This is a genomic window from Bradyrhizobium sp. CCBAU 51745 (assembly GCF_028128715.1).
GTDB classification, from domain to species: Bacteria; Pseudomonadota; Alphaproteobacteria; order Rhizobiales; family Xanthobacteraceae; genus Bradyrhizobium; species Bradyrhizobium manausense.
This window is the reverse complement of the sequence record NZ_LBJP01000076.1, coordinates 1-57,671: the sequence shown is the minus strand read 5'-3', so window position 1 is coordinate 57,671 and position 57,671 is coordinate 1. Positions and strand designations below refer to the sequence as shown.

The 57,671-nt window shown below is 64.9% G+C and carries 50 protein-coding genes (1 of these 50 running past the window's edge); 20 read left to right on the top strand and 30 right to left on the bottom strand.

Translation table 11 applies throughout. From position 1 onward, the window contains the following. Both XH98_RS19730 and XH98_RS19725 read right to left on the bottom strand, forming a co-directional pair. Nucleotides 1-523, bottom strand: the beginning of a protein-coding gene (locus XH98_RS19730; protein WP_271619626.1) for a thiamine pyrophosphate-requiring protein. The gene continues 1,223 nt to the left of window position 1, outside the view; only the first 523 of its 1,746 coding nucleotides appear in the window; it begins with the start codon at nt 521-523; its stop codon lies off the left edge, out of view. A gap of 117 nt (nt 524-640) precedes the next feature. Beyond that, the gene (locus XH98_RS19725) at nt 641-994 is read right to left on the bottom strand and encodes a hypothetical protein (RefSeq protein ID WP_333932346.1); all 354 of its coding nucleotides are present in this window, start codon (nt 992-994) and stop codon (nt 641-643) included. Nucleotides 995-1,271: 277 nt separating this feature from the next. Here XH98_RS19725 and XH98_RS19720 point away from each other — a divergent pair, with 277 nt between their 5' ends. Next, nucleotides 1,272-3,836 (top strand): cation-translocating P-type ATPase, encoded by a 2,565-nt coding sequence (locus XH98_RS19720; RefSeq protein WP_271619624.1) that lies wholly within the window; start codon nt 1,272-1,274, stop codon nt 3,834-3,836. Here the strand turns inward: XH98_RS19720 and XH98_RS19715 are convergent. The 7 genes from XH98_RS19715 to ku all read right to left on the bottom strand — a co-directional run bounded on the left by XH98_RS19715 (nt 3,796) and on the right by ku (nt 9,956). After that, nucleotides 3,796-5,391, bottom strand: coding sequence for an MBL fold metallo-hydrolase RNA specificity domain-containing protein (locus tag XH98_RS19715; RefSeq protein ID WP_271619623.1), 1,596 nt, complete (start codon nt 5,389-5,391; stop codon nt 3,796-3,798). The genes XH98_RS19720 and XH98_RS19715 overlap by 41 nt on opposite strands. Continuing rightward, a complete protein-coding gene (locus XH98_RS19710; RefSeq protein ID WP_271619622.1) occupies nt 5,388-6,320 on the bottom strand; it encodes a ribose-phosphate pyrophosphokinase in 933 nt (310 codons plus the stop codon). Before XH98_RS19710 ends, XH98_RS19715 begins: the two co-directional genes overlap by 4 nt. After that, nucleotides 6,317-7,858 carry a thymidine phosphorylase family protein gene (locus tag XH98_RS19705; RefSeq protein WP_271619621.1) on the bottom strand — a complete coding sequence of 514 codons (1,542 nt, stop codon included), beginning with the start codon at nt 7,856-7,858 and terminating at the stop codon, nt 6,317-6,319. The genes XH98_RS19710 and XH98_RS19705 overlap by 4 nt, the downstream gene beginning before the upstream one ends. Before the next feature lie 98 nt (nt 7,859-7,956). Further along, nucleotides 7,957-8,121 carry a Flp family type IVb pilin gene (locus tag XH98_RS19700; RefSeq protein WP_057753070.1) on the bottom strand — a complete coding sequence of 55 codons (165 nt, stop codon included), beginning with the start codon at nt 8,119-8,121 and terminating at the stop codon, nt 7,957-7,959. 184 nt (nt 8,122-8,305) lie between these two features. Continuing rightward, the gene (locus tag XH98_RS19695) at nt 8,306-8,485 is read right to left on the bottom strand and encodes a hypothetical protein (protein ID WP_271602240.1); all 180 of its coding nucleotides are present in this window, start codon (nt 8,483-8,485) and stop codon (nt 8,306-8,308) included. A gap of 186 nt (nt 8,486-8,671) precedes the next feature. Next, nucleotides 8,672-8,908 (bottom strand): hypothetical protein, encoded by a 237-nt coding sequence (locus tag XH98_RS19690; protein ID WP_220003847.1) that lies wholly within the window; start codon nt 8,906-8,908, stop codon nt 8,672-8,674. Between the two features lie 58 nt (nt 8,909-8,966). Then, the gene (ku, locus tag XH98_RS19685) at nt 8,967-9,956 is read right to left on the bottom strand and encodes a non-homologous end joining protein Ku (RefSeq protein WP_271602239.1); all 990 of its coding nucleotides are present in this window, start codon (nt 9,954-9,956) and stop codon (nt 8,967-8,969) included. A 234-nt stretch (nt 9,957-10,190) separates the two neighbouring features. Here ku and XH98_RS19680 point away from each other — a divergent pair, with 234 nt between their 5' ends. The 15 genes from XH98_RS19680 to XH98_RS19610 all read left to right on the top strand — a co-directional run bounded on the left by XH98_RS19680 (nt 10,191) and on the right by XH98_RS19610 (nt 27,927). Next, a complete protein-coding gene (locus XH98_RS19680; protein ID WP_271602238.1) occupies nt 10,191-10,346 on the top strand; it encodes a hypothetical protein in 156 nt (51 codons plus the stop codon). Between the two features lie 228 nt (nt 10,347-10,574). Beyond that, complete coding sequence (locus XH98_RS19675; RefSeq protein ID WP_014496705.1) at nt 10,575-11,249, top strand: response regulator transcription factor; 675 nt, start codon at nt 10,575-10,577, stop codon at nt 11,247-11,249. Between the two features lie 94 nt (nt 11,250-11,343). Continuing rightward, complete coding sequence (locus XH98_RS19670) at nt 11,344-12,720, top strand: sensor histidine kinase (protein ID WP_271602237.1); 1,377 nt, start codon at nt 11,344-11,346, stop codon at nt 12,718-12,720. A gap of 149 nt (nt 12,721-12,869) precedes the next feature. Further along, entirely contained in the window at nt 12,870-14,273 is a 1,404-nt protein-coding gene (locus XH98_RS19665) for a hypothetical protein (RefSeq protein ID WP_271602236.1), read from the top strand. Nucleotides 14,274-14,438: 165 nt separating this feature from the next. Then, entirely contained in the window at nt 14,439-14,642 is a 204-nt protein-coding gene (locus tag XH98_RS19660) for a hypothetical protein (RefSeq protein ID WP_442868610.1), read from the top strand. A 131-nt stretch (nt 14,643-14,773) separates the two neighbouring features. Continuing rightward, a complete protein-coding gene (gene ccmI, locus XH98_RS19655) occupies nt 14,774-15,889 on the top strand; it encodes a c-type cytochrome biogenesis protein CcmI (protein ID WP_271602234.1) in 1,116 nt (371 codons plus the stop codon). Between the two features lie 37 nt (nt 15,890-15,926). Further along, complete coding sequence (ccmE, locus tag XH98_RS19650) at nt 15,927-16,418, top strand: cytochrome c maturation protein CcmE (protein ID WP_057753077.1); 492 nt, start codon at nt 15,927-15,929, stop codon at nt 16,416-16,418. Beyond that, entirely contained in the window at nt 16,415-18,397 is a 1,983-nt protein-coding gene (locus XH98_RS19645) for a heme lyase CcmF/NrfE family subunit (RefSeq protein WP_271602233.1), read from the top strand. Before ccmE ends, XH98_RS19645 begins: the two co-directional genes overlap by 4 nt. A 3-nt stretch (nt 18,398-18,400) precedes the next feature. Then, the gene (locus XH98_RS19640) at nt 18,401-18,883 is read left to right on the top strand and encodes a cytochrome c-type biogenesis protein (RefSeq protein ID WP_271602232.1); all 483 of its coding nucleotides are present in this window, start codon (nt 18,401-18,403) and stop codon (nt 18,881-18,883) included. A gap of 109 nt (nt 18,884-18,992) precedes the next feature. Further along, nucleotides 18,993-20,336, top strand: a complete 1,344-nt coding sequence (locus XH98_RS19635; protein ID WP_271619620.1) for a methyl-accepting chemotaxis protein — start codon at nt 18,993-18,995, stop codon at nt 20,334-20,336. Between the two features lie 211 nt (nt 20,337-20,547). Next, entirely contained in the window at nt 20,548-22,128 is a 1,581-nt protein-coding gene (locus XH98_RS19630) for a Do family serine endopeptidase (RefSeq protein ID WP_271619619.1), read from the top strand. Nucleotides 22,129-22,422: 294 nt separating this feature from the next. Then, nucleotides 22,423-23,103: a response regulator transcription factor gene (locus XH98_RS19625; RefSeq protein WP_057753113.1), complete on the top strand. Its 681-nt coding sequence runs from the start codon at nt 22,423-22,425 to the stop codon at nt 23,101-23,103. Between the two features lie 20 nt (nt 23,104-23,123). Beyond that, the gene (locus XH98_RS19620) at nt 23,124-23,477 is read left to right on the top strand and encodes a hypothetical protein (protein WP_271602229.1); all 354 of its coding nucleotides are present in this window, start codon (nt 23,124-23,126) and stop codon (nt 23,475-23,477) included. 14 nt (nt 23,478-23,491) lie between these two features. Further along, nucleotides 23,492-24,952 carry a sensor histidine kinase gene (locus XH98_RS19615; RefSeq protein WP_271619618.1) on the top strand — a complete coding sequence of 487 codons (1,461 nt, stop codon included), beginning with the start codon at nt 23,492-23,494 and terminating at the stop codon, nt 24,950-24,952. Beyond that, nucleotides 24,949-27,927, top strand: coding sequence for a bifunctional [glutamine synthetase] adenylyltransferase/[glutamine synthetase]-adenylyl-L-tyrosine phosphorylase (locus XH98_RS19610; protein WP_271619617.1), 2,979 nt, complete (start codon nt 24,949-24,951; stop codon nt 27,925-27,927). Before XH98_RS19615 ends, XH98_RS19610 begins: the two co-directional genes overlap by 4 nt. Here the strand turns inward: XH98_RS19610 and XH98_RS19605 are convergent. From XH98_RS19605 to XH98_RS19585, 5 genes are read right to left on the bottom strand one after another with little or no spacing between them, the layout of a single operon-like run. Then, on the bottom strand, nt 27,893-28,129 hold the full coding sequence (locus XH98_RS19605) for a formate dehydrogenase subunit delta (protein ID WP_271602226.1): 237 nt from the start codon (nt 28,127-28,129) through the stop codon (nt 27,893-27,895). The two genes, XH98_RS19610 and XH98_RS19605, sit on opposite strands and share 35 nt — an antisense overlap. Next, entirely contained in the window at nt 28,116-28,946 is an 831-nt protein-coding gene (gene fdhD, locus XH98_RS19600; protein ID WP_271619616.1) for a formate dehydrogenase accessory sulfurtransferase FdhD, read from the bottom strand. Before fdhD ends, XH98_RS19605 begins: the two co-directional genes overlap by 14 nt. Nucleotides 28,947-28,950: 4 nt before the next feature. After that, nucleotides 28,951-31,824 carry a formate dehydrogenase subunit alpha gene (gene fdhF, locus XH98_RS19595; protein WP_271602224.1) on the bottom strand — a complete coding sequence of 958 codons (2,874 nt, stop codon included), beginning with the start codon at nt 31,822-31,824 and terminating at the stop codon, nt 28,951-28,953. A gap of 10 nt (nt 31,825-31,834) precedes the next feature. Continuing rightward, nucleotides 31,835-33,391, bottom strand: coding sequence for a formate dehydrogenase beta subunit (locus XH98_RS19590; protein WP_271602223.1), 1,557 nt, complete (start codon nt 33,389-33,391; stop codon nt 31,835-31,837). Next, entirely contained in the window at nt 33,388-33,888 is a 501-nt protein-coding gene (locus XH98_RS19585) for a formate dehydrogenase subunit gamma (protein ID WP_271602222.1), read from the bottom strand. Before XH98_RS19585 ends, XH98_RS19590 begins: the two co-directional genes overlap by 4 nt. A gap of 223 nt (nt 33,889-34,111) precedes the next feature. Here XH98_RS19585 and XH98_RS19580 point away from each other — a divergent pair, with 223 nt between their 5' ends. After that, a complete protein-coding gene (locus XH98_RS19580; RefSeq protein WP_057753087.1) occupies nt 34,112-35,005 on the top strand; it encodes a LysR family transcriptional regulator in 894 nt (297 codons plus the stop codon). 97 nt (nt 35,006-35,102) lie between these two features. On the opposite strand, the gene XH98_RS19575 is transcribed toward XH98_RS19580, so the two are convergent. The 13 genes from XH98_RS19575 to XH98_RS19515 form a co-directional block, all read right to left on the bottom strand. Next, complete coding sequence (locus XH98_RS19575; protein ID WP_271602220.1) at nt 35,103-37,430, bottom strand: PAS domain-containing sensor histidine kinase; 2,328 nt, start codon at nt 37,428-37,430, stop codon at nt 35,103-35,105. 226 nt (nt 37,431-37,656) lie between these two features. After that, entirely contained in the window at nt 37,657-39,030 is a 1,374-nt protein-coding gene (locus tag XH98_RS19570) for a cation-efflux pump (RefSeq protein WP_271619615.1), read from the bottom strand. Between the two features lie 319 nt (nt 39,031-39,349). Next, a complete protein-coding gene (locus tag XH98_RS19565; protein WP_271602218.1) occupies nt 39,350-40,321 on the bottom strand; it encodes a zinc-binding dehydrogenase in 972 nt (323 codons plus the stop codon). Between the two features lie 25 nt (nt 40,322-40,346). After that, the gene (locus tag XH98_RS19560) at nt 40,347-41,342 is read right to left on the bottom strand and encodes an NAD(P)H-dependent flavin oxidoreductase (RefSeq protein WP_271602217.1); all 996 of its coding nucleotides are present in this window, start codon (nt 41,340-41,342) and stop codon (nt 40,347-40,349) included. 457 nt (nt 41,343-41,799) lie between these two features. After that, entirely contained in the window at nt 41,800-42,462 is a 663-nt protein-coding gene (locus XH98_RS19555) for a hypothetical protein (RefSeq protein WP_271602216.1), read from the bottom strand. Between the two features lie 43 nt (nt 42,463-42,505). Further along, nucleotides 42,506-42,709 carry a hypothetical protein gene (locus XH98_RS19550; RefSeq protein ID WP_057753092.1) on the bottom strand — a complete coding sequence of 68 codons (204 nt, stop codon included), beginning with the start codon at nt 42,707-42,709 and terminating at the stop codon, nt 42,506-42,508. 175 nt (nt 42,710-42,884) lie between these two features. Continuing rightward, nucleotides 42,885-44,291, bottom strand: coding sequence for a hypothetical protein (locus XH98_RS19545; protein ID WP_271619614.1), 1,407 nt, complete (start codon nt 44,289-44,291; stop codon nt 42,885-42,887). A 263-nt stretch (nt 44,292-44,554) separates the two neighbouring features. Continuing rightward, on the bottom strand, nt 44,555-45,340 hold the full coding sequence (locus XH98_RS19540; RefSeq protein ID WP_271602214.1) for a fumarylacetoacetate hydrolase family protein: 786 nt from the start codon (nt 45,338-45,340) through the stop codon (nt 44,555-44,557). Next, entirely contained in the window at nt 45,340-46,359 is a 1,020-nt protein-coding gene (locus XH98_RS19535; RefSeq protein ID WP_271619613.1) for a 2-dehydropantoate 2-reductase, read from the bottom strand. Before XH98_RS19535 ends, XH98_RS19540 begins: the two co-directional genes overlap by 1 nt. 97 nt (nt 46,360-46,456) lie before the next feature. Beyond that, nucleotides 46,457-46,885: a CBS domain-containing protein gene (locus tag XH98_RS19530; RefSeq protein ID WP_271619612.1), complete on the bottom strand. Its 429-nt coding sequence runs from the start codon at nt 46,883-46,885 to the stop codon at nt 46,457-46,459. A gap of 177 nt (nt 46,886-47,062) precedes the next feature. After that, complete coding sequence (gene oxlT / locus XH98_RS19525) at nt 47,063-48,397, bottom strand: oxalate/formate MFS antiporter (RefSeq protein WP_271602212.1); 1,335 nt, start codon at nt 48,395-48,397, stop codon at nt 47,063-47,065. A 260-nt stretch (nt 48,398-48,657) separates the two neighbouring features. Next, nucleotides 48,658-49,947 carry an oxalate/formate MFS antiporter gene (gene oxlT, locus XH98_RS19520; RefSeq protein WP_271602211.1) on the bottom strand — a complete coding sequence of 430 codons (1,290 nt, stop codon included), beginning with the start codon at nt 49,945-49,947 and terminating at the stop codon, nt 48,658-48,660. Between the two features lie 247 nt (nt 49,948-50,194). Next, a complete protein-coding gene (locus XH98_RS19515) occupies nt 50,195-50,332 on the bottom strand; it encodes a hypothetical protein (RefSeq protein ID WP_271602210.1) in 138 nt (45 codons plus the stop codon). A 279-nt stretch (nt 50,333-50,611) separates the two neighbouring features. Between XH98_RS19515 and XH98_RS19510 the strand changes: the two genes are divergently transcribed. Both XH98_RS19510 and XH98_RS19505 read left to right on the top strand, forming a co-directional pair. After that, complete coding sequence (locus tag XH98_RS19510; protein WP_271619611.1) at nt 50,612-51,937, top strand: Hsp70 family protein; 1,326 nt, start codon at nt 50,612-50,614, stop codon at nt 51,935-51,937. 155 nt (nt 51,938-52,092) lie between these two features. Then, nucleotides 52,093-52,359, top strand: a complete 267-nt coding sequence (locus XH98_RS19505; protein ID WP_271602349.1) for a DUF3551 domain-containing protein — start codon at nt 52,093-52,095, stop codon at nt 52,357-52,359. 135 nt (nt 52,360-52,494) lie between these two features. Here the strand turns inward: XH98_RS19505 and XH98_RS19500 are convergent, their stop codons facing one another. Beyond that, nucleotides 52,495-52,938 carry an SRPBCC family protein gene (locus XH98_RS19500; RefSeq protein WP_271602208.1) on the bottom strand — a complete coding sequence of 148 codons (444 nt, stop codon included), beginning with the start codon at nt 52,936-52,938 and terminating at the stop codon, nt 52,495-52,497. 363 nt (nt 52,939-53,301) lie between these two features. Here XH98_RS19500 and XH98_RS19495 point away from each other — a divergent pair, with 363 nt between their 5' ends. After that, the gene (locus tag XH98_RS19495; protein ID WP_271619610.1) at nt 53,302-54,555 is read left to right on the top strand and encodes a TAXI family TRAP transporter solute-binding subunit; all 1,254 of its coding nucleotides are present in this window, start codon (nt 53,302-53,304) and stop codon (nt 54,553-54,555) included. A 298-nt stretch (nt 54,556-54,853) separates the two neighbouring features. On the opposite strand, the gene XH98_RS19490 is transcribed toward XH98_RS19495, so the two are convergent. Next, entirely contained in the window at nt 54,854-56,131 is a 1,278-nt protein-coding gene (locus tag XH98_RS19490; RefSeq protein ID WP_271619609.1) for an MFS transporter, read from the bottom strand. Nucleotides 56,132-56,377: 246 nt separating this feature from the next. Continuing rightward, nucleotides 56,378-57,400, bottom strand: a complete 1,023-nt coding sequence (locus XH98_RS19485) for a methyltransferase (protein WP_271619608.1) — start codon at nt 57,398-57,400, stop codon at nt 56,378-56,380. Nucleotides 57,401-57,671: the final 271 nt, after the last annotated feature.

Below are 57,671 nucleotides of genomic sequence, written 5' to 3'. Positions count from 1 at the left end.
CACGGCGAAAGATGTTGGCGACCTCGGCGGCCAGGATGATCGGCTCGGAGGATTTCGCGAACGGCTTCATCGCCTCGCTGGAATTGAAGTTCGGCTCGATATGCGCAAGCCGGCGCTGATAGCCCATCGGCAGCACCAGCACGGGAACGGATTCGCCGAAGCACTGCGCCACGCCGCCCATTGCATTCTCCGCGCCGGGGCCGTGCTGCATGCAGAATGCGCCGATCGTACGCCCCGACGTCACGCGTGAGATGGCATCCGCCATGTGCACGCCGACGCGTTCCTGCCGCACCGTCACGGGCCGGATCTCGGCCTTGGCTGCGTGCTCGATCAGATGATTGACGGGATACCCGCAGAGGATCTCGATCCCCTCGCGCCGCATGATTTCCGCAATGGCGGTGCCGAGCTTCATGGCGTCTCTCTCCCTGGGCCTGGCCGGTTGCTCCGGCTGTTGGGGAGAGAGGATCAGGAAATTGGGGGAGGGTAAAGCACGGGTGAGGGATGTTCGCGGTAGGTCAGCCATGCAGTGCGCTGCTGTAGCCCGGATGGAGCGAAAGCGTAATCCGGGATGGCTGCACCCGCCGGATCTGCTCCCCGGATTTCGCTTCGCTCCATCCGGGCTCAAGTTTGGCGACCGGTCCTACTTGCAGTTCTTGCAAATCGTCAGCTTGCGCTTCAACGCCTCGTCTTCCTGATCGACCAACGACTGCGGGTCGAGGCCGTTTGCCGCGCGCGACCTCGCAGGCGGCGTCACCTGGCTTGGTGCGTCGCGGTCGTCAGTACCGACGCTGAAGCCATCGTAGTCGGCGGCGGCTGCAGGGCTCGGCAGTTGCGGAAGCCCGCTGGTCGGCGGCGTCGACGGCACGCCGGCGGACGTTCTCGGCGAATTCTTCGTCCCCGCATGCGGCGCCGACGCATTGGGCGGAGCCAACGAAACCGGCGGCGTGGCCGAGTTCTGTCCTCTCGCGCGATCTTGTGACCAGGCGCCGATCAAGATGAGGCTGAGAGCCAGGAGCAAATTGCGTCTCGTCTGCATCTTTCAAATAGCCTTGGTTCAGCGATTGAGGGGTTCATCGAGCTGCGCCGGGAAGAATAACAGCCGTGACATGCGCGTCAAACTTGACGGAAATGGGAGCTATCCGAACGGGATGTCGCTTGTCGCGTTGCAACGTTTGACCCACGTCAAGCCGGTGGCTGGTTGCGGCATGGCAAGATGATGGTGGTGACGGGGATGACGCATCCTTATCGAGCAAGGACCCCTGGGAACTTCCATGAGATTGCCGGCGATGCAGGGGCTGACCGCGTCCGAAGCACAGGCCCGGCTGAAGGCCGACGGCTTCAACGAGCTGCCGCGCACGGGCCGGCGGACGATCCTGCGCCTCATCGTCGAGGTGCTGCGCGAGCCCATGCTGCTGTTGCTGCTGGCCGGCGGCCTGATCTATTTCGTTCTGGGTGATCTTGCCGAGGCGTTGCTGCTTCTTGCCTTCGCATCGATCTCGATCGTCATCACCATCGTGCAGGAGGCCCGCACCGAGCGTGTGCTCGACTCGCTACGCGATCTGACCAGCCCGCGCGCACTGGTCATCCGGGGCGGCGAGCGCATCCGGATTCCCGGTCGTGAGGTCGTTCGCGGTGACCTGATCGTACTCTCAGAGGGGGATCGCGTGGCCGCCGACGCCACGGTCGTTCAAACCATCGATCTCCTGCTGGATGAATCGCTGCTGACGGGGGAATCGGTTCCAGTCAGAAAACAGGCCTTGCCGTCACCCGAAACATCGATAGCGCCGCACGCCGGCGGCGATGACCAGCCATTCGTGTTCTCCGGCACGCTTGTGGTTCGCGGCAGCGGGGTGGCCGAAGTGACGTCGACCGGCGTCCTGAGCGAGATCGGCAAGATCGGGCAATCGCTGCATTCGCTGGCGACAGAAGCGCCCCGCTTGCAACAACAGACGACGCGGCTGGTGGCGACATTCGCCGTCGCCAGCGCCTTCGTGATCGGGTTGACCGTTCTCCTGTATGGGCTTTACCGCGGCGGCTGGCTGGAGGGCGTACTGGCCGGCATCGCGCTCGGCATGTCGATGCTCCCGGAGGAATTCCCTGTTGTCCTGACGGTGTTCCTCGCCATGGGCGCCTGGCGCATCTCCCAGGCGCGCGTGTTGACGCGGCGCGCCTCGGCCATTGAATCGCTGGGCGCCGCGACCGTGCTCTGCACCGACAAGACCGGCACGCTGACGGAAAACCGCATGACCGTTGCGCGCCTGGTGCTGCCTGACGGCACGCAACACACGCCTGATACCGCGGTCCGCGCGGCGCCCGCGTTCCACCGGTTGATCGAGACCGGCGTGCTGGCCTGTGTCCGGGAGCCGTTCGATCCGATGGAGAAGGCGTTGCATGCGCTGGCCGCTGACGCCGGCGCGGGCCGGCGGCTCGTGCAGAGCTATGGCTTGCGTCCCGATCTGCTCGCCATGTCGAACGTGTGGTGCGGCGATGACTGCATTGTCGCGGCGAAGGGCGCGCCCGAGACGATCGGCATGCTTTGCGGAATGAGTGCGGAAGAATTGGCTGAATTGCGCTCGCGCATCGACGCGCTGGCGCGGGAAGGGCTCCGTGTGCTCGGCGTGGCGCGGGCGAGCTGGACGGAGACCGATCTTCCCGAGACGCAACACGGCTTCCCTTTTCGCTTTTGCGGCTTGATCGGCTTTGCCGATCCGTTGCGGTTGCAAGTCAAGGACGCCATGGCCGAATGCCGCTCCGCAGGCATCCACGTGGTCATGATCACAGGCGATTATCCCGCAACCGCGTCGGCAATCGCGATGCGGGCCGGCCTCGATCCCGAACGTGTCGTGACTGGAGCGGATGTCGAAGCCATGGGCGATGCCGAACTCGCCGGCGCGGCGCGGGGACGGGCCGTCTTCGCGCGAATAGCACCGGCCCAGAAGCTGCGCATCGTCAATGCGCTCAAGGACGCCGGCGAGATCGTCGCCATGACGGGCGACGGCGTCAATGACGCCCCCTCGCTGAAGGCTGCCCATATCGGCATCGCCATGGGCGGTCGTGGCACCGACGTGGCGCGCGAGGCGTCATCGATCGTTCTGCTCGACGACGATTTCGGCTCGATCGTGAAGGCGATCCGGCTCGGCCGCCGGATCTACGACAATCTGCGCAAGGCGATGAGCTTCATTCTCGCGGTCCACGTTCCGATCGCAGGACTTGCGCTGTTGCCGCTGCTCACGGGGATGCCGCTGCTGTTCGGCCCCGTTCACATCGCGTTTCTCGAGATGATCATCGATCCCGTCTGCTCTTTGGTCTTCGAAGCCGAGACCGAGGAGAGCGACGTGATGCGGCGGCCGCCGCGTTCGCCTGACGAGCCGCTCTTGCCAAGGTCGCTGCTGATCTGGTCGGCCTTGCAGGGCGGCCTGGCTCTGGCCCTCACCGGCGGCGTGATGGTGACGGCAAACCGCTACGGCATGCCGGCGAGCGAGGTCCGTGCGCTGACGTTCTTTTCGCTGGTGCTGGTGATCGTCAGCCTGATCTTCGTCAACCGCTCGTTCTCGACTTCGCTGGTCGAAGCGTTCACCCGGCCGAACCGCACGCTCGTCGTCATCGTCACCTTCGTGACGTCGGTGCTTGCCCTGAGCCTGGTGTGGCCGGCCGCGGCCGACCTGTTCCGCTTTGGTCCCCTGCATGCGGATGATCTCGCCGTCACGGCCGCGGTCGCGCTCGTCTGCCTCGTGTTGCTGGAACTATCGAAATATCCATTGCGTCGCCGCGTGCCGACTTCAGGGGCGGGCACGCTTATGCCTTCTCGTCCAGGGCGCGGCGGAGTCGCCGGATGATGACGCCGCGGGCGCGGTCGTCGGCGGCTGCTGCCAGCCTGTCGTTGATGTCGAGCGTGAGCTCCGACATCTCGTTGTGCCAGTCGAGGCGGGTCACGGCCTCGGGCGCGAGCCGCCGGCGGTGATCGACGTCGATCACGCGCGGTTCGGGGGCGGCGAGTTCATAGATGTCGTCCAGCATCGGCTGGTAGACCTTCGCCGCCGGAATGATGCGTTCGGCGACGCGCTCGGCCAGGCCCGCGATGGCGCTTTCCTCGCCGTGGACCAGGAACAGCCCGCGGGAAATGGGGCGGCGTGCCGCTATCCAGCCAGCCATGCCGGGGCCGTCGGCATGACCCGAATATTCATCGATCATGCGGATGCGGGCCGCGACCCGGATTTCCTCGCCCTGGATACGAACGGCCTTCGCGCCGTTCTGCAGGAAGCGGCCGAGCGTGCCGCTGGCCTGGAAGCCGGCGAGCAGCACGGTCGCGCGTTCGTTCCAGAGCCACCGCTTCAGATGATGGCGGATGCGTCCGGCATCGCACATGCCGCTTGCCGCGATGATGATGTGAAATCCGCTGAGCCGCATGATCGCCTTGCTCTCGTCGGCGGTTTCGGTGAATTTGAGATGTGGCGAGTTGAGCAGGCGGTCGGCGTCGACGCTCGGGTCGAGGCTCGCGGCGTGCCGGCGGAAGACTTCGGTGGCCCGGATCGCCAGCGGAGAATCGAGGAAGATCGGCGCGGTCGGAATCTCGCCGTGCTCCATCAGGTCGACGAGGTCGACGATCAGCTCCTGGGTGCGTTCGACCGCGAAGGCGGGGATCAGCAGTGCGCCTCCACCCGCCGCCGCCTCGCGCACCTCGGCGGCGAGATGCTGCCGGCGGAGCGCAGGTGTCGTGGCAGCTCGCACGCGGTCGCCATAGGTGGATTCCGAGATGACATAGTCGAGGTCAACAGGCGCTTCGGGATCGGGCTGCAGCAGCTTGGCCTCCGGCCCGACATCACCGGAGAGCAGCACGCGAAGCGGGCGTGGCGAGCCCTGCTCGGCGATTTCGAGCTCGATCGAGGCGGAGCCGAGCAAATGGCCGGCGTTCCAGTAGCGTGCGCGGACCCCCGGGATCACACTGGTCCAGTGTTCATAATCGACCGCGCGAAACGATTGCAGCGATGCGACCGCGTCGGCCTGTGTGTAGATCGGCTCGACTTCCCTGCGGCCGCGAGCCTTGTTGCGCCGGTTCAGCTGCGCGACTTCGGACTCCTGGATGTTGCCGGCGTCCGGCAGCATATAGGAGCAGAGGTCGATCGTGCCGCGCGTCGCCAGGATCTGCCCCGCAAAGCCTTCGCGCACGAGCTTCGGCAGCAGGCCGCTGTGGTCGATATGGGCGTGCGTGAGCAGGACTGTCCGGATGTCGGCGGGACGAAACGGGAAGACGCCGTAATTGAGCTCCTTGAGCGTCTTCTGTCCCTGGAACAGGCCGCAATCGACCAGAAAGCCGCCGGCGGCGGTCTGGAACAGATAGCTGGAGCCGGTGACGGTGCGGGCAGCCCCGCAGAAGCGAATAGTGATGCTCATCTCGTCGTCTCCCGCGAACGTGTCGTGCCGAGTTCGGACCGCAGGGCGGCGGCGAGAATCTCGTCGAGCGCGATCGCATTGGTCGGATGCGGCACGCTGTCGGTCGAACGGATCGACCGGATGCCGGCGTCGGTGAATGCGGTGGCCATCGCGGCCGGAAACAGCGCGTGCGTCACGACCGCATCGACGGCCGTTGTGCCCATCGCACGCAGCGCACGCGCTGCGACCATCAATGTCGTTCCCGAGGAAACGATGTCGTCGACCATCAGCGCCGGTCGTCCTGCGAGCAGCGTCGGATCGGCAAAATCGATCTCGACGGAGCGATCGCCATGCCGCCTCTTGCGGGCCACCGTGTGCTGCAGCCGCAGCCGGCTCGCCAGATCGCTCACCCAGGGCTCGGACTCGGCGTCGGGACCGATCACGACCGTCGCCGGATCGATGCCATCGGCGGCGAGGGCATCCGCGATCGCCGGCATCGTGGACAGGTTCTCCGCCTCGATGTCCGGAAATACGGACCTGATGTCGGACGTGCGATGCAAGTGAGCGTCCACGGTGACGACGCGGTCGACCAGCGTTGCGAGCAGGCGGCCCATGGCGCGCTGGCTGATGGCCTCGCCCGGATGAAACGCGATGTCCTGCCGCATGTAGCAGAGGTAGGGCGCGACCAGCACCAGCCGCCTGGCGCCATCGCGCCGCAGCGCCTCCGCGGCGAACAGCAGGGCGATGAGCTTGTCATTGGGCTGATCGAGCGGGGCAAAAAGGATGGTGGTGTCTGCTGCCGGCGCGACCGTGACGCGTAGCTCGCCGTCCGGAAAGCGGTGCAGGGCGATTTCGCCGCAGCCAAGCCCAGACCCCGAGTCAAGCCGCGCCGCAAGCCGTTTTGCCGCGCCGGTGCCGGAGGGCAGCGCTTGAAGCGCGATCGCGCTCACGACGGCGTCCTGCTCTGGAGAGGCTCATGACCGTTGAGGACGTAACCGGTCTCCTGCCGGGCGGCCGAGGCGGCCAGATCATGCTCGGGTCCGTCGAAGGTGTAGACGCGATAGAGCGGCTCGCCCTGTTCGACACGGTCGCCGATCTTCTTGAACAGGCGGATGCCGGCTCCCTTGTCGAGCGGCGCACCCGCGGTGCGGGCGAGACGGTTCAGGCGCAGGCAGTCGATCGCGGACACCACGCCGTCATGTGCCGCCTTGACGTCGAAGCTGATGGGTCCGAGCTCGGCGCTGCATTTCGACGGGCCCTGGGCGTCGATGATCTTCTGCATCTGCTTCAGCGCGGCGCCGTTCTCCAGCAGTTCGCGCGCACGTGCATAGCCGGCGCCGCCACGCAGCTTCGGATCGTATTCCAGCAGATGGGCGGCGAGGCGCAGCGATTTCTCGCGCAGATCGTGCGGCGCATCCACCTCGTTGCCGAGCACCGCCATCACGTCATTGGCTTCGAGCACCGGGCCGATGCCGTTGCCGATCGGCTGGCGGCCGTCGGTCGTGATCACCTCGACCGAGCGGCCGAACCGGTCGCCGACGAATTCGAACAGCTTTCGCAGCCGCATTGCGTCGATGGCGCTGGTGACTTTCGCGGTTGGCCCGACCGGAATGTCGATCAGCAGATGCGTCGATCCCGCCGCGATCTTCTTGGACATGATGGAGGCGACCATCTGTTCGCGGGTGTCGAGGCTGAGCGGCCGCTCGACCGAGATCAGCACATCGTCGGCCGGCGACAGGTTCACGTGCCCGCCCCAGATCAGGCATCCGTTGCAGGAGGAGACGATCGACTTCATCTCCTCGACGCCGACATTCACCCGCGCCAGCACCTCCATGGTGTCGGCCGTTCCGGCCGGCGAGGTGATGGCGCGCGAGGAGGTCTTCGGAATCGGCAGGCCGTGGGCCGCGACGATCGGCACCACCACCATCGAGGTGCGGTTGCCGGGAATGCCGCCGATGCAATGCTTGTCGACCACGATCGGGTCGGGCCACACCAGCTGCGTGCCAACCTGGGCCATGGCGCCGGTGAGGGCCAGCAGTTCGTCACTCGTGATGAAGCTTGCCGAACCGATCAGAAAGGCGGCGATCTCCATGTCGGAATAGCGAAAATGGGCGAGGTCGTTGATGATCGCGCCGATTTCCGCCTGATCCAGCGTTCGACCGCGGATCTTGGCGCGCACCGCCTCGAGGCTCTCCGGCGGCGCGGCCGGCGCCACCGTGACCAAGGTGCCGACCGGCTTGCCGAAGCGGTGGAACGCAGGCTCGGAAAGACCGATTTCGTCCTGGGCTGCCAATGCGTCGTCATCGGTGATCAGCAGCGTCGCGAGCAGCGTCTTGTCGTCCAGCCGAAGCTCGACGCGGCTGAAGCCGCGAAAGATATCGGCACGCAGCGCCTTTGACCGCCTGGAAATGACGACGACGTTTTCGCGGCCCGTATCGAGATGGACACGGCGTATCTTGAGCGGGAAGGGTGACAGATCAGGATTCATGGACGGACCGCAAAGCTGGGTCCGTCATGCTTAGCTGCCGCTGTCTCGGCGGGCTTGACTCAGATCATGGTCCGCAAGATCGGCTGCCGATTGCGAGCCTACTTCGTGGCCGCGCTGATCGAGTTGAATTTGTTGCTCAGGAGGACGCTGCCGGTGTTGGTCACGATGGTGACGATGGCGAGCGCGATGCCGGCGGCGATCAGGCCATACTCGATCGCGGTGGCGGCACTTTCATCGGCAAGAAAAGACCTGAGCACAATCATCGCCAACTCCTGTTCATCCGGTCCAATGTAGCCGCGCGTCGTTATCAAACTGGTAAAGCGATCGAAGAGGCGCTGTTCGCGCGTCAAATTCGCGGGTCCGGCCGACCAGCCTGCCGTGTCTTAACGCGGCAGCCGTTAAACGAAGGTTTCATTATCCGCTGCAAATGAGCGGAAGCGGCCAGCCTCAATTGCTGGTGGTGTGTCCCGGCGCGCCCTTGCGCGGACGTCCCAGCGCTGCCGCGAGGCGTCCGAACAGATCGCGCATGACAAGCGACCGCGCCCGCAGCACCGTGTCGGCGATGCGCTCGTCCTCGGCCTCACTCACGATGCCGATGTAGTTCTTCCTGGCGTCCTGTTGCGGCACGGAGGTGCGAACCCTGGCTCAATCGATGGAACCATGGTGCGCGCAAAGGCAATCAGCGGTTAATTTTCCGTCCCGTAGGAATACCCGGTGCGGCAAGTTGGCATCGTCGTGCCAAAAAAGATCCGGCCGCTTAAGGGTTCGTTGAGGCTGTTCGTCAACCGGTCGGCAAGCATGCCGATCATGGCCTCAATCGCGCCGACCGTTCCCATTCAACGCGCGCAACATGCCGATGCGGGCGAACAGCAGCCAGCCGCCGCCGCTCTCCGCCGCGTTGATCAGCATCTCGATTGCGGTCTGCCAGCGCGGCTCCTGCTGCTCCTCCTCAGGCAGCCGCATGATGAAGTCAGCGGCCTCCTGCAGCGTGCGCAGGCTGCGTCCGCCGCGCAAGCCGATCGGATCGGCGAACGGCGTCGACCAGGGCATGTCAGTCCGCTCGATCGGAAAGGGAAGACGTCACGGCGCGGCCGGCGGTGTGATGCGGTCAGCCGGCCTTCTTGGTCCGTGCCGTCGTCGCGCGCACCGGCTTGTCGGCCTTCTTCGGCGCGGCTTCCTTCGCTGCGGCCTCCTTGCCGCCCTTGCCCGAGATCGGCAGCAGCATCTCGCGCTGACCCTCGACCCGCTTCTTCGGCTTCTTGGCCTTTGCGGTTTCCTTGGCAGTCTCCTTGGCAGCCCTCGCCGCGGGCGCCGCGTCCTTCTCGTTTGCGAGGCTCTTCTTCAGCGCGTCCATCAGGTTGATCACGTTGCCGCCGCTCTTCGGCGTGGCCTTGGCCGCGATCGGCGTGCCGGCGCGCTTCTTGTTGATGAGATCGATCAGCGCGGTCTCGTAGTGATCCTCGAACAGCTCGGGCTCGAACGCGCCGGACTTCTTCTCGACGATATGCTTGGCGAGGTCGAGCATATCCTTCGTCAGCTTCACGTCCTGGATGTCGTCGAAATATTCCTTTTCGCTGCGCACTTCGTAGGGGTAGCGCAGCAGCGTGCCCATAAGTCCGCTCTCGAGCGGCTCCAGCGCAATGATGTGCTCGCGGTTGGTCAGCACCACGCGGCCGATCGCCACCTTGTCCATGCTGCGGATGGTCTCGCGGATCACCGCATAGGCGTCGTGGCCGACCTTGCCGTCGGGCACGAGATAATAGGGGCGTATCAGGTAGCGATTGTCGATGTCGGCTTTCGGCACGAACTCGTCGATTTCGATCGTATGGGTCGAATCCAGCGCGATGTCGTCGAGCTCGTCCTTGGTGACCTCGATATAGGTGTCGGTATCGACCTTGTAGCCCTTGACGATGTCCTCGGAGGTCACCTCGTCGCCGGTCTCGGCGTCGACCTTCAGATATTTGATCCGGTGGCCGGTCTTGCGATTGATCTGGTTGAACGAGACCTTCTCGGTATCCGACGTGGCCGGATACAGCGCAACCGGGCAGGTCACGAGCGAGAGACGCAGAAAACCCTTCCAATTGGCGCGGGGGGCCATGGGCTACTCCAAACGCAACAGGGACAGACCTATAAGGATACCATCGGGGAACACCGAATCATACAGAGGTTCGGTCGGAATCTTGCAACTGCGTTAACCAGTCGCTCACCCCGGCGGTTCGGACCGATCCAGTCCTAAATGCCGGAACATCAAATCGGATCGGGCGTTGGCTCGGGATAGAGGGCCGTAAGGAGGTCGCGGCCATCGCAAACGGCATCCAGGATTGAGGTCACCATGGCAACCACGCGCGAGGACCGTCAGATCGTCGAAACAGCGACCGAGGCACGCCAGGGCGAACCTGGGCCGTCGGTGGCCGCGCTGCTCGCCATTTCGACCGGGCTTGCGGTCCTGATCCTCGCCGTTGTCTGGTTCGTGTTTTTCCGGACCTGATGGCGAGGTCGATGGCAAATTGACAGGAAGGGCGGACCTTCCGAATAGCCGCAAGATGCGGCACATTGCGCCCGTCATGCCGCCGGCCTGACGGGCGCAGTCGCATTGACTGAGGCCCTCGGTATATGACCAAAAAGTAACGCGGCCGGTTCCCGGCGTTCATATTCAGTTCACGCCGGAATTGCTCATCTGGTGCGGTGTTGATGCGGCCTATTTCTGGAGAGAAGCGTGCGCCTGCTTGTTGTTGAGGACGACCCTGATCTCAATCGCCAGCTCACCAAGGCGCTGACGGACGCCGGCTACGTCGTCGATCGCGCCTTCGACGGAGAGGAGGGGCACTATCTCGGCGACAACGAACCGTACGACGCCGTGGTGCTCGATATCGGCCTGCCCAAGAAGGACGGCATCTCGGTGCTGGAGGCCTGGCGCCGCAACGGCCGCACCATGCCGGTTTTGATCCTCACCGCTCGCGATCGCTGGAGCGACAAGGTACAGGGCTTCGATGCCGGCGCCGATGATTACGTGCCAAAGCCGTTCCACCTCGAGGAGGTGCTGGCGCGCATCCGCGCGCTGCTGCGCCGCTCCACCGGCCATGCCCAGAGCGAGCTCTCTTGCGGACCCGTCACGCTCGACACCCGCACTGGCCGGGTCAGCGTGTCCGGCAATCCCGTGAAGATGACCTCGCACGAATATCGGCTTCTGGCCTACCTCATGCACCATTCGGGGCGCGTGGTGTCGCGTACGGAGCTGGTCGAGCACCTCTACGACCAGGATTTCGACCGCGACTCCAACACGATTGAGGTCTTTGTCGGCCGCATCCGCAAGAAGCTCGACGTCGACATCATCCAGACCGTCCGTGGCCTCGGCTATCTCCTGACCCCGCCGCCGGCCCCCGGCGCCTGAGCAGTGCAGGCTTGACGGGCGGCCCGAGGCGGGCCTTGGTCCTGATATGACCGCCGACGCTATGCCACCACCTCGCGCCACCGGGATCATCCCGATGCCCGCCAGCTCGCTTGCGAACCGCCTGTTCCTGTCGGCGACCGCCTGGCTCGTGGTGATCCTGGCCATCACGGGCGTGGTGCTGTCGTCGGTCTACAAGAACGCGACCGAGCGGGCCTTCGACCGCCGTCTCAACCTTTATCTGCGCACCCTCATTGCCGAGGTCGCCACCCCCGACGAGCCGCCGGACCGCCAGTTCCAGTCGCTCGGCGAGCCCCTGTTCGAGCTGCCGCTGTCCGGCTGGTACTGGCAGATCACGCGCACCGACACCGAGAAGCCGGAGCTGCGCTCCTCGCGCTCGCTGTGGGACAAGAAGCTGCCGAAGCTGGAAGATCTGGGCGTCGAGCTCACGGCCGCCGGCATTCGCCTGGCCTATGTCGACGGGCCGGAGGGGCAGAACCTGCGCATGGTCGAGCGTCCGGTCGATCTCGGCGCCGACGGCAAATACCTCGTCAGCGTCGCCGGCGATTCCACCGAGATCTTCGATGAGACCCGCAGCTTCGACTATTACCTCGGCGGCACCTTCACCGCGCTTGGCATCGTGCTGCTGCTGACCACCGTATTCCAGGTCCGCTTCGGTCTCGCACCGCTCAAGCGTATCTCGGAAGCCATCGCCGACATTCGTTCCGGCAGGGCCGAGCGGCTCGAGGGCGAATTTCCGGTCGAGATTGCGCCGCTGGCGCGCGAGACCAACGCGCTGATCGACGCCAACAGGGAGATCGTCGAGCGGGCGCGCACCCATGTCGGCAATCTCGCCCATGCGATCAAGACGCCGCTGTCCGTGATCGTCAACGAGGCCGGAACGCACGCGGCCGATCCGTTCGCGGCCAAGGTGATGGAGCAGGCGGACGTCATGCGTAGCCAGCTCGCGCATCATCTGGAGCGCGCCCGCATCGCGGCGAGGGTCTCGATCGTCGGCACCGTGACGGAGGTCGCCCCCGCCATCGAGGCGCTGCGGCGGACCATGGAGAAGATCTATCGCGGCCGCGGCGTCGCGGTCGAGGCCAAGGCCGAACCGTCGGCGAAATTCCGGGGCGAGCGCCAGGACCTGGAGGAGATGGTCGGAAATCTCGTCGACAACGCCTGCAAATGGGCGGCCTCGCGGGTCTTCATCGAGGTCTTGGTCGAGCCACCCGCTCACGCGGGCGCCGGGCCCCGGCTACGGGTGATCGTCGATGATGACGGGCGCGGCCTCTCGGAGGCCGAGCGCGCCCAGGTCTCCCGGCGCGGCCAGCGGCTCGACGAATCGAAGCCGGGCTCAGGGCTCGGGCTCTCGATCGTGACCGACCTTGCCGCGCTCTACGGCGGCAGCCTCTCGCTGGGCAGCGCCCCGATCGGGGGCCTGCGGGCCGAGCTGGTGCTGCCGGGAATTTAATCCTCTGATCTGGCTCGATTATTTGGGCTTCCGGTGCAAACCGGATGGTTTCGGAACCACTTCCTCAACGGCTTCTTAAGGCGCGCCCGCCTATGATCAGGGGCGGACGCATCCCACGTCTGCCATTTTACCGTGCATCACCCGGGCGCATGAGCCAGACATCGATCGAGCGGCTGAGGGAATATCTCGCACAGCTCCCGCCGCAGGCGCAGGCGCTGCTGATGCGGGAGTTCGAACGCGCACTCGAGCGCGGCCAGGACACGGCTGTCGCGACCCTCGTGCTCGAGCAGTTGCGCAAGATCGTGCGCAAGACCGAAGCCGACGAAGCTGCGCCGCCGCGTACCGATGATCTGTCACGGCTGCTGTTCCAGGTGCTGGAACCGTTCCTGGTGGAGGCCGGAGCCCCGATCCGGGTCGGCCAGATCCGCCGCTCCTCGCTGCATCCGATCTGGCAATGGCTTGGCCGCGACGGTGCCCCCGGCAAGATCAGCGAATTCGAGGTGGCGCTGGCGCGCATGCCGGCGACAGACAATTCGGGGCAGGTCGAGGCGCTGGCGCTCAAGCTTCAGGCCGTAGCCGCGGACGCCATCTTCGAGCTGACGGGACCGGGCGGCGGCGACAAGTCGCGTGCGCTTGCCCGGGTCGGTCCGCCCAGCGTGATCGAGGACCTCTATTCGATCGGTGCAGTGCTCGCCGTTCGCGAGGCCCTCGGCACGCTCAATGAAAAGCTGCCGCGCTTCCTGCGCCAGTTCGGCGATCCCCAGATCGCCTCGGTGACCGCGGCGCTCAACATTCCCGTGCTGCAGACGCCGCAAATGCTGCCCTTTGCATTGTCCGTGGTGGTCCAGCGCATGACCGCGCCCTGGCAGATCATTCGTCTCGCCATCAAGATCGCCGCGTCCGACGACGAGATTCGCGTCGCGGCGACCCCGTATGGCGTCGCCGTCACGATGGCGCTGCACGATCTGTCTCGCGTTGCCGCCAATCTGCGCATGGACATCAAGCGCGGCCAATTCGAGACCGTCGCCGACAATCTGAAAGCGCTGCATGATGGCGTGCGCGGCCTGCGCACCGAACTCGACCTGCGCAACGATTCGGCCTGGGGCAAGCAACTGACTGCAATCCGGGCCGACATCTCCAATGCCCTGCAATCGGAAATCGACAGCGTTCCCGGCCGGGTTCGCCGTATCCTGCGCCAGCGCCCCGAAAAGGACATTCCGCCCGGGGCACGGATCGACACCACCGACGTCGAGGAAACCGTGGCGCTGATCGACTTCGTCGCGACCTGCCGCAACTATGCCAGCGAACTCGCCATCAACGAGGTGACGCTGCGCACCTATTCCGACCTCCAGCAATATGTCGAACGCTCGACCGAGCAGGCGGTGCAGTCGCTGCGCGGCGCAGATCACAAGGTCCGCGCCTACCGGCAGCAGCAGGTGCAGGCCGCAATCCGCTTCTGCCAGGTGCTGTTCGGCGACGATTACGCCTCCCTGATGAGCCGCGCCGCGGAGAACGCCGCGACAGGCGAGCGCAAATCGACGCGCGCAAGCTGATTCAAGCGCATCTCTTCGCAATCACAATTTGTGGTTGACGGTGTGGCTTGTGAGCCCTACGCTCGCCGTGCAGGTTTTTGGAATTCTATTTGTCGGCGCATGAAACCCATTATCAGCTCGATCGAAATTGAGAACCGCGTCATTGTTGCCAAATATCGGAGGCTGATGGTCGGCGCGAAGATGGTGCTGGTCGAAAAGGCGAGCGGTCGGCAACTGGCTGAGACGGTCACCCGAGTTGCATCGCCTGTTCCGGTCGGAGCCTTGCGGATCAGACTGCCTGAGGCCATCGAGCCGGGAACATACTTCCTGAGGGCCTTCAACGGGCACGGCGAGGACGCTGCTCGGAGCGCGGACTTCGAGATCGGCTAAGCCGTTGGATCTTCACTATTTCGGGACGGTGTGGGCTCGCGCTGAATTGACAATTGTCAATTGCCGCATCATCCGGCCGTGGTGTAAAGCCACGTACGGGCGCGGTTCGCGCGCTGCCGGAAGCTTGCCTGATGACGCTATGGTTCGTGTTCGCGCTGATGACGGTCGCGGCGATATTCGCCGTGCTCTGGCCGCTCGGCCGTGGCGGGCGTCCCGACAATCAAGGCAGTGAGGTCGCGGTCTACAAGGACCAGCTGGCCGAGATCGAGCGCGACCTTGCCGCCGGACTGATCGCGGCGCCGGAAGCCGAGGCGGCGCGAATCGAAATCAGCCGCAGGCTGCTCGCCGCTGCTGGCAGCGAGCCAATGCCCGCGCCGGATTCCAGCCTGAAATGGCGCCGTGCGGCATCCGTTCTCGCGCTTGTCGGCCTGCCCTTGGTGGCGGTCGCGATCTACGTCCCGCTCGGCTCGCCTGCGCTTCGTGATTTCCCGCTGGCGCAGCGACAGCGCGGCGCGGGGCCCGGCATGGCACAGTCGCTCGAGAACCTGGTCGCGCAGGTTCAGCAGCACCTGGAGAAGAATCCGACCGACGGCCGCGGCTGGAACGTGCTTGCGCCGGTGCTGGAGCGGCTCGGCCGTTTCGACGAGGCGGTGCGCGCCTATCGCAATTCGATCACCTACAATGGCGAAAGCCCGGAGCGCCGCGCCGATCTCGGTGAGGCGATCACGGCCGCTGCAGGCGGCGTGGTGACGGCGGAGGCCAAGGCCGAGTTCGAGCGCGCACATGCGCTGAGCGCTGACGATCCCAAGGCGAACTATTTCCTGGGGCTCGCCGCCGAGCAGGACGGCCGCAAGGAGGACGCGGCCAATATCTGGCGCGCGCTGCTGGCGAAGGCGCCGGCGGATGCGCCGTGGCGGCCGCTGGTGCAGACCTCGCTCGCGCGCCTTGCCGGTAGTGACGTGACGATGCCGGCGCTGTCCGACGAGACCATCGCGGCCTCCAAGGAGATGAACGACGGCGATCGCAACGCGATGATCCGCGGCATGGTCGAACGTCTTGCCACGCGTCTCAAGCAGAACGGCGACGACGTCGAGGGCTGGCTGCGCCTGGTTCGCGCTTATCTTGTGATGGGTGATCGCGACAGGGCGCTTGGTGCCACGACCGATGCCCGCCAGGCGGTCGCCAGGGATGCCGAGCGGCTGCGCCAGCTCAATGAAGGCCTCAAGAATCTCGGGCTCGACGGATGATCGTCGCCGCGAAAGACGAGCGGAGAACGGATACGCCATGACGCGCAAGCAGCGACGTATGACCATCATCGGCGGCTCGCTCGCCGTGCTCGCGCTCGCGGCCGCGCTGGTGCTCAACGCACTTCGCGACTCCATCGTGTTCTTCTCGACCCCGACCATGGTGGCCGAGAAACATGTCGCCCCCGGCAAGCGATTTCGCCTCGGCGGACTGGTGCAGCCCGGTTCGCTCCAGCGCGGCGACAATCTCGCCGTGACGTTTGAGGTCGCCGACGGCGGCGCCAAACTGCCCGTCGCCTACAAGGGCATCCTGCCGGATCTGTTCCGCGAAGGGCAGGGCGTCGTCGCCGAGGGCGCGCTCGATGCCAGCGGCGTGTTCAAGGCCGACACCGTGCTCGCCAAGCACGACGAGACTTACATGCCCAAGGACGTCGCCGATGCCCTGAAGAAGCAGGGCCATTGGAAGGACGATTACGCTGGAAAGCCCGCGGCGGCGACGGCGCAGGGCAATTCGCAGGGAGCGGTGCGGTGATCGCGGAAGCCGGACATTACGCGCTGGTGCTGGCGCTCGCGCTGGCGCTGATCCAGTCCTTCGTGCCTGTCATCGGCGCGCGCCTGCGCGATCCCGCGCTGATGAACGTGGCGCGCTCCACCGCGCTGGCGCAGCTGCTGTTCGTCGGCGCCTCGTTCATCGCGCTGGTGACGTTGCACGTGAACTCGGATTTCTCCGTCGCCAACGTCTACGAGAATTCCCACTCCATGAAGCCGCTGATCTACAAGATCACCGGCGTGTGGGGAAACCATGAAGGCTCGATGCTGCTGTGGGTGTCGATCCTCGCGCTGTTCGGCGGACTGGTCGCGGCCTTCGGCAACAATCTGCCGCTGTCGCTGCGTGCGCATGTGCTGGCCGTCCAGGCCTGGATCGCCAGCGCCTTCTATCTCTTCATCCTGATCACCTCGAACCCGTTCCTGCGCATCGCCAATCCGCCGATCGAGGGGCGCGACCTCAATCCGGTGCTCCAGGATATCGGTCTCGCCGTGCATCCGCCGATGCTCTATCTCGGCTATGTCGGCTTCTCGATCTCGTTCTCCTTCGCCATCGCGGCGCTGCTGGAGGGGCGGATCGACGCGGCCTGGGCGCGCTGGGTGCGGCCATGGACGCTGGTGGCCTGGATCTTCCTGACGCTCGGCATCGCGATGGGCTCCTACTGGGCCTATTACGAGCTCGGCTGGGGCGGCTGGTGGTTCTGGGACCCGGTCGAGAACGCCTCGCTGATGCCGTGGCTCGCAGGCACTGCGCTCTTGCATTCGGCGCTGGTGATGGAGAAGCGCAACGCGCTGAAGGTCTGGACCATTCTTCTGTCGATCCTGACCTTCTCGCTGTCGCTGCTCGGTACCTTCCTGGTGCGGTCGGGCGTCATCACCTCCGTGCATGCCTTCGCCAACGATCCGACCCGCGGGGTCTTCATCCTGCTGATCCTCTGCCTGTTCATCGGCGGCAGCCTGTCGCTGTTCGCGGGCCGCGCGAGCTCGCTGAAGCAGGGGGGCCTGTTCGCGCCGATCTCGCGCGAGGGCGCGCTGGTCCTGAATAATCTGCTGCTGACGGTGGCCTGCGCGGTCGTGCTGTTCGGAACGCTGTATCCGCTGGCGATGGAAGTGCTCGCGGACTTCAAGATGTCGGTGGGCGCACCGTTCTACAATCTGACCTTCGTGCCGCTGTTCGCGCTGCTGCTGCTTGCGGTGCCGTTCGGACCGATGCTGGCCTGGAAGCGCGGCGACCTGCTCGGTGTCACCCAGCGGCTGCTGGCCGCCGGGGCCGCCGGCCTTGTCGTGGTCGCGATCGTCTGGGCCTGGACGCGCGGCGGCAGCGCGCTGGCGCCGCTCGCGATTGGACTTGGGGTCTTCGTCATCGCCGGCGCCGTGACCGATATGGCTGAGCGAACCGGTCTGTTTCGCCTGCCGTTTGCGACGACGCTACACCGTGCCCGCGGCCTGCCGCGCTCGGCCTGGGGCACCGCGTTTGCGCATGCCGGTCTTGGCGTCGCGCTGATCGGGATCGTCTGCGAGACCACCTGGAACAGCGAATATATCGCGACGATGAAGCCGAACGACGTCGCAAAGGTCGCCGGTTATGAGTTGAAGCTCGACGGCCTGCTCGAGCGCCAGGGGCCGAACTATCGCGAGATGGTCGCCCAGTTCAACGTTAGCAGCGGCGGCGAAGCGCTCAGCCTCATGACGCCCTCGAAGCGCAGCTTCACGACGCGCGGCTCCTCGACCACCGAGGCCGCGCTTTTGACCCGCGGCGCGAGCCAGCTCTACATCTCGCTCGGTGACGTCACCACTGAGGGCGCCATCGCGGTCCGTATCTATCACAAGCCGTTCGTGCTGCTGATCTGGTGGGGCCCGGTGCTGATGGCGTTCGGCGGCATGCTGTCGCTGTCCGACCGGCGCTTGCGCGTCGGCGCGCCGAAGCCGGCGCGGGCCAAGCAGCGCCTGCAACCGGCGGAGTGATCGATGCGTCGGATGATGTCCGCGATCGTAGCGCTGATGCTGCTGGCCGCGCCTGCGGTGCATGCCGTGCAACCCGACGAGATCATGTCGGATCCCGTCAAGGAGGCGCGTGCGCGCGAATTGTCGCGCGAGCTGCGCTGCATGGTCTGCCAGAACCAGTCGATCGACGATTCCGATGCGCCGCTCGCGCGCGACTTGCGACTGCTCGTGCGGGAGCGGATCGCGGCCGGCGACAGCAATTCGCAGGTGCTCGATTTCCTGGTCGCGCGCTACGGCGAGTTCGTGCTGCTGAGGCCGCGTTTCGAACGGCAGACCATGCTGCTCTGGCTGCTCGCGCCGCTGCTGCTCGCCGGGGGCGGCTTTGCACTGTGGCGGCAGAACCGCCGTCGTGCGCGGGAAGGTGCAGATGTACCGACGCCGCCGCTGACACCGGACGAGGAGGCGAAGCTCGCCGCGTTGATGTCCGAGGACGCAAAGTCCTCTTGAGCCTACGCAGTGATACGTAAGGTCGCGGGCGGAGCGCGTTTCATGCTCTGTTGACCTTTGTCTGGAAGCTTGTCGTAAGATTCGATTCCAGAATTTGAGTGCTCAAGCGATGTTCACAAACAGCAATCTGACGATCCGCTTTCTGGTCGGCGCCGTCGTCGCTGCATTATTGTTCCTGCTGGGCATCGGCGGCGGCACCGGATTCGTCGCGGTGCTCTATCTCAACAACGAGATCACCAGCCTGTCGTCTGACTTTGCCGCGCTGAGCGGCCCTGCGCGCGACCACGCGATGCAGATCTACCAGCAGGCCCAGACCGCGTTCTCCTGGTTCCTGGTCGCCTGTGCTGTGATCGCGGTTGTTGCGATCGCGATCTGCCTCGTCACCTGGTTCGCCGTGCGCAACGGCATCCTCAGTCCATTGGCGGCGATCGTGCACGCCATGCGTGAGGTCGCCGACCAGAAATTCGAGACACCGGTTCCGGGCCTCGGCGGCACCAACGAGATCGGCCTGCTCGCCGGCGCGCTGGAGGTGTTCAAGACCAACGGGATCGAGCGGCGGCGCCTGACCGAGCAGCAGCTGCATGAAGCCCGGCACCAGGCCGAGCGGTCGAAATTCCTGGACGCACGGATCAAGCGCTTCAACGAACTCGTCGCCAGCGTCGTCGACAGCGTGGCATCGTCGGCAGTGCACCTGAAACGCAACGCAGCGGCACTGTCGCATACCGCCAACGACACCAGCACCAAGGCCAACGCGGTCGCGAGCGCCGCGAGCCAGGCCAGCGCCAGCGTGCAGACGGTGGCGGGCTCGGCGGAGGAGATGACAAACTCGATCGGCACGATCAGCCGTCGCGTCACGGATGCGACCCAGCGCGCCGAAGGCGCCGCAACCCAGGCCGAGAAGAGCCGCGACACCATCCATACGCTATCGGATGCCGCCGACAAGATCGGCGAGGTCGTCCAGCTGGTGCAGGCGATCGCATCGCAGACCAACCTGCTCGCGCTCAATGCCACGATCGAGGCGGCGCGGGCAGGCGAGGCCGGCAAGGGCTTTGCCGTGGTGGCCTCTGAAGTGAAGAGCCTTGCGCACCAAACCAGCAAGGCGACCGAGGAGATCACCTCGCACGTCGCCAGCATCCAGGGCATCACCGCGGAGACGCGCGGGGCGATCGACGCCATCTCGAAGACGCTGTCGGAGATCTCGTCGATCATGTCCGGGATCGAGGTGGATACAGCCCAGCAGCGCAACGCCACGCAGGACATCAGCCGCAGCGTCCAGGACGCCGCGCGCGGTACGCTCGACGTCTCCAACCACATCGTCCAGATCACCTCGACGTCGGCGGAGACCGGCCGAATGGCGGCTGAGGCCCGGGATTCCGCCGTCGACCTGTCGCAGCAGGCAGAAACCCTGAAGCGCGAAGTCGATGAATTCATCGCCAGCGTCCGGGCCAGCTGAAGGCGCCTGGCGCCGGTTGCCGGAACCGCGTTAAGTTCCTGTAAGGTCACGATTTTCCGGCTGCGCTAAACTGCCGCACGCCGGCACCGTCTTTATTACAAAAGTTTAACCTGCCAGCCAGCGCGCGGTAAGGCGCAAGTCCCCATGTTCAGGTCCGTAAAGGTGCCGCTATCAGGCACCGCATGGATTTCAAGGCGCTGGAGACCTCTGCATGACCGACCGTTCCGATCTCACCAACCTTCCGTCCTACCGGCAGCCCCGCCGCTCGGTATTATCAGCCCGCAGGATCGCGCTGATGGCCTCGGTGGTCGCCGGTCTCGGCATCGCCGTCCACGGCTTCAGTCCGTCGACGTCGCCCGCGGACCTGTTCTCGAGCCCGGCCCACGCGCAGGTCAACAACGAGGTCAAGAAGGTTGAACGTCCGATCGGTTTCGCCGACATCGTCGAGCGCGTGAAGCCCTCGGTGATCTCGGTCAAGGTCAACATCAAGGAGAAAACTGCGAGCAACGACGACGGCGATGATAACGCCTCGCCGTTCCAGCCGGGTTCGCCTATGGAGCGCTTCTTCCGCCGCTTCGGCGGTCCGGATGGCGTCCCCGGTCTGAAGGGCGGTGGTCGTGGCCGCGTCGTGCAGGGCCAGGGATCCGGCTTCTTCATTTCGGCTGACGGTTATGCCGTGACCAACAACCACGTGGTCGACGGCGCCGACAAGGTCGAGGTCACCACCGACGACGGCAAGACCTACAGCGCCAAGGTGATCGGCACCGACCAGCGTACCGATCTGGCTCTGATCAAGGTCGAGGGCGGCTCGAACTTCCCGTTCGCCAAGCTCGCGGACAGCAAGCCGCGGATCGGCGACTGGGTGCTCGCGGTCGGCAACCCCTTCGGCCTCGGCGGCACCGTCACCGCGGGCATCGTCTCGGCCAGCGGCCGCGACATCGGCAACGGCCCCTATGACGATTTCATTCAGATCGACGCGCCCGTGAACAAGGGCAATTCCGGCGGTCCGGCGTTCGACACCAACGGCGAGGTGATGGGTGTCAACACCGCGATCTATTCGCCTTCCGGCGGCAGCGTCGGCATCGCGTTCTCGATCCCCGCCGCGACGGTGAAGAGCGTCGTCGCCCAGCTGAAGGACAAGGGCTCGGTCAGCCGCGGCTGGATCGGCGTACAGATCCAGCCCGTGACCTCTGATATCGCCGACAGCCTCGGCATGAAGAAGGCCGAAGGCGCGCTGGTGGCGGAGCCGCAGAAGGATGGTCCGGCCGCGAAGGCCGGCATCGAATCCGGTGACGTGATCACGTCGGTCAACGGCGAAGCCGTCAAGGATGCGCGCGAGCTCGCCCGCACCATCGGCGGCATGGCGCCCGGCGCGTCCGTGAAGCTCAACGTGCTGCACAAGGGCCAGGACAAGGTCGTGAACCTCACCCTCGGCCAGCTGCCGAACACGGTCGAGGCCAAGGCCGACATCGATAACGACAGCGGCAAGGGCGCCAGCAAGGGCACCGACGTGCCGAAGCTCGGCATGACCGTTGCGCCCGCCAACTCCGTGGCCGGCGCCGGCAAGGACGGCGTCGTGGTCACCGAAGTCGATCCGAAGAGCGCCGCGGCCGAACGCGGCTTCAAGGAAGGCGACGTGATCCTCGAAGTCGGCGGCAAGAGCGTGAGCACCGCCGGCGACGTCCGCGACGCCATCAACACGGCGCGGACCGACAACAAGAACAGCGTCCTGATGCGCGTGAAGAGCGGCGGCCAGTCGCGCTTCGTCGCGGTGCCCATCGCCAAGGGCTGACAAGGGCTGAGCCTCAGGAGGCTTACGACATGAAGGGTGTCGCCGGCATCAGTCGCCCCCGCCGCCGGCGCTCTTCGGGGAAGCAGCGTAATTTTCGCTTCCCAGCCTACCTTCCGGTGGAATACGCCCCCCTCCGTCGGAAGGCATAGGGCGGTGAGGTCCCCCCAGCTTCACCGCCCGCCCTTTTTGCCCACCCAAGTTCTCGACCAAGTCTCGCCCGCTCGGCTTGCATGCGATTGCCGCTAGCGCCATGTTTAGAGAAGGTTGACCTCCTTGACCGCCGCCGAACGCACGATGCGCCTCCTCATCATCGAAGACGACCGCGAATCCGCCGACTATCTCGTGAAGGCGTTTCGCGAGGTCGGACACATTGCCGACCACGCCGGTGACGGCGAGGAAGGCCTCGCCATGGCCGAGAGCGGCGATTACGACGTGCTGGTGGTCGACCGCATGCTGCCCAAGCGCGACGGGCTGTCGCTGATCGGCGCGCTGCGTGACAAGGGCGACACGACACCGGTGCTGATCTTGTCCGCGCTCGGTCAGGTCGACGACCGCATCAAGGGTCTGCGCGCCGGCGGCGACGACTATCTGCCGAAGCCCTATTCCTTCGCCGAGCTGCTCGCCCGTGTCGAGGTGCTGTCGCGCCGACGCGGCGGACCTGCAGAGGACACGCTCTACCGTGTCGGCGACCTCGAGCTCGACCGGCTCTCCCACCGCGTCGCCCGCGGCAAGGACGAGCTGACGCTGCAGCCGCGCGAATTCCGCCTGCTTGAATATCTGATGAAGCATGCCGGCCAGGTGGTGACGCGCACCATGCTGCTGGAGAACGTCTGGGACTATCATTTCGATCCGCAGACCAACGTGATCGACGTGCACATTTCGCGGCTGCGCTCCAAGATCGACAAGGGGTTCGAGCGGCCGCTGCTGCACACGATCCGCGGCGCCGGGTACATGATAAGAGACGGAATACGCTAAAGAAGGTGGCTTGAGGTCTGATGCCCCACCAACTGGACCTTCGGGAGCTAAGACGGACCGTCGAGCGTGAAATCGATGAGTACGTCTATGACGTGCCCAAAGGCGCGTTTGGCAATCCGTGGTCTCCCGAAAAAGTGGAACGGGAGCTTCGCACCTTCAGAGAGGCGCTTGTTGATCCTTATTGGATCGAGGTTGTCGACGACGTCAAGACAAGAAGGTCCTGTGCTGTCGTTGCGGACGACAAGAAAAGCTATCTGCTTGTCTTTGAGCCCGAAGATCAGAAATTCATGCTTGTCACGAAGAGTAGGCTGAGCAGCGAATTGACTAGTTTTGGCGTCGATGGCGATGCAGTCGGCTGCTTTCTGTCGCGATAGTCGGGGTATGATCCGTGACGGCATTCGGTAAACTCGTCCGCACCACGGCGTTCCGGCTGACACTGGTCTACCTGTTCTTGTTTGCGATTTTCGCGGCTTCGCTGCTCGGCTATTTCGCCTGGAACACGCGGCGGCTGATCACCGAAGAGATCACGCAGACGGTGAATGCCGAGACCTCGGAGATCAACGAGATCTACGGCCGTCGCGGCCTGTACGGCCTCGCGCGCACGATCGAGTCCCGCGCGTTGCGGCCGGGCGCCAATCTCTACCTCATAACCTCGCCCACCGGCCAGGCGATCGCCGGCAATGTCGGCTCGCTGGCGCCGGGCGTGATGGCGACCATCGGCTGGTCGGAGACCGCCTATCGGCGGATCGAGGATACGGATGACCGCGACCATCGGGCGCTCGTTCGCGTCATCGAACTGGAAAATGGTTTCCGCCTCCTGATCGGCCGCGACCTCGCCGAGCGGCGGCGCCTGTTCGGCATCGTCGCCAAGGCCGCGCAATGGTCGATCCTGATCGTCGTCGTGCTCGGCCTCGGCGGCGGCGTCTTCGTCGCGCGCAGGGTGTTGACGCGGATCGACGCGATGAGCGGCACCGCGCATCGCATCATGACCGGCGATCTCAGCGAGCGCCTGCCGGTCGGGCGCAGCGGCGACGAGCTCGATCGCCTCGCCGAAAACCTCAACGCCATGCTGGAGCGGATCGAGGCGCTGATGGCGGGGCTGAAAGAGGTCTCCGACAACATCGCCCACGATCTCAAGACGCCGCTGACGCGCCTGCGCAACCGCGCCGAGGAGGCGTTGGCGAAATCCGGTTGCGAGGCCGACTATCGCGCCGCGCTGGAGCGGACCATCGAGGAATCCGACGGGCTGATCCGCACCTTCAACGCGCTTCTGATGATCGCACGCGCGGAATCCGGTCAGGCGCGCGGCAACATGGATGATTTCGATGCCGCCGATGTCGCGGCCGGCATTCACGAGCTCTACGAGCCGCTCGCCGAAGACGACGGTATGACCTTGAAGGTCAAGACGGAAGCAGCGCCCATTCACGGCAATCGCGAATTGATCAGCCAGGCGCTCGCCAATCTGGTCGAGAATGCGATCAAATATGGCAAGCCGGCCGCGCAGTCGGCGGGGTCAGTGGTCAGCATGGACGCGCGTCAGATCACGATCGAGGCCAGGCGCGACGGTGATCAAGTGCTGCTCAGCGTCACCGATCGCGGCCCCGGAATTCCGGAAGGCGATCGCAAACACGCCATCGAGCGCTTCGTGCGGCTGGAAGCGAGCCGCACCATGCCGGGCTCCGGCCTCGGCCTCAGCCTCGCCTCGGCCGTTGCCACATTGCATGGCGGCGAATTGCGCCTGGGCGATGCCCATCCCGGCCTCGTCGCCACGCTGGTGCTGCCGGCGCGCGCCGGTGCCGGCGACAGGGTTGCCCCGCAGATGCCGGATGTGCCACAGAAGGTGGCATGAACCACTCCGCGCCGGGAAACGCGGACAAGACTGGCGAGAGCCTTGCCGCACGCTTCGCGGAGGCTCCCCATATTGCCGTTTCCACATCAGACGAACGACGTTTCGACAGCTGGCTCGCCGAGCTCGAGCCGGCCCAATCGGCTCGTCTGGAAGCGCTGCTAGCTCAACCCTTCGCGCGCGACATCCTGGCCGGCATCGCGCAATTCTCGCCTTATTTGTTCGATCTGGTGCGCGTCGATCCGCTGCGCCTGATTCGGTTGCTCGAATGCGAGCCGGATGCGTATCTCGCCGCGCTGATCGCGGAGGCGAGGGGCGCGGTACTTGCCGCGCCTGATGAAGCCGAGGTGATGCGGCTGCTTCGCCGTATGAAGGCTGAGGCGGCGCTGCTGATCGCGCTGTGCGACATCGGCGGGGTCTGGCCGGTGATGCGGGTGACGGCGGCGTTGACCGATCTCGCGGTCTCCTCGGTACAGGCGGCGCTGCAGTACCTGCTGCGTCAGGAAGCCGCACGCGGCAAGATCCTGCCTGAAGATCCCGAGGCGCCCGAGGTCGGTTGCGGCCTGATCGTGCTCGCCATGGGCAAGATGGGGGCCGGTGAGCTCAACTACTCCAGCGACATCGATCTCATCGTGTTCTTCGACCCCGATGCCGCGACGCTTGTGCCGGATATCGAGCCGCAGCCGTTCTTCGTGCGGGTCACGCAAGGCCTGGCGCGCATTCTCCAGCAGCGCACCTATGACGGTTACGTGTTCCGCGTCGATCTGCGGCTGCGGCCCGATCCATCCTCGACGCAAGTCGCGATTTCGCGCGATGCAGCGCTGAACTATTACGAGCGGGAAGGGCGCACCTGGGAGCGCGCCGCCATGATCAAGGCGCGGGCGTGCGCCGGCGACGCCAGAGCGGGCGAAGCGCTGCTGGCCGAAATCGCGCCCTTCGTCTGGCGCAAGCATCTCGATTTCGCCGCACTTGCCGACGTGCACGACATGAAGCGGCAGATGCAGACCTATCGCGGCCAGAGCGAGATTGCGGTCGAGGGGCACAACGTCAAGGTCGGCCGCGGCGGCATCCGCGAGATCGAGTTCTTCGCCCAGACCCAGCAGCTGATCGCCGGCGGCCGCCATCCGGAATTGCGGGTGCGGCCCACGCTGGCCGCGCTCAATGTCCTCGCCGCGCGCAACTGGATCACCTCCGCCGCCCGCGACGAGCTGACCAAGGCCTATGAATTCCTGCGCCGGGTCGAGCATCGTCTCCAGATGATCGCCGACGAGCAGACTCATGCGCTGCCTGATGACAAGGAGGCGGTCGAACGATTCGCCAGGTTCTTCGGCTATGACAGCCGCGAGGCCTTTGCGCGCGACCTGATGCACCAGCTCGAGATCGTCCAGGGGCACTACGAAAAGCTGTTCGAGGGCGATGATCCGACCGGCACGGCAAGCCTGCCGGCGATCGATTATCGGGTCGGCCCTGACGATCCGCGTCTGCTCCAGCATTTGACGACGCTTGGTTTCAAGAAGCCTGCGGCGGTGGCGCAGACCGTCTGCGACTGGCTCACCGCGGATTATCGCGTGTTCCGCAACAAGCAGACGCGCAACGCTTTCGTCGAGTTCGTGCCGGCCTTGATCGATGGCCTGGCGCATGCGGAGGAGCCGGACCGCGCAGTGACAGCATTCGATCAGTTCCTCCGGGCGCTCCAGCGCGGCGGCCGGCTGATCACGCTGCTCGGCCAGAACCGCGATCTCGTCGCGCTCGTGGCGCTGGTGCTTGGCGCCGCGCCCCGGCTTGGCGAGATGCTGGCGCGGCAACCGCAATTGATGGACGGCCTGATCGATCCGCGCTTCTTCGGCGCGATGCCGGATCGGCGGGAACTGTCGGCACGGCTTGCGGCCACGGTGCAGGATGCGGGCTCCTATGAGGAGTTTCTGGATCGGCTGCGCCTGTTCGGACAGGAGAGCCTGTTCCTGATCGGCACCCGCATCCTGTCCGGCACGGTTTCGGCGCAGCAGGCCAGCACGGCTTTTGCCGACGTCGCCGAGGGCATCGTTCACACCGTCCACGGTCTCGTCGCCGATCGCTTTGCCGCGCAACACGGCCGGATCAGGGGGCAGGAGACCGCGATCATCGCCATGGGACGGCTCGGCAGCCGCGAGATGACCGCGTCCTCGGATCTCGATCTGATCCTGCTCTACGATTTCGACAGCGACCATCCGGACTCGGACGGCGAGAAATCACTTCAGGGCGCGCATTATTTCGCCCGCCTCACCCAGCGCCTGATCAGCGCCTTCACGACCCGCACCAATTACGGCGTGCTCTACGAGATCGACATGCGGCTGCGGCCCTCGGGACGCGCGGGTCCCGTGGCGTCGAGCCTTGTCTCCTTTGCGGACTACCAGGCCAATGAGGCCTGGACCTGGGAGCACATGGCGTTGACGCGCGCGCGCGTGGTGTCGGCGTCGCCCGAATTCACCGCGCGCATCGAGCAGATTATCCGCGAGGTCCTGACCCGCCGCCGCGACCGGGCCACCATCGCCAACGACGTCGCCGACATGCGCCGCGCCATCGCGCAAGAGAAGGGCGAGACCGACCATTGGGACCTGAAATACGCCTCAGGCGGCATGGTCGACATCGATTTTATCGCCCAATACCTCCAACTTGTGCACGCCCACGACAAGCCCGAGATTCTCGATGTCAGCACGTTGCAGGTGCTGGATAATGCATGCAGGCTCGGTGTGATCGGGCAACCTGAAACCGAAATCCTGCGCGCCGCCGCGCGGCTCTATCATGATCTGACGCAGATCCTGCGGCTCTGCGTCAGCGACCGCTTCAAGCCGGAAACCGCGGGCACCGATCTGCAGCGGGTGATGGCGCGCGCCGGCGATGCGCCGGATTTCTCCTCGCTGGAGGCACGCGTGAAGGAGACGCAAAGCGAGGTGCGGCGCGTGTTCAGCGCGCTGCTGGAAGGGAAGTCGCCAGCTTGAGCGAGGTGATGGCTTCGAGCACGTTCGGCTCCAGCCCTGCGCCGCCCGCGTCGAGATGCGCGAAGATTGCGCGCTTCATCCGGGGATCCCAGAACTTCTTGATGTGGTCGGCGATCCCCGGCACGGCCCTGTCGTGGCCCTGACTGCGGAAGAAAGTGCCGATCTGGTTGGCCATGTAGACGAGGCGGTCAGGCGACGACATCGATGATCTCCTGTTCACAATGAGCCGTGACGCGGCCGTGGTGCGTGAACACTTCAAACCCGTCGTTGCGGGCAATCGCGATCAGGGTGATGCCGGCAGCCTCCGCGGTACGTACTGCAAGTGCGGTCGGCGCGGAGACCGCGACCATCACGGGCGCACCAATTGCAGCCGTCTTCTGCACCATCTCGACGGAGACGCGGCTGGTCAGCAGCACCATGCCGTTGCTTGCGCTCGTCCGGCTGCGCGCGAGCGAGCCCGCGAGCTTGTCGAGCGCGTTGTGGCGGCCGACGTCCTCGCGCAAGGCGACGATGCCGTGCGACGGCGACCAGAAGGCGGCGGCGTGCACCGCGCGGGTCTGCATGTTGATCGATTGCAGGGGAGCGATCGCCTGCATCGCCGTCATGATCTGTTGCGGCGTGAAGATCTGACCCTGCGGCACGATCGCCGCGGGCCTGATAGCCTCGGCGATGGACTCGATGCCGCAGATGCCGCAGCCGGTGGGACCTGCGATATGGCGGCGGCGCTCGCTGATGCGCGCGGCGTCCTCTGACTCCAACCACATGCGCAGCTCGATGCCGTCGTCGAGCCTGATAACATCGAGCGATTTGATGTCGTCGACGGACCTGATGATGCCTTCGTCCAGGCTGAAACCGACGGCGAAATCTTCCAGGTTCTGCGGCGTCCCCATCATGACGGCATAGGTGCCGCCATTATAGGTCAGCGCCAGCGGGGTCTCCTCGGGGATCAGCCGCGGTCCTGCCGACGCGCCAGCGTCGCGCCAGATCTCGCGGTCGATGGCCTGGACCGGTACGTGCATGCGGTTACTCCGCGGCCTCGGCCGGCGCGATGCGGCGGGAGTGCCGCGCCTGCGAGTCGTAGCTCTTCTGCCAGTCGGACGGCCCGTTCGAGGGCGAGATCTGCACCGCCGTGACCTTGTATTCCGGACAATTGGTTGCCCAGTCCGAATAGTCTGTGGTGATCACGTTGGCCTGCGTGTCCGGATGATGGAAGGTGGTGTAGACCACGCCCGGCGACACGCGGTCGGTGATTTCGGCGCGCAGCGTGGTCTCGCCGGCCCGGCTCGCCAGCCGCACCCAGTCACCGTCGCGCACACCGCGCTGTTCGGCGTCGTGGGGGTGGATCTCCAGCCGGTCCTCGGCATGCCAGACCACGTTCTCGGTGCGCCTTGTCTGCGCGCCGACATTGTACTGGCTGAGGATGCGGCCCGTGGTGAGCAGCAGCGGGAAGCGGGGGCCGGTGCGCTCGTCGGTCGCGACATATTCGGTGACGATGAACTTGCCCTTGCCGCGGACGAAGCCGTCGATGTGCATCACCGGCGTGCCCTCGGGCGCCTTCTCGTTGCAGGGCCACTGCACCGAGCCGAGCTCGTCGAGCTTGGCATAGGAGACGCCGGTGAAAGTCGGCGTCAGCGCCGCGATCTCGTCCATGATCTCCGAGGGGTGGCTGTAGTTCATCTCGAAGCCCATCGCCTTGGCAAGGCCGATGGTGACCTCCCAGTCGGCCATGCCGTTCTTCGGTGACATCACCTTGCGCACGCGCTGGATGCGGCGCTCGGCATTGGTAAAGGTGCCGTCCTTCTCGAGGAAGCTCGAGCCGGGCAGGAAGACATGGGCGTAGTTCGCGGTCTCGTTCAGGAAGAGGTCGTGAACGATGACGCATTCCATCGCCGACAGCGCCGCCACCACATGCTTGGTATTGGGATCGGACTGGAGAATGTCCTCGCCCTGCACGTACAGGCCCATGAACGTGCCTTCGATGGCGGCATCGAACATGTTGGGAATGCGCAGGCCCGGCTCCGGGTTGAGCTTGACGTTCCACAGCGCCTCGAACTGGTCGCGCACGGCATCACCCGAGATGTGGCGATAGCCGGGCAACTCGTGCGGGAACGAGCCCATGTCGCAGGAGCCTTGAACGTTGTTCTGGCCGCGCAGCGGATTCACACCGACGCCGGGACGGCCGATATTGCCTGTTGCCATCGCGAGATTGGCGATCGCGATCACGGTGGTCGAGCCCTGGCTGTGCTCGGTGACGCCGAGGCCGTAATAGATCGCGCCATTGCCGCCGGTGGCGTAGAGGCGGGCGGCTTCGCGCAGCACCTTCGGATCGACACCGGTGAGGATCGCGGTGGCTTCCGGGCTGTGCTTTGCTTGCGCGACGAAGGCGGCCCATTCCTCGAATTCGCTCCAGTCGCAGCGCTCGCGCACGAAGGCTTCGTTGACCAGGCCCTCGGTGACGATGACATGCGCCAGCGCCGTGACGACCGCGACGTTGGTGCCGGGCATCAAGGGCAGGTGCAGCGCCTTCACATGCGGCGATTCCACCATCTCGGTGCGGCGCGGATCGATCACGATCAGCTTCGCGCCCTGGCGCAGCCGCTTCTTCAGTCGCGAGGCGAACACCGGGTGAGCCGAGGCGGGGTTGGCACCGATGATGACGGCGACGTCGGTGTCCTCGACCGAGTCGAAATCCTGCGTGCCGGCCGAGGTGCCGAAAGTCTGCGACAGGCCATAGCCGGTTGGCGAATGGCAGACGCGGGCGCAGGTGTCGACATTGTTGTTGCCGAAGCCGGCGCGGATCAGCTTCTGCACCAGATAGGTCTCTTCATTGGTGCAGCGGGACGAGGTGATGCCGCCGATGGCATCGCGGCCGTATTTCTTCTGGATGCCGCGCATCCTGGCGGCGGCAAAGGAGAACGCCTCGTCCCAGGACACTTCCTTCCACGGGTCCTCGATCCGCTCGCGGATCATGGGTTTAAGAATGCGCTCCTTGTGGTTGGTGTAGCCCCAGGCGAAGCGGCCCTTGACGCAGGAATGGCCGCGATTGGCCTTGCCGTCCTTATAGGGCACCATGCGCACCACTTCCTCGCCGCGCATTTCCGCCTTGAAGGCGCAGCCGACGCCACAATAGGCACAGGTGGTAACGACGGAGTGCTCGGGCTGTCCGATCTCGATCACGGATTTTTCCGTCAACGTCGCGGTCGGGCAGGCCTGCACGCAGGCACCGCAGGAGACACATTCGGAGCCGAGGAAGCTCTCGCTCATGCCCGGCGAGACTCGGCTGTCGAAGCCGCGGCCGGAGATGGTCAGCGCGAAGGTGCCTTGCACCTCCTCGCAGGCGCGGACGCAGCGCGAGCAGACGATGCACTTGGAGGGATCGTAGGTGAAATAGGGGTTGGACTCGTCCTTCGGCATCCAGGCGGCGTTGACCTCGCCGTTGGATTTCGCGAAGACGTGGTTCTCGCCCTCATAGCCGTAGCGGACTTCGCGCAGGCCCACGGCGCCGGCCATGTCCTGCAATTCGCAATCGCCATTGGCGCCGCAGGTGAGACAGTCGAGCGGGTGGTCGGAGATGTAGAGCTCCATCACGCCCTTGCGCAGCTGCTTCAGCCGCTCGCTCTGGGTGTGGACCACGAGACCGTTCATCACGGGCGTGGTGCAGGAGGCCGGCGTGCCGGCGCGGCCCTCGATCTCGACGACGCAGAGGCGGCAGGAGCCGAAGGCATCGACCATGTCGGTCGCGCACAGTTTTGGGATCTGGTGGCCGGCGTCCATCGCGGCGCGCATGATCGAGGTGCCCTCGGGCACCGTGACCTCTTTGCCGTCGATGGTCAGCGTGACCATCGTTGATGATTTGGAGCGCGGCGTGCCGAAGTCGACTTCCTCGATCAGAGACATTGTCGTTCTCCTATTCCGCGGCCTGAAGCGTGGTCGGGGCCGGGACAAAATCTTCCCGGAAGTGCTTCAATGCGCTGAGCACGGGGTAGGGCGTGAAGCCGCCGAGTGCGCACAGCGAGCCGAATTTCATGGTGTTGCAGAGGTCTTCGACCAGCGCGAGATTTTCGGCAACGCGTTCGCCGCGGATGATCTTCTCGATGGTCTCGACGCCGCGGGTCGAGCCGATGCGGCAGGGCGTGCACTTGCCGCAGGATTCGATGGCGCAGAACTCCATGGCGAAGCGCGCCTGCTTGCGCATATCGACGCTGTCGTCGAACACGACGATGCCGCCATGGCCGATCAGGCCGTCACGTGCGGCGAAGGCCTCATAGTCGAACGGCGTGTCGAACAGGGCGCGGGGGAAGTAGGCGCCGAGCGGGCCGCCGACCTGCACCGCGCGCACCGGGCGTCCCGTGAACGTGCCGCCGCCGATGTCGTCGACGAGCTCGCCCAGCGTCACGCCGAACGCGGTTTCGAACAGGCCGCCATGGCGGATGTTGCCGGCGAGCTGGATCGGCATGGTGCCGCGCGAACGGCCCATGCCGAAATCGGCATAGGCCTTGGCGCCCTCTGCGAGGATGAAGGGGATGGCGGCAAACGACAGCACGTTGTTGATGACGGTCGGCTTGCCGAACAGGCCATGATGCGCCGGCAGCGGCGGTTTTGCGCGCACCAGGCCGCGGCGCCCTTCGAGGCTTTCCAGCAGCGAGGTCTCCTCGCCGCAGACATAGGCGCCGGCGCCGACGCGCACGTCCATGTCGAAGCTATGGGTCGATCCGCCGATCCTGTCGCCGAGATAGCCGCCGCGCCTGGCGGCCTTGATGGCCGCATTCATCGCCTCGACCGCGTGCGGATATTCGCTGCGGATGTAGATATAGCCTTTGGTCGCCCCCACAGTGATGCCGGCGGTGGTCATGCCCTCGATGACCAGGAAGGGATCGCCTTCCATGATCATGCGATCGGCAAAGGTGCCGCTGTCGCCTTCGTCGGCATTGCAGACGATGAACTTACGATCGGCCTTGGCCTGCGCCACGGTCTTCCACTTGATGCCGGTCGGAAAGCCGGCGCCGCCGCGGCCGCGCAGGCCCGACGTCGTCACTTCGTCGAGGATCGCGTCCGGGCCCAGCGACAGCGCGCGCTCAAAACCCTTGTAGCCGCCATGGGCGCGATAGTCGTCGAGCGAACGCGGATCGATCACGCCGCAGCGGGCGAAGGTGAGGCGGGTCTGGCGCTTCAGCCAGGAGATCTCGTCCGTGACGCCGAGCCGCAGCGCGTGCGGTCCGTCGCTCGCCATGGACTCGAGCACGGAGGCGACGTCCTCGGCGCTCACCGGCCCGTAGGCGACGCGGCCCGCAGGCGTCGCCACCTCGACCATCGGCTCCAGCCAGTGCAATCCGCGCGAACCGGTCCTGATGATCTCGATCGACAGGCCGCGCTGCCGCGCGATCTGGTCAAGCGCTGTGACGACGTCATCGGCGCCGACGGCGATTGCCGTCGCATCCCGAGGAACAAAAATCTTCATATTCATCGCTGCGCCTCCGCAACCAGCGCATCGAGGCGCTTCTCGTCGAGCCGTCCGACGAGGCGGCCGTCGAGCATCGCCGACGGCGCGGTCGAGCAGAGGCCGAGGCAGTAGATCGGCTCCAGCGTGACGCGGTCATCCGCAGTGGTGTTGCCAAGCGAAACGCCGAGCTTCGCCTCGGCGCGCGCCGCCAGCGCATCGCCGCCGGCGGCCTGGCAGGCCTCGGCGCGGCACAGCTTCAGCACATGGCGGCCGGCCGGCTTGTGGCGGAAATCATGGTAGAAGGTGAAGACGCCATGGACCTCGGCGCGCGACAGGTTCAGCGCCTGCGCCACCATGGGAATGGCGGCCTCCGGCACGTAGCCGAACGCCGCCTGGAGCGCGTGGAGGATGACGAGCGTTGCGCCTTCCTGGCTGGCATGTTCGGCGATGATCTCGGCGCCGCGAATCTCGTTCCAAGGTTCGCATGAAGGCTCGTATGAAGGCTCAAAAACCACTGTCATTCTTCGTTCTCAAATTGAGCGTCCCTTCCGCAAACTATTTGGAATCATTCGAAGATCAATAAAGCTGTCTCATGCTGCGATTGCGAATTCGGATCGATTGGAAAGCGCAATCGACCGATACGGTCAGGTAATGAAACTCGTATCGGCTGCCGGTTTTTGCGTGTTGGTGCAGCCCCCGGCGTGATAGCTTGCATGCCACGTTGGAATCCGAAGGGACGGACGATTGATCGACAAGCTTGAACTGCTGCTGGCGCTGGCCAAGGAGCGGCATTTTGGACGGGCGGCAGAAGCCTGCGGCGTGACCCAGCCGACCATGTCGACCGGGCTGAAGCAGCTCGAGGAGATCCTCGGCGTGATGCTGGTCCAGCGCGGCTCCCGTTTCCAGGGTTTCACCCCCGAAGGCGAGCGGGCGCTCGACTGGGCGCGTCGCATCGTCGGCGATGCTCGTGCGATGCGCGACGAGATCAACGGACTGAAGCATCAGCTCTCCGGCGAGATCCGTATTGCGGCGATCCCGACCGTGCTCGGCATGGTCGCGTCATTGACGACGCCGTTCCGTGCGCGGCATCCCGAGGTGCGCTTCAGCATCCGCTCGACGACGTCGTCGGAGGTGCTGGGGCTGCTCGAAAATCTCGAGGTCGATGCGGGACTGACCTATATCGAGAACGAGCCGATCGGCAAGGTGCGCACCATTCCGCTCTACAATGAGAGCTATCGCCTGCTCACCGCGCCCGATGGGATGTTCGGCGATCGCGAGACGGTGACCTGGAAGGAGGTCGGGCAGGTGCCGCTGTGCCTGCTGACGCCTGACATGCAGAACCGCCGCATCATCGACCGCGCGCTGCGCTCGGTCGGCGCGGAGGCGACGCCGACGCTGACATCGAATTCGCTGCTGGTGCTGTTCACCCACGTCAAGACCGGCCGGTGGGCGAGCGTGATGCCGGCCAAGCTCGCCGAGACGCTCGGCCTGTCCGACAAGGTCCGCACCATCCCGATCGTCGATCCCGAGGTCACCTACAGCATTGGTCTCGTCATCCCGCAGCGGGACCCGATGACGCCGCTGATCGCAGCGCTGGTCAATATCGCCCGCGAAGTCGCGCCATCGCTGCAATCGTAAAGCGGAATCTGTTTCGTTGATTCGATGCGAGCCGAGGGCTCGATCACCTCTCCCTACGGGAGAGGTGATCCGACGCCGATCCATCGTGCTCGAGGCTTCACGCCGCCGCCGAAATCCCAGCCGCCTTGACGGCGTCGCGCGGCAGCGTCACGCGGACGACGGTGCCGACTTCCAGCCTGGAGCGCAGCTTCATCGAGCCACCGTGGAGCTGTGCCAGCGAACGCGCGATCGCGAGGCCGAGGCCGGAGCCGTGATAGGTCTTGGTGAGCTGGCTCTCGACCTGCTCGAACGGACGTCCGAGCCGCGCCAGCGAGTGCGGCGCGATGCCGATGCCGGTATCGGCGATCATCAGCACGATCCTGTCCTCGAGCTGCCGGCTGCGCACCACGATGCGGCCGCCGTCGGGCGTGAACTTCACGGCGTTGGACAAGAGGTTGACGACGATCTGCTTGGTGGCGCGGCGGTCGGCGACGACAGAGATCGATTTCCCGATGTCGGCATCGAGCTCGAGGTGCTTGTCCTGGGCCCGGCCGACGACGACGCGCAAGGATTCAGCCAACGTCTGCGACAGGTCGAGCTCTTCCATGTCGAGCTTCATGCGGCCGGCCTCGATCTTGGACATGTCGAGGATGTCGTTGATGACCTCGAGCAGATAGTGACCGCTGGTCAGGATGTCGTGGCAGTATTCCTGGTACTTCTCGCTGCCGAGCTCGCCGAACATACCCGAGCCCATGATCTCGGAGAAGCCGATGATGGCGTTGAGCGGCGTGCGCAGCTCGTGGCTCATATTGGCGAGGAACTTCGACTTGGTCTGGTTGGCTTCCTCGGCCCGGGTCTTCTCGCGCTGGTACTTCTCGGCGAGATCGGCGAGCTCGATGGTCTGGCGCTCCAGCGCGGCCTGCGAGCGCTTGAGGTCGATGACGGTGGCGCGCAGGCGCAGATCGTTGTCGACGAGCTTCTGCTCGTGCTCCTTGATGCGGGTGATGTCGGTGCCGACGGAGACGTAGCCGCCGTCCTTGGTCCGACGCTCGCTGATATGCAGCCAGCTGCCGTCGTCGAGCTGGGCCTCGAAGGTGCGCGCGCCCGGCCCCTGGGCACCGGTCTCGTTGTGGCGGGTGCGGACCTCGGGCATGCGGCCGACTTCCAGCACGGTCTCGTAGGAGGTGCCGGGGATCACCGCGGTGTCGGGCAGCTTGTGCAGGCGCTGGAAGTGCGAGTTGCAGAGCACCAGGCGGTCGCTGGCGTCCCACAGCACGAAGGCTTCCGGAATGGTCTCGATCGCATCGCGCAGGCGCAGGTCGGCTTCCACGGTCCGCTCGGCGAGGCTCTTCTGCTCGGTGATGTCGACCGCGATGCCGATCAGGTGGATGCCGGCATCACTTGCGCCGCGGGTTCGCTCGCAGCGGACGCGCAGCCAGATCCAGTGGCCGTCGACGTGCTGCATGCGGAAGGTCTGGTCGATGTGGTCGATCTTCCCGGAGATCAGCTGGTCGGCGATCTCGAACAGGTCGATGTCGTCGGACTTCACCAGCGCATTGACCTCGCCGAAAGTGAGCAGCTCGTTGCGGCCGTCGAGGCCCAGCATCGAGAACATCGATTGCGACCAGAAGATCCGGCCGCGCGACAGGTCCCAGTCCCACAGGCCGCAGCGGCCGCGGTTGAGCGCGGTGTCGATGCGGCCGCGCACCGCGTCGTTGATGAGGTCGCCTTCACGGGCGCGGGTCGACTGCCAGTGGAAGGCAAAGCCGAGGATCAGGACGACGAAGCCCGTGGTCGCCGACAGCGTCACGGACAGTGCTGCGTCCGAGCCCCAGATCGGCTCGTTGCGCTCCTGGATCACCGTGACGAGACCCGGCAACGACTTGATCGGCCGCGCGGTCGCCAGCGCCGTGTTGCCGTCAGGCAGCGTCATGTCCGCGACGTCGTTGTCGCGCGGCGGCGCCGCGAGCAGCTGTGCGGTGGTGATCGCATCGAGCAGGCGGTCGTTGCCTGCTGGATCGCTGTCGATCGGAATGCGGGCGAGGATGTGACCGTTGACGCCGGCCGAGGTGACGACGACGTGGCGGCCCGAGACCCTGGCCTTGTTCGGGATCATGTCGGGCAGCAGCGTCGGCAGGTTCTCGATGGCCTTCAGTCGCTCGGCGCGCAACGAGGTCGCGCGGTCGATGCGCTCGGCGAGCAGCTCGGCGAGCATCGAGATGTCGTTCTGGATCACCAGGCGCTTCTGGCGTGTCTGGTCGACGACTTGGACGAACGCGCCGAGGCAGATCGTGATGAGGAAGGCAATGATGAGCGTCGGCACGGCGCGACGCAGCGCCGGCTCCGCGATCAGGAGCCGATGATAGGCAGGTTTCGCGATCGATTGCGCCAATCCCTTGATCGAATCGGATTGGACGCACGCGTTCGCGGCGTCTGCGCGCGCCATGCCTTCGGCCCCCTGAAAACCTGTCTGCAACACCATTCGAAAGCAGCCCCACAACGCTTTCGAATCACAGCGATTTGAATCCAGTTTGCGCAGGCTGTCGAGAGTCAACGAAAGGTTAACGCGAAATAATTCTTATCCAATGCAGAGTTTGCGCGGCTTCTGCTCCGCAAACTCACGTGCATCAGGAGTCCGAAACGAGAACGTGTGACTCCTCGCGCTTTCCGCCTCACGCGCGCGGTGGTTCGGCGTGGCTGATGACGCGCTTCACGCTCGGGAACGCGCGGCGCAAGCGGCGCTCGATCGCATCGACTTGCTCATGCACCTTGATCACGCTCATCGACGGCGCGGCGCGGCAATGGAAGTTGACGATCTCGCCGCCTTCGGTGTCGCGGACGCGCACATTATGGATGTCGTGAATCTCGCCGCCGGCGGCATATTCGGTGAGCGCGGCGGCGATGGTCTGTACCCTGTCGGGCGCGGCATCGGCGCCGAACGGCAGTTCCGGCTCCAGGGGCTCGATATGGACGTCGACCTCGACGTCAGCGCCGAACTCTTCCTGGATGCTGCGCTCCAGCCTGTTGGCGACGTCGTGGGCGGCCTCGAGCTGCATGTCGGCGTCGACCTCGAGGTCGATGCTGACGATCAGCTTCGCACCCAGATCGTGCACCGTGACGTGGTGGATGGCGAGGCCCGAATTGCGCGCGATCACCATGATGCGGTCGCGCACGGTCTCGTTGTCGCGGGCGACGGGGACGGCCGTGAAGGACAGGTCGGCATCGCCGAAGGCCTTGCCAAGGGCGGCTTCGGCGTTGCGCTTGATGCCTTCGACGCGGTCGATCGGGTAGGTCCTGGGCACCTTGACGATGCTGTCGATGAAGGTGGTCGCCCCGACCATGCGCACGCGCAGCCGCTCGACGTCGATCACGCCGGGCACGCTGCGGATCGCGGCGGTGGCCTTGTCCTGTGCCCCTTCCGGCGCGCGGTCGACCAGCGTCTGCACCGTCGAGCCCGCCATGCGCAGGCCGAGCAGGGCGATCATCACGGCGACCGCGGCGGCGGCCGCGGCGTCGCCCCACCAGAAGCCGAAGGCCGCAAGGATCAGGCCGATGATGACAGCGAATGAGCCCATGACATCGGAGGCAAAATGCAGCGCGTCGGCCGCGAGCGCCTGGCTCCGCGTTTCCCGCGCGGCCTTGTGGAGGGCGCGGGCGCGCCAGAGATTGACGGCGATGTCGAGCACCAGCACCACGAATGGCACGGCCGAGATCGTCGGCGGCGGGGTTCCCTCGCGCAGCCGGCTGTAGGATTCGACCAGGATGCCGCCGGCGAGCACATAGAGCAGGGCGGTCACACCGAGCGCGGAGACGCTCTCGAGCTTGCCGTGGCCGTAATGGTGCTCGTCGTCGGCCGGCTTGTCCGAGACCCGCACCACCGCCCAGGTGATGATGGTCGCGACCAGGTCGATCGAGGAGTGCAGCGCCTCGGAGATCAGCGCCAGCGATCCGATCGCGATCCCGACCACGAATTTGGCCGCCGCCATGCCGCCGCTGGCCAGGATCGAGATGGCCGCGACCGATGTCTTGTCGTGTTGTCCGCTCATGGCGGGGATTTAGCAGGGCGTTCGCGAACATCAAGCGACGATCCACAGAACTAGTCGCGAGTGAGTTGCAGGAGGGGAGCTGTTGCGAATGCTTCTGAATTGAAGGCGGGCCGAGTGTCCTTGCTCGGCTCTCGTAGGGTGGGCAAAGGCGCAAAGCGCCGTGCCCACCATCCCTGCGTGATCGCGCACAAAACGTGGGCACGCTTCGCTTTGCCCATCCTACGACACTGTCATTCCGGGGCGCCGCAGGCGAACCCGGAATCTCGAGATTCCGGGTTCGATGCGTCGCATCGCCCCGGAATGACGACCGTGGCCGGAGCTACGGCACCGTCACGACAATCTTCCCCAGGTGCTTGTTCGCCTCCATGTGCTCGAACGCCTTGTCGATGTCGGAGAACGCATAGACGCGGTCGATCGGCAGCTGAAGCTTTCGCGATTCCACCGCGCCCCAGATGTCCTTGCGGACCTCCTCAAAGATCGCGCGGACCTCCTCGATGCTGCGGGTGCGGAAGGTCACGCCGATATAGGAGATGCGGCGGGCGGCATGGAGGTCGAAGTTGAAGTCGGCATGGGTGCCGCCGAGCCGGCCGACATTGACGATGCGGCCCAGGATCTTGGTCGCCGCGAGGTTCTGGTTGGCGACCTTGCCCGAGACCTGGTCGACGATGAGATCGACGCCTTCGCCGCCAGTCGCCTTCAGCACCTCGTCGACCCATTTGGGATCGGAGGAATCGACCGCGAGGTCGGCGCCGTAGTCCCTCAGTCGTCCGCGGCGATAGGCATCGGTCGAGGATCCGATCACGAGCTTTGCGCCCTTGAGCTTTGCGATTTGCATGGCCATCAAGCCGACGCCCGAGCTCGCGCCCTGGATCAGCACGGCCTGCCCCGGCTGCACGCCACCGACAGTGACGACGGCGTTGTGCATCGTGGCGAGCGCGACGGGCAGGGTGGCGGCTTCCTCGAAATTCATGTTCGAGGGCGCGCGGAACAGCCGGCCATGGTCGGCAAGCGTATACTCCGCGAACGCGGCACCGCCCGAGCCCATGATGCGATCGCCGACTTTGACGCCCTTCGCATCGGGTCCGAGCTCGGCCACTTCGCCGGCCCATTCCATGCCGAGCACGGTGCCGACGCCGCCGGCCGCGCCATGGGCATGGCCCTTGCGCATACCGGTGTCGGCGCGATTGAGACCGCAGGCGCGGACGCGTACCAGCACTTGCGTGCCTTTAGGCTTTGGTTGAGCGACGTCGGAAATCCGAGCGCCTTCAGCGCCGTAGACGTAAGCCTTCATGAATTACTCTCGCTTCTTGCAGTGACTATTCCGCGGCTTGCGCGTTTGGTTGAACGATCATGCCTTCGAGCCGGCCGCGGATGATCGCCTCCGCCTCCCGCACGATGCGGGAGATCAGCTCGCCGCAACTCGGGATGTCCTGGATCAGGCCCTGCACCTGGCCGGCCGACCAGATGCCTTCGTCCGAATTGCCTGTGGCATAGACCATCTTGCCGCGGGCACCCGCAACCAGCTCGCGGATGTCCTCGAACCTGGCGCCTTCCTTCTCCATCGCGACGACCTTGGTCGAGACCTCGTTCTTGGCGACGCGCGAGGTGTTGCGCATGGTGCGGAAGATCAGCTCGGTCTCGCGCTCGTCATTGGCGACGATCTTCTCCTTGATGAGCTGGTGGATCGGGCTCTCCTTGGTCGCCATGAAGCGGGTGCCCATGTTGATGCCCTCGGCCCCGAGCGCCAGCGCCGCGACCAGGCCGCGGGCATCGGCAAAGCCGCCGGAGGCGATCATGGGGATCTTGACCTTGTTGGCGGCGGCGGGGATCAGGATCAGGCCGGGGGTATCGTCCTCGCCGGGATGGCCGGCGCATTCGAACCCGTCGATCGAGATGGCGTCGACGCCCATCCGCTCGGCCGAGAGCGCATGGCGGACGCTGGTGCATTTGTGCACGACCTTGACGCCGTGCCTTTTGAACTCGTCGACATGCTCCTGCGGCTTGTTGCCGGCGGTCTCGACCACCTTGATGCCGGCCTCGATGATGGCGGCGCGGTATTCGGCATAAGGCGGCGGCTTGATCGCCGGCAGGATGGTGAGGTTGACGCCAAAGGGCTTGTCGGTGAGGTCGCGGCAGCGCGCGATCTCGCGGGTCAGGTCCTCCGGCGTCGGCTGGGTCAGCGCGGTGATGAAGCCGAGCGCGCCGGCATTGGCGACCGCCGCGACCAGCTCGGCGCGCCCAACCCACTGCATGCCGCCCTGGACGATCGGGTGCTCGACACCGACGAGTTTTGTGAACCGTGTTTGCAGCATCCCTGTTTCCCCCGCGCCTCGCGCTGGCGCTCAGTTATCGGTTGATGAGGAGAAGGATGCCGCCGAGGTTAGGAAATGTCTATTGGGGGGGCGTGCGGTGAGGGCGGGGCCTCATGCGGACGGTGGGGGGTGATTCCGTGAGGCGGATAATCGAGATCTCGATCCGTCATCCCCGCGCAACCGCGAAGCGGTTGTCGCAGGAGGTACGAAGCATGGAACGCAACGCGTCCCATGGGAGCCTCGAAGGATGAACGGCCGTGCTGCGAGAGCCGGGCCGTCGCCCTTCGAGGCTCGCTCGCGCTGCTGCGCACCGCGGCTCGCACCTCAGGGTGACGGTTTTAGAGTTGGCCCGGCTGCGTCAACGGACTCGTCATTGCGAGCGCAGCGAAGCAATCCAGAGTCCCTCCGCGGAAAGATTCTGGATTGCTTCGCTGCGCTCGCAATGACGGCGTGGCCGCTACTCCGCCGACAGCCGCACCATCTGCCGGCCGCCGTTCATCTCTTTCAGGCTGTTGACAAAGTTTTCCGGGCGCTGCCAGCGATACGGCACCTTCAGGCCCATGTACTCGGCGATGTCGCCGATGAAGCCGGTGCAGTTGGTGGTCTCGGCGTTCCAGACCGGCGAGCTTGCCTTCAGCTTCTCGATATAGGCGAACACGCGCTTGGCGTCGGCTTCGTTCAGATAAACGCGATAGCTCGCGGTCAGATAGTCCGGATCGAGATCGCCGTAGCTGGCGCCGGTCTCCGATGGCACCCAGGTGAGATGGCCGAGCACATAGGTCCAGGTGTCGCCGGCAGGCGTCAGCCCCGCGACCTCGACGGCGCGCTCGCTGGTCTTGCCGTACCAGACGAAGGCATGGCCCCAGCTCGCCGCCGTCCGCGCGCGGAAGTCGACGTAGTAGGGGCCTTTCTCCGCCCGCGTCACCGAGCGCCGCGTCGCTTGCGGCGTGGCGCGCGATGCGGTGTCGGTCGAGACAAGCGCACTGGCATCGGCCATGCGCTTGTTCGTTTCGTGTTTCGTTTGTTGGGCCGAGGCCGACGGCATCACGCACGCGATCATGGTCGCGAGCGCGAGGCCCGCAAGGATGCAGGATCCCGATCGATCAAACTTGTTCGTCACGCTGTGCCCCTCGACTGTCGGCCTCTTTTCGTTCGCTGGCGCCTCAGTAGCGCGCGGCAACCGGGCCAGGCGCCTTGCCGATCGGGGCCTTGCCAACGGGCCCCTTGCCGATGGGCATCTTGCCGATCGGAGCCTGCTCGGCCGGATAGACCGGCACGGGCTGGCGGCGCGGCAAATCTGCAGCGTTCGCAGCCGTCACCAGAGCAAGCGTCGCACCCAGAACAAATACAATCTTCTTCACAGTGATACCCCTAGCAGTTTGGCCCAAGCACGGCTGAGCCGTGCCCCCAGACACGCCTCAGAGATGGACGTCGGAATGCGACCAAGTTGCGGCAGCGGCGAGACATGTTGGCGGCATCTCTTGGGCGCGCGCAGATGTGATGTGGGTCGAATGTTTCGCTTCACTCATCCCGCCGAGCAACTCACCCGATCCGGTTCAGGCTGTTGCGGATGGTCGAGAAGATGCCGCCGATGTCCTTGCGCAAGGCATCGAGCGCGTTGAAATTCTCGAAGATGCGGGCGAGGCGGTCTTCGACCTCGCGCTTGCTCTTGGCCAGCGCATCGACGCGCGAGGTGAGAGTGGTGCCGCCGCCCGCCTCGATCTCGCCGACGGTCTTGGCCAGGAGATCCCTGGTGGCGCTGACCTCGGTGATCATGGCCTCGATGCCGAACACCGGCGCCTTCAGCGGCACGAGATCGGCTTGCGATTTCGACAGCTCCGCCTTGAAGGCGTTCAGCGTCGCCAGCGTTTCCTGCAAGGCGGCCAGCCGCTGGCGCGATTGCAGGACGAAATCGTTCAGCGCGTTCTGGCGATCGACGAGGGTCCTGCCGTCAGCGTCGGTCTCGATCTCGTCGAGCGAGCGTTCCAGCTGGGCCCGGCGTTGGGCGAGCTCCTCGAAATCGAGTCGGATGCTTTTCAGGATGTTGGCGCTGTCGTCGATGCGGGCGAGGCGCTGCTCGATCTCATCCTTGTTTTTCGACAGCGTCTCGACGCGTGTGCTGAGCGGGGTCTCGCCGCCGGTTTCGAGCTCGTCGACGGTCTTGGCGAGCCGCTCATGGCTGAGGCTGAGCTCGCCGATCAGGGCGTTGATGCCGGCGTCGGACGAGCGCAGCGGCACCAGCTCGGCATGGGATTTCGCCAGATCTTCCTTGTACTGGTTCAGCGTTGCGAACGTGTCCTGCACCGCGTTGACCCGGCCGAGCAGCGTCGACACGTCACGGGCAATATCCTTCAGCCGGTCGGCGAGATTGTTCTTGCGATCGTCGGTCTCGAGGTCGAGCAGCGCGCGTTCGAGCTGGTTCTGGCGGTCGCGGATCTCGGTGAAGACGGGCTCGACCGTGCGGCGCTGGTCGGCGACCTTGCCGACGATCTCGCGCACCGTCTGCTGGCGGCGGCGGATCTCGGCGAGCTGGTCGTGCATGTCGGTCGACTGGTTGCGGCCCTGCTGGAGCAGCGCGCGCTGCTCGGTCTCGCCGAGCTTGTCATGCAATGCGGCGACAGCCTCCCGGGGATCGCTCGCGATCAGGTGCTGGACGGTGGCGTCGAGATGGTTTTGCAGGGCGTGCGCGACCACGACGTCCTCCCGGGTCTTCTTGAGGCGGTCGCGCAAGCTGTCGAGGCGGCGGTCCTGGCGTGAGAGCCGAAGGGCCGAGGCGCCGATCAGCGCCAGTCCGGCCAGCACGATCGCACCAGCCGCGATGCGCTGCGGCACCGGCAGGGCGATGAAGGCGGCAGGCAAATGGGTGATGTCGTAACCAAACGCCTGCGGGGCGAGAAACGCGATGGCGACGAGCAGGACAAACCAGGCAACCAGCAAAAACAGCCACATGGCGACGTCCTTACGTCCGCGCACATTTTCGCCATAATTGCTATTGGAGAGCGGAACCGAGATCAAGGGGCGGGCGGGCGGCCGGAGGTGTTGGACGGCGCGATCCACAGGCGGGTGCTTCGCAATCGTCGTTCCGGGGCGGCGCGGAAGCGCAGCGCCCGGAATCCATCAGGCAGCAGAGACGGTGGCGAAATGGATTCCGGGCTCGCGACTTCGTCGCGCCCCGGAATGACGGAGGAGAACGCGGCCGTGACGCCGAGAGGCTACAGCCTGAACTCGTTGGTCAGCTCGCCGATGCCGTCGATCGCGACCGTCACGATGTTCACCGGCTCCTTCATCACGCCGACGCCGACCGAGGTGCCGACCGCGATGAGGTCGCCGGGGAGCAGGGTCATGTCGTGCGAGATCTTGCTGACCAGGGCTTGCGCGGAAAAGATCATGTCGGAGATTGGATAGTTCTGCCGCTCCGCGCCATTGAGGATGGTGCGGACCGTGAGCCTGGCCGGATCGAGGCCGGTCGCGATCACAGGTCCGAACGGGCCGTAATCGTCGATGCCCTTGGCACGCGCCCATTGCGGAAAGGTGGGATCGCTGGTCAGGATGTCGTTGGCGGTGATGTCGTTGACGCAGGTGTAGCCGAAGATGAAGTGGTCGGCCTCGTCAGGCGAGACGCGCGCGCAGGTCTTGCCGATGACGATGCCGAGCTCGCCCTCATAGGTGGTCTTGCCGTCGTAATAGGAGGGACGGCGGATCACCGCGCCCGGCGTCGTGATGGTGGTGGTAGCCTTCAGGAGATAGAGCGGCTCAGGCGGTTCGGGCTGGTTCAGCTTGGCCGCGAGCGCATGGAAATTATTCCAGAGCGCGACGATCTTGCTGGGCGCGCAGGGCGCCAGCAGCTCGACCTCCGTCAGCGTCAGAATCTTGCCGGTCGCAGCATTCCGGCCGAACATCTCGCCCTCATGCACACTGATGCCTGGCGGCGTCAGTGTGCCGAAGCCGGTGGTGCCGCCGTGGCGGAAGCGCAGCCATTTCGTCGTCCCGGTGCTCATCACGCCACCGCCAGCGCGCGAGGATCAAGGGGCGCGGAGATGCCGTCATAGAGGCCGGCGATGCGGGCGCGCTGGGTCACCATCGCCAGCACGGAGTCGAGCGCGGGCGTCGGGATCCTGGTCAGGCGCCCCATCTCCTGCACCACGGTGACGAGCGGGTCGATCTCCATCGGACGGCCGCGCTCGAGATCCTGCAGCATCGAGGTCTTGTGCGCGCCGACCTTGCGGGCGCCCTCGATGCGGCGCTCGACATCGACGCGGAATTTGACGCCGAAGGTTTCGGCGATGGCTTGCGTCTCCACCATGATCGCGCGCGACAGCGCGCGCGTGGCGGGATCGCTGCAGATCACGTCGAGCGTCGCATGGGTCAGCGCGCTGATCGGGTTGAAGCAGACATTGCCCCACAGCTTGAGCCAGATCTCGTCGCGGATGCGGTCGAGCACCGGGGCCTTCAGCCCTGCGGCGACGAAGAGGTCGGCGAGGCGCTGCACGTCCGCGGTGATTTCGCCTGATGGTTCGCCGAGCGGGAAATTGTTGCCGTAGACGTGGCGGATCACGCCGGGCGCCTCGATTTCGGTGGCGGGATAGACGATGCAGCCGATCGCGCGGTCAGGCCCGAGCTCGCGCCACTGCCGCCCGCCGGGATCGATGCTCTCCAAGGTCGCGTTCTCATACGCGCCGCCGTGCTTGTAAAAATACCAATAGGGGATGCCGTTGACCGCGGTGACGATGCGGGTGTGCGGCCCGAGCAGCGGCTGCATCTTCTCGATCACGCCGGTGATCGAATGCGCTTTCAGCGTGACGACGACATAGTCCTGCACGCCGAGCTCGGCCGCATTGTCGGTGCAGCGGGGATGGACGGTGTGCGTCGCCTCGCCGGCGAGGAGTGTCAGGCCGCGCTCGCGCATTGCGGCGAGATGCGCGCCGCGTGCAACCAGGCTGACATCGGCGCCTGCGCGGGCCAGCTGCACGCCGAGATATCCGCCGATCGCGCCGGCGCCGTAGATGCAGATCTTCATGAAATCCTCGCGGGGTACCGGAAATTTGGGACGAGAGATCCGGTCCGGCTCGGATGCGTCCGAGCCGGGGCCGGTAGTCGCAGGGAAGTGAGACGTTTTAAGCTGCCGCTTGCGGCGCGCCGTTGAGGGCCTCGTCAACGGCAGCGGCGATGTCGCGCATGCTGATGACGGAGACGAGGCTGTAGTCGTCGATCACGGGCAGGTGCCGGATGTGATTCCGGTTCATCAGATGCCGGACGTGCTCGATCGAATCAGAGGAGGTGCAGGAGACGAGCTGCTGCACCGAGATGAGCTGCGAGACCTTGACGTTGATGGCACCCGCGCCGTGCTCGGCAACCGCGCGCACCACGTCGCGCTCGGTGAACATGCCGACCGCGGTGTTTCCTTCCGAGCGGACCACGTCCTTCACCACCAGCGCGCTGATGTTGTTGGCCCGCATCAGCTTGGCGGCAATACCCACGGTTTCGTTCATTCGCACCGTGACGACGCGCGGCGTCTTCTTGCGCAGAATGTCTCCGACCAGCATGGCAACCTCCCTGGGTGAACGATGCAGGGAGTGTGGTATACATAATGCCAATCGTCAAGCGCTGGATTTGGTTGATCCGAAAATTCTTGCGGCAGCTATGCTGACGTTCGTCCTCATCGACAAAGAAAAAGGGGCGCATCACTGCGCCCCTCGATCGACGTGAAGATGTGTCGCGGCTCACGCCGTCCCGGTCTTGGCACGCGTCTCGGCGGTGGCGGTCGCGGGGCTGGCGCTCTCGGCCTCCTTGCCCAGGATGAAGGAGCGGCGCAGCGGCTTGATCACGAACAGCGCCATCAGCGCGGCCGTCGCATTCAGCGCCACGGCCACCACGAACACGGCCTTCCAGCCATAGGCGGTCGAGATCACGCTGGCGAGCGGGACGAGCAGGGAGGCGGTGCCCTTCGCGGTGTAGAGCATGCCGTTGTTGGTGGTCGCGAACTTCGAGCCGAAGGTGTCGCCGCAGGTGGCGGGGAACAGCGAGTAGATTTCGCCGAACACGCCGAAATAGACCGCGGTCGCGAGCACGAACACGATCGGGACGTGACCGTAGGCCGACAGCGTCAGCAGCATCAAGGCGGCGGTGCCGAAGGCGATGAACATGGTGTTCTCGCGGCCGATCGTATCAGACACGAAACCGAAGAACGGGCGGCCGAAGCCGTCGAAGATGCGGTCGAGCGAGATCGCGAAGGTCAGCGCCGCCATCTGGAAGCCGGCGAGCGAGACTGGCGTGTCGGCGATCTTGAAGTCGTGCGCGATCGGCGCGATCTGGGCCGCGGTCATCAGGCCGCCGGAGGCGACCATGACGAAGACGAGATACATGATCCAGAAAATCGGGGCGCGCAGCACTTGGGGAGGCGTGAAATCGATCTTGGTCTGCGGCAGGTTGAGCTGCTTCTTCTTCGGCGGGATCGAGAGTCGGGGCGGCTGGATGAAGAAGGCGAGCACGAACACGATCAGGCCCTGGCCGATGCCGAAGGTGAGGAACGCGTGCTGGTAGCCTGACGATGCGATCATGGCCGCGATCGGCACCACGGTGAGCGCTGCGCCCGCGCCGAAGCCGGCAGCCGTCGCACCGGCGGCAAGGCCGCGGCGATCGGGAAACCATTTCAGCGCGTTGCCGACGCAGGTGCCGTAGACCGCGCCCGCGCCCATGCCGCCGACGACCGCCGCGGTATAGAGCAGGGGAAGCGAGTCGGCGTAGGAGTTGAGCACCCAGGACAGCGCGATCATCACACCGCCGAACATGATGACGATGCGCGGGCCGTATTTGTCGACGAACCAGGCCTCGATCGGCACCAGCCAGGTCTCGGTGACGACGAAGATGGTGAAGGCGAGCTGGATCGCGGCGCGACCCCAATGGTACTTGGCGTCGATCGGGTCGACGAACAGCGTCCAGCCATATTGCAGGTTGGCGATCATCGCCATGCAGACGATGCCCATCACCAGCTGGAGCCAACGGAAACCTGTGCGAAGCGGCGCGGCCGTGACGGCGCCATCCGTGTTGGAAATCATCAACAACCTCCCAAGCGCCTGTCTGGTCACGACAGCGCCGTCCATCTGACGGAGTGTCGCAAATCTTGTGGCTTATGGTCGCAAGCGCGGCGAGCAGCTTGGTATACCATATCCCAGAATGCAAGCTCTATCTTGGGAGCAAGCCCGGGAAAAGTGCAGGGTTCCTTCGGCTTTTGGGTATTCAAGGGTATTCGGGAAAATGAAAACGCCCGGCGGTGAAGCCGGGCGTTTTCCACGACAGTTATGCTGCGACTGCGAAGTCAGATGGTCGAGTGCGCCACCACGACCCTGCGCCAGGGCTTCAGCACCAATAGCGCGAGCAGCGAGGCCAGGATGTTGGCGCCGGCAGCCAGGATGAACACGTTGTCCCAATGCCCGGAGCTTTGCTGCATGTAGTTCGCCAGCGGCACCAGCAACGCGGCGGTGCCCTTGGCGGTGTAGAGCAGGCCGGCATTGGTGGTCGCGAACTTCGCGCCGAACGTGTCGGTGCAGGTCGAGGGAAACAGCGAGTAGATCTCGCCCCAGGCAAAGAACACGAAGCCCGACAGGATCACGAACCAGATCGGATCGTGGCCCCAGAGATAGAGCATCCAGATGCCGAAGCCTTCCATGCCGAAGGCGATGAACATGGTGTTCTCGCGGCCGATCATGTCGGAGATCCAGCCGAAGAACGGACGCGTCAATCCGTTGAGCACGCGGTCGATCGTCGCTGCGAACGTCACCGCGGTCATGGTCATCCCGATCAGCGTCACCGGCACGGCGTCGACCTTCCAGTCGACCGCGATCGGTTTCAGGTTCGCCGTCACCATCAGTCCGCCGGCGCCGACGATCACGAACATGAAGTACATCAGCCAAAAGATCGGCTGGCGCAGAACTTCGGTCGGCTGGTAGTTGCGGCGGCTCTGCTGCAAGGCGGCATTGGCCACGACGTTCGGCACCTGGCCGGGCTTCGGCGCCAGCAGGAAGAAGGCGAGGATGCAGATGATGATGCCTTGTCCGAGGCCGAAATAGAGGAAGGTGGTCTGGAAGCCAGAGTCCTTGATCATGGCCTGGATCGGCGCGACCGTCAGCGCGGAGCCCGCACCGAAACCGGCTGCGGTAATGCCCGCTGCAAGGCCGCGCTTGTCGGGAAACCATTTCAGCGCGTTGCCGACGCAGGTGCCGTAGACGCCGCCGGCGCCGATGCCCGCGATGATCATGCCGAGATAGTAGCCGTTGAGCGTGGTGGCCTGCGCGTTGATGGCCCAGCCGATCGCGCAGAGGACGCCGCCGACCAGCACGACGATGCGCGGACCGTATTTGTCGACAAACCATCCTTCGACCGGCACCAGCCAGGTCTCGAACAAAACAAACAGCGTAAAGGCCCATTGGATCGAAGCGCGATCCCAACCGAATGTCTTCTGGATGTCGGGGACGAAGAAGGTCCAGCCATATTGGTAGTTGGCGATCATCACCATCGCCGCCACGCCGATCGCCAATTGCGCCCAGCGATAGGTGTCGCTGACGCGTGCGGCGGTAGAGGCCGTTGTTGCCTGCACCATGTCCGTCATGAATCCTCCAGTTGCGCTTCTGTCTTTTGAGCGAGCGTTGGCGGCATTCTTGTATTCATTATGCCAAGCTTCAAGCGCGCCAGACCCATTGTGCGCTTATGACGCAACCCCGTTGACCGGGGGTGCACGCGTGAGCCCGATCCCAAATAGAAATGGCTCCGCAGTGCGGAGCCATTCTTCAAAAGTAGGAATTCGCTGGATTTGCAACCGGCGCGACAATTCGACGCGCGGGGACCTCGGATGGTCCTTACAGGCCGAACCGGGGCAGGTCGCCGTTCTGGTTCGAAATCTCGGCGCTCGCCATCAGCAAGCGGTCGATCGCGGCCATGAGGCGGGCGAACAGCGAGGCGGAGGGTGCGAGCGCGACGGAAGCGGTCTTGGACATGGAATTCCCTTTCCCGAGACAGTCAGAACTGCTGTCTCATTTCGAAGGTTGTTTTATGTATACCAGATGCCAATGTCCATGCATGCCAGTGCATAGCAGCATGGAGCTCTTCGCATTGCAGCAAAATGATGCACTGAAAGGCCGATTTGGGCTTAAGACAACCAAATGCTGCTGAATCCGGGCTATTCCGCCTGACGCGATGCACAATCAAAGGTCTTGGCAGCGCCGTGCGGAGCCGGTAGTGGTGCGCCCCCTTCCATCCAACCGTCAGAGTGGTTCATGTCGAGCGCCTCGCCCGCCGTCTCGATCGGCATCGATTTTGGAACCAGCAATACCGTCGTCGCCCTCGCGGCAGACGACCGCCGGGTCGAAGCCATCCGCTTCGAGCACGGCGGGCAACGCCACAGCACCTATGTCTCGGCGCTGTGCTTCTGGGAGGACCGGCCGGGCGCCGGCGCCCAGGCCGAAGGCGGGCCGTGGGCGATCGAGCAGTTTCTCGAGGGACGCCACGTCTACCGCTTCCTGCAATCGTTCAAGACCTTCGCGGCCAGCTCGAGCTTCAACACCACGCAAGTGTTCCGGCAGCGCTTCAAGTTCGAGGACATCCTCGCTGCGTTCCTGCGCACGCTGGCGCGCCATGGCGGCGACAAACTCGGCTTCGAGGCGGCGAACATCACCGTCGGCCGCCCCGTGCGCTTTGCCGGCGGCAATCCCGACGATGACCTGGCCATGCAGCGTTACCGCGCCGCCTTCGAACGTCTCGGTGCCGGCCATGCCCGCTATGTCTACGAGCCCGTCGGCGCGGCGTTCTCCTTTGCCCGAAGGCTGGAGCGCGATGCCACCGTGCTGGTTGCGGATTTCGGCGGCGGCACCAGCGATTTCTCGGTGATGCGTTTTTCGCGCGCCGGCGGCCATTTGCGCGCCGAGCCGCTCGGCCATGCCGGCATCGGCATTGCCGGCGACACGTTCGACTATCGCATCGTCGATCACATCGTCTCGCCGCGCCTCGGCAAGGGCTCGAGCTTCCGCTCGTTCGACAAGGTGCTGCCGATCCCGAACAGCCATTACACCAACCTGGCGCGCTGGCATCAGCTCGCGCTGATGAAGAGCAACGGCGACCTGCGCGAGCTCCGCGAACTCGCGCGCACGGCGCTGAAGCCGGATCAGCTTGAGGATTTCATCACCATCGTCGACCTCGATCTCGGCTTCTCGCTGTACCGCGCGGTGTCGGATGCCAAGGTCGCGCTGTCGGCCAAGGATGAGGTCGACTTCCGCTTCAAAGGTGGCGGCGTCGACATCGGCGCGGCCATCACGCGGAAGAGGTTCGAGTCCTGGATCGCCGACGACATCGCGCGCCTCGGCGCCACCGTCGACAAGGTGCTGGGCGAGGCCCGCATCACCGCGCGCGAGGTGGAGAAGGTGTTCTTGACCGGCGGCACGTCCTTCGTGCCGGCGGTGCGAAAACTGTTCGCCGACCGCTTCGGCAACGAGCGGCTGATGTCGGGCGACCAGTTCGAGTCGATCGCCTACGGCCTCGCACTGATCGGGCACAGTCCCGAGCCGGATCGCTGGACCGCGGATGGCGGGCTGAAGCCGCGCGCGTAGCTGCGTCAACTTCACGATCTTTACCTGGATGGCTCCGGGCGGTTACAAAGGCGGCGTCGGCATGGCTGGAGCATGATCCGGAAAAGTGTGAAGCGGTTTTCCGAAAAGATCATGCTCAAAAAGAGTCCGATTTGAAATCCGGGAAAGGCCACGAGATGCGTGTTCTGTGCTGGATGATCCTGGCGGGTACGACAACGGTCCTCGGCGCCGTCCCGGCCACGGCTCAACGCTACGATCCGCGCTTTCCGGTGTGCCTTCAGAGGTGGTACGCGCGGGGCTTCATCAGCTACGACTGCAGCTATACGTCGATGGATCAATGCCGGATGACGGCTTCGGGACTCTCGGCCATGTGCCAGGAGAATCCGTATTGGCAGGGACGGTCTGGCCGCAACTCCCGGCGACGCCAAGGCGGTCCCAGCTAAGGTGTGATCCTGACAGGTGGTGTAGGGTGGGCAAAGGCGCTCTGCGCCGTGCCCACCATCTGTTGGCGATGGAGACAAAGGGTGGGCACGCTTCGCTTTGCCCACCCTACGATAGTGGAGAGAGGTGTAAGCGAGCTACGGCTTGATCTCGGGCTCGACCAGGCGCGCAAGGTTGCGCAGCGATTCCTGCCAGCCGAGATAGCAGGCTTCCGGCGGGATCGCGTCGGGAATGCCTGATTGCGTGATGTCGAGCTCGGTACCGACAAGGACTTTCCTCAGCATCACCGTCACCTCGATCTCGCCGGGCAAGTTCGGATCGTCGAACCTGTCGGTGTAGCGCAGGCGTTCGCCAGGCACGAGCTCGAGATATTCGCCGCCGAAACTATGGCCGCTGCCGGTCGTGAAATTCCGGAACGACATTTTGAAAGTTCCTCCGACCTTCGGCTCATGCTGATGCACGGTGCAGGTGAAGCCGTTGGGCGGAAGCCATTTTGCTAGCGCATCCGCCTCCACGAAGGCGCGATAGAGTTTCTCGGGGCTGGTGGTGAGAACGCGGTGCAGGCGGACAGTGCTGGGCATGGTTGTTATCCTCATGAACTGATGGGCCGTCGAGGTCTAGGGGCCGATCATGGCCCGAGGACGAACGAGGCGTCCGGGACCCGACAATTCGTCCCGGAATTTCTTGCGAGCCTCGAGGTCTTGACCTATGTCAAGCGTTCGATGGCGCGAGCTCTCCAAAAAGGAGGGCTTCTTCATGAACGGAAAGCGCCGCGCAATGAAATTTACTGCTGACTTTCCGCACGTCATCGGCACCCGCCGCCTTGTTCGCTCGTCAGTGAAGCGCGCGTTGTGAGGGCCGAATACCTCGCACATCTCTCGCCACGTGGCCGCCTGAGCCTCGCGATCGTCCTCCTGGCATCGATCGCTGCAACGCTCTGGGCGGTGGTGCATGTCTGGCAGACGGCTCCGTCGCGCCACATCGTGCTGGCGTCCGGCCTGGAAGATGGCCTGCTGCACCAATACGCAAAACGCTACATCGAAATTCTGGCACGATCCGGGGTCACGGTCGAAGAGCGGATCACCAATGGTCCAGCAGACAACCTGGCTCTGTTGCAGGACCCGAAGTCCGGCGTGGACATCGGCTTCACCCAAGGCGGCCTGTCGCAGGCGTCCGACGCCAAGGACGTGGTCATGGTCGCGAGCCTCTATTATGTGCCGCTTTGGATTTTCTACCGCAAGGTAGAGCCGTTGAACTACGTCAATGAGCTGCGCAATCGCAAGGTCGCCATTGGTGTTCCCGGCAGCGGGGCACGTTCGTTCAGCGAGTCCGTTTTCGCGCTCAACGGTCTCACCCCCGACAATGTCACGATGGAGCCTTTGAGCAATCTTCCGGCGCTGATTGCGCTGCGCTCGGGCGAGGTGGACGCCGTCGTCTTTGTCGACGGAGCGGACAATCCCGCCGTCTGGAACGCACTGCGCGATCCGACCCTGAGCTTGCTGAACTTCACGCGAGCCGAGGCCTATCGACGACGGCTCAACTTCATCAGCACGCTCAAATTGCCATCCGGTGTGATCGACCTGGCGGACCATATTCCGGAAAAGGATATTGACCTGATCGGCACCAAGGTGATGCTGGCATCGCGCAGGGATCTCCATCCGGCCATCACGCTTTTGTTGGTCGACGCCGCAAGGGAGATCCACGGCCGGCAAGGTCTTTTCGAGGAGGCCGGCGAATTCCCAGGCACGGCCCAGGTGGATCTGCCTGTCTCGACCGATGCCGATCAGCACAGACGCTTCGGTCGGACGATCCTCTACCAATATCTGCCGTTCTGGATCGCGGCCTGGGGCGAGCGTGCAATCATCATCTTGTTGCCTCTGGCGGCAATCCTGTTGCCGCTGTTCCACTATTTGCCCCAATTGGTCCGCTGGCATGTCCGCTCGCGCATCTACCGATGGTACGGCGAGCTGGCGCTGCTCGAGCGCGACGTTGCCGCGCGCACAGGCGATTTGCCGAGGGACAAGTGGGAGGCTGACCTTGCCCGCATCGAAGAGGCCGTCGCCAGAATACGCACGCCGGCCGGCTTCGCGAGCGAGGCCTATACGCTCCGTGAGCACATCAGCCTGGTTCGTCGCGCCATCGTCGCTCGCGGCCATTCATCGCCCGCCGAGCCGCGGGAGGTGACCCGGGTATCATAGCGCGGGTGGGGCAGAGCCTGTCCATGGGCGCGCTGTCGATGGCTTTTTGCCGTGCCTCGAGATCCGCTCGATCAATCCGCCAGGAGCGCAAGATTCGTCGACGTCACAGGGTGGGCACGAGCACACCAGGTGCCGTAGGGTGGGCAAAGGCGCATTTGCGCCGTGCCCACGATCTTCCAACGTGGCGAAAGGTGGTGGGCACGCTTGCGCTTTGCCCACCCGACGAGGCTGGACTGGACCGTCGTCACGTTGAGACAGCGGATGCGCGGTGACGCGACTGCGTCGTTTCTTCTGATCGTCATGCCGGAGCCGGAACGGCCGGGCGTTTCACCAGCGTAAAGGCTGCCGCGGCGAGCAGGCAGAGGACCCCGGCGACGAGAAAAGCTGGCACGTAAGTCCCCAGCGCATCCCTGCTGACGCCGGCGGCAAATGCCATCAGGCCAACGCCAAGCTGATGGGCCGCAAAGATCCAGCCGAAGATGACCGGGCCCATCTCCCGCCCGAACGCGCCGACCGTCAATTTTACGGTCGGCGGAACGGTCGCGATGAAGTCCAGCCCGTAAAGCATCGCAAAAGCGCTCATCGCGCCCAGCGTTGCGTTCGACTCCACCAGCCAGATCAGCGCAAGCCCGCGAAAGCCGTAATAGATCGCCAGCAGCCATCGGTTGTCGAAGCGGTCGGACAACCATCCAGAACCGATCGTGCCGACCAGGTCGAACACGCCGATCATGGCGAGCAGGCCTGCCGACGTCACGGCCGGCAAGCCGAGATCGCCGCAGAACGGGACGAAGTGGGTCGAAGTCAGCCCGTAGCTCGATACGCCGCAGATCAGGAAGGTCAGCGACAGCACCCAGAACACCAGCCGGGTTGAAGCAAGGCGCAGGCCGCGGAAGCTGATCGTCGCAAAGCTCTGTGTGGGAATTACGGGGATCGGCGGCATCACCGTCTCCCCGAGCGGCGCCAGGCCCAATTCCTGCGGGCGGTCCTTGCCGAGCAACAGAAACAGGATGATCGACAGCAGAAGACCGAGTCCGGACGGCAGCAGCGCGACACGCCAGCCCCAATGTTCGGCGATCCACGCGCCGAGCGGCATGAAGATCAAGGTGCCGGTTGCGATCGATCCGTTCAGGAGACCGACCACCAATCCGCGATGGGTCGTGAACCAGCGTACCGAAATGACGGCGGCGAGTTGCAGCGCCGTCAGCCCCGGCGCCAGGCCGAGAATCAGCCCGAGGCCGAGCCACATCTCGAACCGGTTGGTCATGACGATCGTCAGCAGCAATCCGGCCAGCGCCAGCGTGCCGGCGATTGCCAGCATCATCCTCGGTCCGTAGCGGAGCATCAGGCCGCCGGCGAACGGTGCCACGAGGCCGAACAGCGCAAAGCGAAGTCCTTGCGAGGCCGACAACTCGCCCATGCTGACGCCGACGTCAGAGGCGATCTCCCGCATCAGGACGCTGGGCACGCCGAGGGCCGAGCTTGCAAACAGGGAGTAGAGAAATCCCACCGCAGCCATCACCCAGCCGTAGTGGATGTTTCGAGCGGCGGCATGTCGTGCAGCAAATTCCGCAAGCATGGCCAAATTCCTTAAAAGAAATGAATTCTCTGAAACAAGACAAGCCTATGCCGGTGCGGGTGTCCTCTCAAGGTGAAATTGAGGGCACAGTAGAGGAGCGCCGCGCCGAGTTTGCCGGCGTCTTTCGGATCACCTGAAGCAAGCAGACCTCGCATCGCTGAGAGCTAGGGCTCGCCGCGGGCCATGGCCAAACCTCAGGCTACGAAAGCGTATCTGAGGCGCGCCTCACGGCCGTGACGCAAAGCCTCACACGCGTTCAGCCTTACTGGGGACCGCCTCGATGACCTGGTAGAGCGAGCCCGCGCGAACCGTGCCGCGCGTCTCGAATCCGGCCGTACGACACAGCGCGGAATACTCGTCGTACGTTCTTTCCAGCGCACCGAGCATGACGAGCATATTGAGATCACTGAGCTTCGAGATCAGTCCCTCGTTCGGCGGCTCCACGACCCGTTCAACGAGCAGCAGTCTGGCGTCATCAGTCATGGCGCGGCGGCAGGTCTTCAGGATGGAAATCGCTTCCTTGTCGTCCCAATCGTGGATGATCGCCCGCATCACATAGGCGTCAGCGCCCTCCGGGACGCTTTCAAAGAAACTGCCGGCAACGATGTCGCACCTGTCGTCGACACCATGGCTGTTCAGAACTTCGGCCGCCTTGCCGACCACGTGCGGCTGATCGAACAGCGTTCCGCGCAGGCCCTTGTTTGCGGAGAGAATTCCCGCCAGCAGTTGGCCTTCACCGCCCCCGATGTCAGCAACGTGACGAAAGCGGCTGAAGTCGCAGGCGGCGATGATAGCCTCGATGGCGCCGCGAGAATTGGCCGTCATGGCTCGGTTGAAAATCGCGTTCTCATCCGGATGGGCGCTGCGATACTCCCATGCGCTCTGACCGTTGAGATGCCGAAAGGCGTTCTCGCCGGTGCGGACGCTGTGTTCAAGATGGGCCCAGGCCTGCCAGGCATAAGGTCGGCCGACATAGGCGGCCCAGCCGTCGAGTGGCGTGGGCGAGTCGGAACGAAGGCACTCGCCCATCGCTGTGAGCGAGAACGTTCTGTTCTCGGCCTCATGGAAAACACCGGCTGAAGCCAGTGCCCGCAACAGCCGATAAAGCGTCCTCGGATGCGATCCGCTGAGCCGGGCAAGTTCATTGCTGCTTAGCGGCCCCTGACTGAGGTGGTCGGCGATGCCAAGGCGGGCCGCGACGTGAATGGCTTGCGAAATCTGATAGCCGTTAATCAGCCGCGTAAGATCCGAGAAAGCATTGGTCGTCATGGCCTCATCTCCTCCCTGGCTGTGCGCATAGTAAAGATGCATCGGGCGGGCATTCGTGCAAACGGATGATATCGGCATAAATTGCGGTCGCACGCTGTAGCACAACGAACGCCCTTCAACGATCTGTGACATGGCGATGGCGACAATTCGACTTCGGAGCAGTGATCAGACACCAATGTCTGTTCTGGGTGTGCGCCGTGCAAAGGCGGCGCTTTCCAGTGGGTGCAAGCCCCACCCGGCAAACGCTCCAGCCGGAAGCAATCGGAGCAGT

Excerpts from the sequence above, each read along its gene's own strand:
- XH98_RS19720 (WP_271619624.1), top strand. The coding sequence starts at position 1,272 with ATGAGATTGCCGGCGATGCAGGGGCTGACCGCGTCCGAAGCACAGGCC.
- XH98_RS19715 (WP_271619623.1), bottom strand. The coding sequence starts at position 5,391 with ATGAGCATCACTATTCGCTTCTGCGGGGCTGCCCGCACCGTCACCGGC.
- XH98_RS19705 (WP_271619621.1), bottom strand. The coding sequence starts at position 7,858 with ATGAATCCTGATCTGTCACCCTTCCCGCTCAAGATACGCCGTGTCCAT.
- XH98_RS19700 (WP_057753070.1), bottom strand. The coding sequence starts at position 8,121 with ATGATTGTGCTCAGGTCTTTTCTTGCCGATGAAAGTGCCGCCACCGCG.
- XH98_RS19690 (WP_220003847.1), bottom strand. The coding sequence starts at position 8,908 with ATGCCCTGGTCGACGCCGTTCGCCGATCCGATCGGCTTGCGCGGCGGA.
- ku (WP_271602239.1), bottom strand. The coding sequence starts at position 9,956 with ATGGCCCCCCGCGCCAATTGGAAGGGTTTTCTGCGTCTCTCGCTCGTG.
- XH98_RS19680 (WP_271602238.1), top strand. The coding sequence starts at position 10,191 with ATGGCAACCACGCGCGAGGACCGTCAGATCGTCGAAACAGCGACCGAG.
- XH98_RS19670 (WP_271602237.1), top strand. The coding sequence starts at position 11,344 with ATGCCCGCCAGCTCGCTTGCGAACCGCCTGTTCCTGTCGGCGACCGCC.
- XH98_RS19665 (WP_271602236.1), top strand. The coding sequence starts at position 12,870 with ATGAGCCAGACATCGATCGAGCGGCTGAGGGAATATCTCGCACAGCTC.
- XH98_RS19660 (WP_442868610.1), top strand. The coding sequence starts at position 14,439 with ATGGTCGGCGCGAAGATGGTGCTGGTCGAAAAGGCGAGCGGTCGGCAA.
- ccmI (WP_271602234.1), top strand. The coding sequence starts at position 14,774 with ATGACGCTATGGTTCGTGTTCGCGCTGATGACGGTCGCGGCGATATTC.
- ccmE (WP_057753077.1), top strand. The coding sequence starts at position 15,927 with ATGACGCGCAAGCAGCGACGTATGACCATCATCGGCGGCTCGCTCGCC.
- XH98_RS19640 (WP_271602232.1), top strand. The coding sequence starts at position 18,401 with ATGCGTCGGATGATGTCCGCGATCGTAGCGCTGATGCTGCTGGCCGCG.
- XH98_RS19635 (WP_271619620.1), top strand. The coding sequence starts at position 18,993 with ATGTTCACAAACAGCAATCTGACGATCCGCTTTCTGGTCGGCGCCGTC.
- XH98_RS19630 (WP_271619619.1), top strand. The coding sequence starts at position 20,548 with ATGACCGACCGTTCCGATCTCACCAACCTTCCGTCCTACCGGCAGCCC.
- XH98_RS19625 (WP_057753113.1), top strand. The coding sequence starts at position 22,423 with ATGCGCCTCCTCATCATCGAAGACGACCGCGAATCCGCCGACTATCTC.
- XH98_RS19620 (WP_271602229.1), top strand. The coding sequence starts at position 23,124 with ATGCCCCACCAACTGGACCTTCGGGAGCTAAGACGGACCGTCGAGCGT.
- XH98_RS19610 (WP_271619617.1), top strand. The coding sequence starts at position 24,949 with ATGAACCACTCCGCGCCGGGAAACGCGGACAAGACTGGCGAGAGCCTT.
- XH98_RS19605 (WP_271602226.1), bottom strand. The coding sequence starts at position 28,129 with ATGTCGTCGCCTGACCGCCTCGTCTACATGGCCAACCAGATCGGCACT.
- fdhD (WP_271619616.1), bottom strand. The coding sequence starts at position 28,946 with ATGCACGTACCGGTCCAGGCCATCGACCGCGAGATCTGGCGCGACGCT.
- fdhF (WP_271602224.1), bottom strand. The coding sequence starts at position 31,824 with ATGTCTCTGATCGAGGAAGTCGACTTCGGCACGCCGCGCTCCAAATCA.
- XH98_RS19590 (WP_271602223.1), bottom strand. The coding sequence starts at position 33,391 with ATGAATATGAAGATTTTTGTTCCTCGGGATGCGACGGCAATCGCCGTC.
- XH98_RS19585 (WP_271602222.1), bottom strand. The coding sequence starts at position 33,888 with ATGACAGTGGTTTTTGAGCCTTCATACGAGCCTTCATGCGAACCTTGG.
- XH98_RS19575 (WP_271602220.1), bottom strand. The coding sequence starts at position 37,430 with ATGGCGCGCGCAGACGCCGCGAACGCGTGCGTCCAATCCGATTCGATC.
- XH98_RS19570 (WP_271619615.1), bottom strand. The coding sequence starts at position 39,030 with ATGAGCGGACAACACGACAAGACATCGGTCGCGGCCATCTCGATCCTG.
- XH98_RS19565 (WP_271602218.1), bottom strand. The coding sequence starts at position 40,321 with ATGAAGGCTTACGTCTACGGCGCTGAAGGCGCTCGGATTTCCGACGTC.
- XH98_RS19560 (WP_271602217.1), bottom strand. The coding sequence starts at position 41,342 with ATGCTGCAAACACGGTTCACAAAACTCGTCGGTGTCGAGCACCCGATC.
- XH98_RS19545 (WP_271619614.1), bottom strand. The coding sequence starts at position 44,291 with ATGTGGCTGTTTTTGCTGGTTGCCTGGTTTGTCCTGCTCGTCGCCATC.
- XH98_RS19540 (WP_271602214.1), bottom strand. The coding sequence starts at position 45,340 with ATGAGCACCGGGACGACGAAATGGCTGCGCTTCCGCCACGGCGGCACC.
- XH98_RS19535 (WP_271619613.1), bottom strand. The coding sequence starts at position 46,359 with ATGAAGATCTGCATCTACGGCGCCGGCGCGATCGGCGGATATCTCGGC.
- XH98_RS19530 (WP_271619612.1), bottom strand. The coding sequence starts at position 46,885 with ATGCTGGTCGGAGACATTCTGCGCAAGAAGACGCCGCGCGTCGTCACG.
- oxlT (WP_271602212.1), bottom strand. The coding sequence starts at position 48,397 with ATGATTTCCAACACGGATGGCGCCGTCACGGCCGCGCCGCTTCGCACA.
- oxlT (WP_271602211.1), bottom strand. The coding sequence starts at position 49,947 with ATGACGGACATGGTGCAGGCAACAACGGCCTCTACCGCCGCACGCGTC.
- XH98_RS19515 (WP_271602210.1), bottom strand. The coding sequence starts at position 50,332 with ATGTCCAAGACCGCTTCCGTCGCGCTCGCACCCTCCGCCTCGCTGTTC.
- XH98_RS19510 (WP_271619611.1), top strand. The coding sequence starts at position 50,612 with ATGTCGAGCGCCTCGCCCGCCGTCTCGATCGGCATCGATTTTGGAACC.
- XH98_RS19505 (WP_271602349.1), top strand. The coding sequence starts at position 52,093 with ATGCGTGTTCTGTGCTGGATGATCCTGGCGGGTACGACAACGGTCCTC.
- XH98_RS19500 (WP_271602208.1), bottom strand. The coding sequence starts at position 52,938 with ATGCCCAGCACTGTCCGCCTGCACCGCGTTCTCACCACCAGCCCCGAG.
- XH98_RS19490 (WP_271619609.1), bottom strand. The coding sequence starts at position 56,131 with ATGCTTGCGGAATTTGCTGCACGACATGCCGCCGCTCGAAACATCCAC.
- XH98_RS19485 (WP_271619608.1), bottom strand. The coding sequence starts at position 57,400 with ATGACGACCAATGCTTTCTCGGATCTTACGCGGCTGATTAACGGCTAT.